This is a genomic window from Mesorhizobium sp. CA7, assembly GCF_020165015.1.
Taxonomy (GTDB): domain Bacteria; phylum Pseudomonadota; class Alphaproteobacteria; order Rhizobiales; family Rhizobiaceae; genus Mesorhizobium.
On the sequence record NZ_JAIUHH010000008.1, the window covers coordinates 1 to 55,180 of the forward strand.

55 protein-coding genes, 4 tRNA genes and 1 pseudogene (1 of these 60 cut by a window edge) are annotated in these 55,180 nt (G+C 62.9%); 26 read left to right on the forward strand and 34 right to left on the reverse strand.

Features of this window, described 5'->3' with window-relative positions:
* From LB552_RS16200 to tuf, 4 genes are all read right to left on the reverse strand, one after another.
* The coding region (locus tag LB552_RS16200; protein WP_224608220.1) for a beta strand repeat-containing protein at positions 1-1,733 on the reverse strand (1,733 nt) is incomplete at its 3' end.
* A gap of 727 nt (positions 1,734-2,460) precedes the next feature.
* A tRNA-Trp gene (locus LB552_RS16205) sits at positions 2,461-2,536 on the reverse strand.
* A gap of 146 nt (positions 2,537-2,682) precedes the next feature.
* Positions 2,683-3,168 (reverse strand): group II truncated hemoglobin, encoded by a 486-nt coding sequence (locus tag LB552_RS16210; protein WP_224608223.1) that lies wholly within the window; start codon positions 3,166-3,168, stop codon positions 2,683-2,685.
* Positions 3,169-5,185: 2,017 nt separating this feature from the next.
* On the reverse strand, positions 5,186-6,361 hold the full coding sequence (gene tuf, locus LB552_RS16220; protein WP_095765516.1) for an elongation factor Tu: 1,176 nt from the start codon (positions 6,359-6,361) through the stop codon (positions 5,186-5,188).
* A gap of 228 nt (positions 6,362-6,589) precedes the next feature.
* Here tuf and LB552_RS16225 point away from each other — a divergent pair, with 228 nt between their 5' ends.
* Complete coding sequence (locus LB552_RS16225) at positions 6,590-7,477, forward strand: DMT family transporter (protein ID WP_224608229.1); 888 nt, start codon at positions 6,590-6,592, stop codon at positions 7,475-7,477.
* A 71-nt stretch (positions 7,478-7,548) separates the two neighbouring features.
* On the opposite strand, the gene LB552_RS16230 is transcribed toward LB552_RS16225, so the two are convergent.
* Positions 7,549-7,806, reverse strand: coding sequence for a GlsB/YeaQ/YmgE family stress response membrane protein (locus LB552_RS16230; protein WP_040999817.1), 258 nt, complete (start codon positions 7,804-7,806; stop codon positions 7,549-7,551).
* Positions 7,807-7,936: 130 nt separating this feature from the next.
* On the opposite strand from LB552_RS16230, the gene LB552_RS16235 reads away from it, so the two are divergent.
* The gene (locus LB552_RS16235) at positions 7,937-8,392 is read left to right on the forward strand and encodes a YidB family protein (RefSeq protein ID WP_224608232.1); all 456 of its coding nucleotides are present in this window, start codon (positions 7,937-7,939) and stop codon (positions 8,390-8,392) included.
* Positions 8,393-8,463: 71 nt separating this feature from the next.
* On the opposite strand, the gene LB552_RS16240 is transcribed toward LB552_RS16235, so the two are convergent.
* A tRNA-Gly gene (locus LB552_RS16240) sits at positions 8,464-8,537 on the reverse strand.
* A gap of 88 nt (positions 8,538-8,625) precedes the next feature.
* A tRNA-Tyr gene (locus tag LB552_RS16245) sits at positions 8,626-8,710 on the reverse strand.
* Between the two features lie 199 nt (positions 8,711-8,909).
* On the opposite strand from LB552_RS16245, the gene LB552_RS16250 reads away from it, so the two are divergent.
* Positions 8,910-9,773, forward strand: a complete 864-nt coding sequence (locus tag LB552_RS16250; RefSeq protein ID WP_224608235.1) for a TrmH family RNA methyltransferase — start codon at positions 8,910-8,912, stop codon at positions 9,771-9,773.
* Positions 9,774-9,863: 90 nt separating this feature from the next.
* Here the strand turns inward: LB552_RS16250 and LB552_RS16255 are convergent, their stop codons facing one another.
* The 3 genes from LB552_RS16255 to gcl all read right to left on the reverse strand — a co-directional run bounded on the left by LB552_RS16255 (position 9,864) and on the right by gcl (position 13,460).
* The gene (locus tag LB552_RS16255; RefSeq protein ID WP_263481652.1) at positions 9,864-10,748 is read right to left on the reverse strand and encodes a 2-hydroxy-3-oxopropionate reductase; all 885 of its coding nucleotides are present in this window, start codon (positions 10,746-10,748) and stop codon (positions 9,864-9,866) included.
* 106 nt (positions 10,749-10,854) lie between these two features.
* Positions 10,855-11,652 carry a 2-oxo-tetronate isomerase gene (otnI, locus tag LB552_RS16260; RefSeq protein ID WP_224608238.1) on the reverse strand — a complete coding sequence of 266 codons (798 nt, stop codon included), beginning with the start codon at positions 11,650-11,652 and terminating at the stop codon, positions 10,855-10,857.
* Positions 11,653-11,678: 26 nt separating this feature from the next.
* A complete protein-coding gene (gene gcl / locus LB552_RS16265) occupies positions 11,679-13,460 on the reverse strand; it encodes a glyoxylate carboligase (RefSeq protein WP_224608241.1) in 1,782 nt (593 codons plus the stop codon).
* Positions 13,461-13,663: 203 nt separating this feature from the next.
* Here gcl and bhcR point away from each other — a divergent pair, with 203 nt between their 5' ends.
* Complete coding sequence (gene bhcR / locus LB552_RS16270) at positions 13,664-14,485, forward strand: HTH-type transcriptional regulator BhcR (RefSeq protein ID WP_140698754.1); 822 nt, start codon at positions 13,664-13,666, stop codon at positions 14,483-14,485.
* Positions 14,486-14,586: 101 nt separating this feature from the next.
* Here bhcR and LB552_RS16275 read toward each other — a convergent pair whose 3' ends face one another.
* A complete protein-coding gene (locus LB552_RS16275) occupies positions 14,587-14,946 on the reverse strand; it encodes a hypothetical protein (protein WP_224608244.1) in 360 nt (119 codons plus the stop codon).
* A 190-nt stretch (positions 14,947-15,136) separates the two neighbouring features.
* On the opposite strand from LB552_RS16275, the gene LB552_RS16280 reads away from it, so the two are divergent.
* Positions 15,137-15,496 (forward strand): hypothetical protein, encoded by a 360-nt coding sequence (locus tag LB552_RS16280; RefSeq protein ID WP_224608247.1) that lies wholly within the window; start codon positions 15,137-15,139, stop codon positions 15,494-15,496.
* A 115-nt stretch (positions 15,497-15,611) separates the two neighbouring features.
* Here LB552_RS16280 and LB552_RS16285 read toward each other — a convergent pair whose 3' ends face one another.
* Positions 15,612-15,923, reverse strand: coding sequence for a BA14K family protein (locus tag LB552_RS16285; protein WP_095767586.1), 312 nt, complete (start codon positions 15,921-15,923; stop codon positions 15,612-15,614).
* A gap of 205 nt (positions 15,924-16,128) precedes the next feature.
* The gene (locus tag LB552_RS16290) at positions 16,129-16,296 is read right to left on the reverse strand and encodes a hypothetical protein (RefSeq protein WP_140842871.1); all 168 of its coding nucleotides are present in this window, start codon (positions 16,294-16,296) and stop codon (positions 16,129-16,131) included.
* Between the two features lie 150 nt (positions 16,297-16,446).
* Here LB552_RS16290 and LB552_RS16295 point away from each other — a divergent pair.
* The 3 genes from LB552_RS16295 (at position 16,447) to LB552_RS16305 (ending at position 18,039) form a co-directional block, all read left to right on the forward strand.
* Positions 16,447-16,522, forward strand: a tRNA-Thr gene (locus LB552_RS16295).
* Between the two features lie 171 nt (positions 16,523-16,693).
* A complete protein-coding gene (locus LB552_RS16300) occupies positions 16,694-17,212 on the forward strand; it encodes a hypothetical protein (RefSeq protein WP_224608250.1) in 519 nt (172 codons plus the stop codon).
* Positions 17,209-18,039, forward strand: a complete 831-nt coding sequence (locus LB552_RS16305) for a hypothetical protein (protein WP_224608251.1) — start codon at positions 17,209-17,211, stop codon at positions 18,037-18,039. Before LB552_RS16300 ends, LB552_RS16305 begins: the two co-directional genes overlap by 4 nt.
* Before the next feature lie 111 nt (positions 18,040-18,150).
* Here the strand turns inward: LB552_RS16305 and LB552_RS16310 are convergent, their stop codons facing one another.
* Positions 18,151-18,765 carry a TetR/AcrR family transcriptional regulator gene (locus LB552_RS16310; RefSeq protein ID WP_224608254.1) on the reverse strand — a complete coding sequence of 205 codons (615 nt, stop codon included), beginning with the start codon at positions 18,763-18,765 and terminating at the stop codon, positions 18,151-18,153.
* Between the two features lie 93 nt (positions 18,766-18,858).
* Here LB552_RS16310 and LB552_RS16315 point away from each other — a divergent pair, with 93 nt between their 5' ends.
* The 5 genes from LB552_RS16315 to LB552_RS16335 are packed head-to-tail and all read left to right on the forward strand — an operon-like array spanning position 18,859 to position 23,403.
* A complete protein-coding gene (locus LB552_RS16315) occupies positions 18,859-19,941 on the forward strand; it encodes a spermidine/putrescine ABC transporter substrate-binding protein (RefSeq protein ID WP_224608257.1) in 1,083 nt (360 codons plus the stop codon).
* Between the two features lie 8 nt (positions 19,942-19,949).
* Positions 19,950-20,795: an ABC transporter permease gene (locus LB552_RS16320; protein ID WP_224608260.1), complete on the forward strand. Its 846-nt coding sequence runs from the start codon at positions 19,950-19,952 to the stop codon at positions 20,793-20,795.
* 2 nt (positions 20,796-20,797) lie between these two features.
* Entirely contained in the window at positions 20,798-21,580 is a 783-nt protein-coding gene (locus LB552_RS16325; RefSeq protein ID WP_224608263.1) for an ABC transporter permease, read from the forward strand.
* Positions 21,577-22,641 (forward strand): ABC transporter ATP-binding protein, encoded by a 1,065-nt coding sequence (locus tag LB552_RS16330; RefSeq protein WP_224608266.1) that lies wholly within the window; start codon positions 21,577-21,579, stop codon positions 22,639-22,641. The genes LB552_RS16325 and LB552_RS16330 overlap by 4 nt, the downstream gene beginning before the upstream one ends.
* Before the next feature lie 3 nt (positions 22,642-22,644).
* Entirely contained in the window at positions 22,645-23,403 is a 759-nt protein-coding gene (locus tag LB552_RS16335; RefSeq protein ID WP_224608269.1) for an MBL fold metallo-hydrolase, read from the forward strand.
* Between the two features lie 19 nt (positions 23,404-23,422).
* Here the strand turns inward: LB552_RS16335 and LB552_RS16340 are convergent, their stop codons facing one another.
* Positions 23,423-23,587 (reverse strand): hypothetical protein, encoded by a 165-nt coding sequence (locus tag LB552_RS16340; RefSeq protein ID WP_224532355.1) that lies wholly within the window; start codon positions 23,585-23,587, stop codon positions 23,423-23,425.
* A 245-nt stretch (positions 23,588-23,832) separates the two neighbouring features.
* On the opposite strand from LB552_RS16340, the gene LB552_RS16345 reads away from it, so the two are divergent.
* Both LB552_RS16345 and LB552_RS16350 read left to right on the forward strand, forming a co-directional pair.
* Positions 23,833-24,606: an NAD kinase gene (locus LB552_RS16345; protein WP_224608272.1), complete on the forward strand. Its 774-nt coding sequence runs from the start codon at positions 23,833-23,835 to the stop codon at positions 24,604-24,606.
* 293 nt (positions 24,607-24,899) lie between these two features.
* Entirely contained in the window at positions 24,900-26,441 is a 1,542-nt protein-coding gene (locus tag LB552_RS16350; protein WP_176477022.1) for a DEAD/DEAH box helicase, read from the forward strand.
* 93 nt (positions 26,442-26,534) lie between these two features.
* On the opposite strand, the gene LB552_RS16355 is transcribed toward LB552_RS16350, so the two are convergent.
* The 9 genes from LB552_RS16355 to LB552_RS16395 all read right to left on the reverse strand — a co-directional run bounded on the left by LB552_RS16355 (position 26,535) and on the right by LB552_RS16395 (position 35,616).
* Positions 26,535-27,143: a hypothetical protein gene (locus LB552_RS16355; RefSeq protein WP_224608275.1), complete on the reverse strand. Its 609-nt coding sequence runs from the start codon at positions 27,141-27,143 to the stop codon at positions 26,535-26,537.
* Between the two features lie 249 nt (positions 27,144-27,392).
* Positions 27,393-28,043: an OmpA family protein gene (locus tag LB552_RS16360; RefSeq protein WP_027170410.1), complete on the reverse strand. Its 651-nt coding sequence runs from the start codon at positions 28,041-28,043 to the stop codon at positions 27,393-27,395.
* Positions 28,044-28,180: 137 nt separating this feature from the next.
* Complete coding sequence (locus LB552_RS16365; protein ID WP_224608588.1) at positions 28,181-28,549, reverse strand: GFA family protein; 369 nt, start codon at positions 28,547-28,549, stop codon at positions 28,181-28,183.
* Positions 28,550-28,751: 202 nt separating this feature from the next.
* Complete coding sequence (locus tag LB552_RS16370; protein WP_224608278.1) at positions 28,752-29,129, reverse strand: hypothetical protein; 378 nt, start codon at positions 29,127-29,129, stop codon at positions 28,752-28,754.
* A 293-nt stretch (positions 29,130-29,422) separates the two neighbouring features.
* Positions 29,423-29,827 carry a GFA family protein gene (locus LB552_RS16375; protein WP_224608281.1) on the reverse strand — a complete coding sequence of 135 codons (405 nt, stop codon included), beginning with the start codon at positions 29,825-29,827 and terminating at the stop codon, positions 29,423-29,425.
* A gap of 31 nt (positions 29,828-29,858) precedes the next feature.
* Positions 29,859-30,990 (reverse strand): peptide chain release factor 2 gene (gene prfB, locus LB552_RS16380; protein WP_224549033.1). Its coding sequence is split into 2 segments (ribosomal slippage): positions 29,859-30,923 and positions 30,925-30,990, totalling 1,131 coding nucleotides; the frame shifts between segments, so codons are not numbered across the junction.
* Positions 30,991-31,120: 130 nt separating this feature from the next.
* A complete protein-coding gene (locus LB552_RS16385) occupies positions 31,121-33,577 on the reverse strand; it encodes a penicillin-binding protein 1A (protein WP_140842825.1) in 2,457 nt (818 codons plus the stop codon).
* 231 nt (positions 33,578-33,808) lie between these two features.
* Positions 33,809-35,062, reverse strand: coding sequence for an N-acetylmuramoyl-L-alanine amidase (locus LB552_RS16390; protein WP_263481653.1), 1,254 nt, complete (start codon positions 35,060-35,062; stop codon positions 33,809-33,811).
* A gap of 416 nt (positions 35,063-35,478) precedes the next feature.
* Complete coding sequence (locus LB552_RS16395; RefSeq protein WP_176477023.1) at positions 35,479-35,616, reverse strand: hypothetical protein; 138 nt, start codon at positions 35,614-35,616, stop codon at positions 35,479-35,481.
* A gap of 92 nt (positions 35,617-35,708) precedes the next feature.
* On the opposite strand from LB552_RS16395, the gene LB552_RS16400 reads away from it, so the two are divergent.
* Positions 35,709-38,651, forward strand: a complete 2,943-nt coding sequence (locus tag LB552_RS16400) for a ribonuclease E/G (RefSeq protein ID WP_224608287.1) — start codon at positions 35,709-35,711, stop codon at positions 38,649-38,651.
* A 126-nt stretch (positions 38,652-38,777) separates the two neighbouring features.
* Here the strand turns inward: LB552_RS16400 and LB552_RS16405 are convergent, their stop codons facing one another.
* Complete coding sequence (locus LB552_RS16405; RefSeq protein WP_224608290.1) at positions 38,778-39,707, reverse strand: glutaminase; 930 nt, start codon at positions 39,705-39,707, stop codon at positions 38,778-38,780.
* A 5-nt stretch (positions 39,708-39,712) separates the two neighbouring features.
* Complete coding sequence (locus LB552_RS16410) at positions 39,713-40,861, reverse strand: pyridoxal phosphate-dependent aminotransferase (RefSeq protein ID WP_224608293.1); 1,149 nt, start codon at positions 40,859-40,861, stop codon at positions 39,713-39,715.
* 183 nt (positions 40,862-41,044) lie between these two features.
* Between LB552_RS16410 and LB552_RS16415 the strand changes: the two genes are divergently transcribed.
* The 6 genes from LB552_RS16415 to aat all read left to right on the forward strand — a co-directional run bounded on the left by LB552_RS16415 (position 41,045) and on the right by aat (position 46,395).
* Positions 41,045-42,457 (forward strand): M48 family metalloprotease, encoded by a 1,413-nt coding sequence (locus LB552_RS16415; RefSeq protein ID WP_140842819.1) that lies wholly within the window; start codon positions 41,045-41,047, stop codon positions 42,455-42,457.
* Positions 42,458-42,515: 58 nt separating this feature from the next.
* Complete coding sequence (locus tag LB552_RS16420; RefSeq protein ID WP_224608296.1) at positions 42,516-43,343, forward strand: DsbA family protein; 828 nt, start codon at positions 42,516-42,518, stop codon at positions 43,341-43,343.
* 133 nt (positions 43,344-43,476) lie between these two features.
* Positions 43,477-43,911 (forward strand): type II 3-dehydroquinate dehydratase, encoded by a 435-nt coding sequence (gene aroQ, locus LB552_RS16425; protein ID WP_095767887.1) that lies wholly within the window; start codon positions 43,477-43,479, stop codon positions 43,909-43,911.
* A gap of 26 nt (positions 43,912-43,937) precedes the next feature.
* Positions 43,938-44,402, forward strand: coding sequence for an acetyl-CoA carboxylase biotin carboxyl carrier protein (gene accB / locus LB552_RS16430; RefSeq protein WP_095767608.1), 465 nt, complete (start codon positions 43,938-43,940; stop codon positions 44,400-44,402).
* Positions 44,403-44,421: 19 nt separating this feature from the next.
* On the forward strand, positions 44,422-45,765 hold the full coding sequence (gene accC, locus LB552_RS16435) for an acetyl-CoA carboxylase biotin carboxylase subunit (RefSeq protein WP_224608299.1): 1,344 nt from the start codon (positions 44,422-44,424) through the stop codon (positions 45,763-45,765).
* Between the two features lie 12 nt (positions 45,766-45,777).
* A complete protein-coding gene (gene aat, locus LB552_RS16440) occupies positions 45,778-46,395 on the forward strand; it encodes a leucyl/phenylalanyl-tRNA--protein transferase (RefSeq protein WP_095767610.1) in 618 nt (205 codons plus the stop codon).
* Here the strand turns inward: aat and LB552_RS16445 are convergent.
* The 3 genes from LB552_RS16445 to LB552_RS16455 form a co-directional block, all read right to left on the reverse strand.
* A complete protein-coding gene (locus LB552_RS16445) occupies positions 46,386-46,775 on the reverse strand; it encodes a hypothetical protein (RefSeq protein WP_095767611.1) in 390 nt (129 codons plus the stop codon). The two genes, aat and LB552_RS16445, sit on opposite strands and share 10 nt — an antisense overlap.
* A 61-nt stretch (positions 46,776-46,836) precedes the next feature.
* On the reverse strand, positions 46,837-47,409 hold the full coding sequence (locus LB552_RS16450) for a DUF2155 domain-containing protein (protein WP_140842809.1): 573 nt from the start codon (positions 47,407-47,409) through the stop codon (positions 46,837-46,839).
* Positions 47,410-47,545: 136 nt separating this feature from the next.
* Positions 47,546-47,944 carry an NADH:ubiquinone oxidoreductase subunit NDUFA12 gene (locus tag LB552_RS16455; RefSeq protein ID WP_224608302.1) on the reverse strand — a complete coding sequence of 133 codons (399 nt, stop codon included), beginning with the start codon at positions 47,942-47,944 and terminating at the stop codon, positions 47,546-47,548.
* Between the two features lie 272 nt (positions 47,945-48,216).
* Between LB552_RS16455 and panB the strand changes: the two genes are divergently transcribed.
* Together panB and panC are read left to right on the forward strand one after the other, a co-directional pair.
* Positions 48,217-49,056 carry a 3-methyl-2-oxobutanoate hydroxymethyltransferase gene (gene panB / locus LB552_RS16460; RefSeq protein ID WP_224608304.1) on the forward strand — a complete coding sequence of 280 codons (840 nt, stop codon included), beginning with the start codon at positions 48,217-48,219 and terminating at the stop codon, positions 49,054-49,056.
* On the forward strand, positions 49,053-49,904 hold the full coding sequence (panC, locus tag LB552_RS16465) for a pantoate--beta-alanine ligase (RefSeq protein WP_224608307.1): 852 nt from the start codon (positions 49,053-49,055) through the stop codon (positions 49,902-49,904). Before panB ends, panC begins: the two co-directional genes overlap by 4 nt.
* A gap of 29 nt (positions 49,905-49,933) precedes the next feature.
* Here panC and LB552_RS16470 read toward each other — a convergent pair whose 3' ends face one another.
* The 3 genes from LB552_RS16470 to gatB all read right to left on the reverse strand — a co-directional run bounded on the left by LB552_RS16470 (position 49,934) and on the right by gatB (position 52,756).
* Positions 49,934-50,632, reverse strand: a complete 699-nt coding sequence (locus LB552_RS16470; RefSeq protein WP_140541352.1) for an AIM24 family protein — start codon at positions 50,630-50,632, stop codon at positions 49,934-49,936.
* 130 nt (positions 50,633-50,762) lie between these two features.
* Positions 50,763-51,251, reverse strand: a complete 489-nt coding sequence (locus tag LB552_RS16475) for a GNAT family N-acetyltransferase (protein WP_224608310.1) — start codon at positions 51,249-51,251, stop codon at positions 50,763-50,765.
* A 2-nt stretch (positions 51,252-51,253) separates the two neighbouring features.
* Positions 51,254-52,756 (reverse strand): Asp-tRNA(Asn)/Glu-tRNA(Gln) amidotransferase subunit GatB, encoded by a 1,503-nt coding sequence (gene gatB, locus LB552_RS16480; protein ID WP_095767618.1) that lies wholly within the window; start codon positions 52,754-52,756, stop codon positions 51,254-51,256.
* A 308-nt stretch (positions 52,757-53,064) separates the two neighbouring features.
* On the opposite strand from gatB, the pseudogene LB552_RS16485 reads away from it, so the two are divergent.
* Positions 53,065-53,321, forward strand: a pseudogene (locus LB552_RS16485) (YjhX family toxin).
* Between the two features lie 46 nt (positions 53,322-53,367).
* Here LB552_RS16485 and LB552_RS16490 read toward each other — a convergent pair.
* Entirely contained in the window at positions 53,368-53,799 is a 432-nt protein-coding gene (locus LB552_RS16490) for a CBS domain-containing protein (protein ID WP_095767888.1), read from the reverse strand.
* A gap of 204 nt (positions 53,800-54,003) precedes the next feature.
* Complete coding sequence (locus tag LB552_RS16495; RefSeq protein ID WP_224608313.1) at positions 54,004-54,741, reverse strand: rhomboid family intramembrane serine protease; 738 nt, start codon at positions 54,739-54,741, stop codon at positions 54,004-54,006.
* 427 nt (positions 54,742-55,168) lie between these two features.
* Between LB552_RS16495 and LB552_RS16500 the strand changes: the two genes are divergently transcribed.
* Positions 55,169-55,180, forward strand: partial view of a PAS domain-containing protein gene (locus LB552_RS16500; protein WP_224608316.1) — the 5' end (the start) only. It continues 627 nt past the right edge of the window; 12 of the gene's 639 nt are visible here — the first part of the coding sequence; its start codon is at positions 55,169-55,171; its stop codon lies off the right edge, out of view.

The window sequence follows — 55,180 nt, forward strand, 5'->3', positions numbered from 1 at the left end:
GTGTAGGCGTCTGACCGGTCGAAGGCGAGCGTGCCGTTGTTGGTTACATTGCCGGCGATCGAGCCCGACGCGCCGCCGTTGCCGAGCTGCAGGGTGCCCGCCGAAATCGTCGTGCCGCCCGTGTAGGTGTTGTCCGCCGTCAGGATGGTGATGCCGGAGCCGATCTGGGCGACCGCACCGCTGCCCGAGATCAGCCCGGCGAAGGTGTAGGCGTCTGACCGGTCGAAGGCGAGCGTGCCGTTGTTGGTTACATTGCCGGCGATCGAGCCCGACGCGCCGCCATTGCCGAGCTGCAGGGTGCCCGCCAAGATCGTCGTGCCGCCACTCGATACCGCGGCGGCGCTGTTGAGGACCAGCTTGCCGCCGTTGACGGCAAGTGTGTTGGTGGCCAGGCTGCCATCGATTTCGGCCGAACCCGAATTCATGGCGACGCTGTTCATGCCGACGATCGCGTAGGCGGCGCCGTAGGTAAAGCTGTTGCCGGCGCCGAGATCGAAGCTCAAGGCGCTGCTGCCGCCGCCGCTGACGTTGCCGTTGATGACGCCGCCGGTGATGTCCAACACATTGTTGGCAGAGCTCAGGTTGATGTTGCCGTTCACGGTACCAGCCGTGGTGATCGTGGCCGCACCGCCGGTCTGGTTAAGCGCGATGCCCGAGGCTCCGGCATTGACGATGGCGCCAGAGCCGATAGCGATCGTGCCGCCCGCGGCGGCATCGCCATGAATCGCAGCGCCCGTGCCCGAACCGCCGGTCACCGTGCCGCCGGTGACGCTGATATTGTACGTTCCGGTACCCTTGTTGCTGGCGAGGAGGCCGTCGCCGCTGCCGTTCTTCGTGACCGTGCCGCCACCCATGGCGATGCTGGCGGTGGCCGTGGAGGCGGCGTTGTTGACGACGGCGCTGAGGGCCGGGTTGGTACCGCCCTGGACCGTGACCGTACCGCCCGCCATGGTGATGCCGGCGCTGCCCAGTTCCGACTGGCTGAGGATACCCGTACCCGAAGTCGTCGTGACCGTGCCGCCACTGACGGCGACGCTGGCGGCGCCGGACGAGGCGGCGTTGGCGATAATGGCGCGCAGGCCGCCGCCCGTGGCGGAACTGACCGAACCGCCGGTCATGGTGATGGCAGCATTGCCGGTGCCCGCATTCCGGGCAGTCGCGCCATCGCCTGCACCCGTGTTGCTGACCTGTCCGCCATTGAGCGTAACCAGGGCATCGCCGGTGCCGGCGCTATTGGCGATGTTCGCAAAGATCGTGCCTAGGGTGGAGGCGGACGCCGATGTCGCAGACCCGGTATCCATCCGGATGATGGCATTGCCGGCAGTGCCCTGATTCGCGACGTTGATGGCGGCCGCCAAAGGTTGGGTTGTCTGGAGCGATTGGAAACTCAACGCGTTGACGACAAGGTCGTTGACGTTGATTGCACCGCCGAGGAGGTAGACGGCGCCCCCGCCGGTGGTGGTCTTCTGGGCAACCAGACTGGGATTGTTGAGGATTATGGTCAGACCGTTCACGTTGTAGCTGATACCTGGCGAGGGGTAACTGCTCAACGAGCAGGTGACCACGCCGCCGGCTGGCGCGCCGCATTCGTTAGCCGCAGAAGCGCTGCGCGGTACGGACGCCAACATCGCCGTCAGGGCGATCACTGAAGCGGAAGAAAGCGCGGCCCGCGAATTGCAGTTCGGACGGTTCTGCCTCTCCATGCGGACGACGGCGATCCTCGTTGGCAACATGATAGGTCCCTGGATTTTGCTGTGAATTGCGTTTGGTGCCGTGGTCTGGCGAGGAGTCGGCACGACAAGACCTTCATCCGTACAGCTGAGGCGCCATTGTCCTGTCGAGCGCACTTGAAAACCTTCAGCGGCAGGTCAGATTCGGCTCGCTGCCGGCGTCAGCATGGCTTTCAGGGTCGCAGCGGTAGCTGAGAAAAGATTCGCAAAGTGCGCGTAGCTTGCCGCCGCGCCGTTCCATTTCGTCGTGCGCCCGCCGCGCGGACGCCGCCAGCAGTTGCGCCCTCCGCCTGGTCGTGGATCGCCTCGCCGCAGTCCAATCCAGCCATGTGCCCTCAAAAATTTAGGAAGTCATAATGCATCGTGTTCTGATGAATCAGGACCCGATGCGAGAGGAATGCACGGGACGGAGGCGGCGTATTCCAGAAAATTGCGGCGTTTTGCACAAACGTAGGATCGCCTGCCCTTTGGCTTTGCTCTGATCGCCACAACGTTACTCGCAAGCAACAGTTTCTATTTGGTAATCCTAATGCAAGGTTAAGTGCTAAGGACGAAACCTTACATCTTGGGTCCAAGGCGCAACGATCTCGCCACCAGGCGGCAAGGTTAGAGCCTGCGACACGGGCTGGCAGGCGGATGACCGCAAGGGGGCAGACGCGCGGAAGAAATATGCAAGGCTGATTTCGGCGATCGAGAGGGCGGTTGCCAGATGCCTGCCCTCTTGAAGGAATGGCACGGGCAGCAGGGCTCGAACCTACGACCTGCGGTTTTGGAGACCGCCGCTCTACCAACTGAGCTATGCCCGTGCATGCGCTTGTTCGGCGCAGGCGCTTCCTAAAAGCTTCCGTGCGCTCTGTAAAGAGCACTCTGCAGTGGTTTTGAAACGCTTTGCCGGAAATCTGGATTCCATTACCGCCGGCGACCGATCGCGCTCGCCAAACAACCCCCGCGCCTACGACTTGCCGGCCGGCGGCTTGTAAGGCCCGCCCGGCACGCCCCAGCCCCAGGCGGGCATCGGCTCGGTCTCGGGATCGCAGGTCTCGCCCAGATTCGAGTTCATCTTCGCCAGCCGCGATCCCCACTCGACATAACCCATGAAGGCTGAGCGGAACTCGGGGTCATCGGGCAGGCCGACCTCATCCGCCGCGTCGGCAAGGAGACTGATCCAGCGGCGGCGCTGCTCCTCGGTCAGATGCTTGCCGAGATGATGCATCACCATCTCGCGATGGCCGCCATGCTTCTCGCTGTAGGTTTTCGGGCCGCCGAAGACCTCGCCGATGAAGGCGGCGACATGCGGCGGGTGATCCGGCGACATCATCCTGAACACCGGACCGACGACCGGATCCGCCGCCACCTTGTCATAAAAGGTTCGTGTCAGCCGGTTCAGCGCCTCGCTGCCGCCGGCCCATTCGTACAAAGTCGGGATGTCCTCGCTCATCGCCGCTGCTCCCTGTGCATACAGCAAGATAGCGGCAGCGCCCTGCCCCGCTCAACCTGCCTCGATGGCCAGTGCGCAGCTAGAGCATGATCCCGAACCGAAGGTCAGCGAATGCAAAAAGTGGAAACCGGTTTTCGGAGGAGATCATGCTCCAACAAAGAGTTAGATCAGGATGGCGATTCACCGAAACGTCATCCTGATCTACAGCTTCGCCGGCGCCTTCGCCTCGGCATCGGCGGACGGAAGAGCCCGGCAATTGTCCGGCCTGGGTGCGGATCTGCAAATGGTGGCGCCCGTCAGCGCGTCCACCGATTGCGGTCCGGTCGTCAGCCCGAATGTCTTCAGTTCGTCCCGGCTGAGTTCCCTGTGCTTTGCATATTCGGCCGACTGCATGGCGGCGAAAAAGCCCGAGCCGACCGCCATCTCGTCGAGATAGGCCCTGACCTTGTCTTCCATGCCCATGGAATGCACGAGGAAGCGCGCACCGGCGCCAACGAGGCGCCGGACGCCGCCGGCGACCATCACCGCGCAGGCGGCGTCGCATTCGGCGCCGGCATCTATGGTGAGCCCGGCATGGAGACCGTCGGCCGCGACGCACCCCACGGCGCCCGAATCGCAATCGAGAAAATCCGTTCGGGCGACCGCGATATCCAAGCCGTGCTCGCGGATCAGCCTGCCCGCGGCGAGCGCAGCCTGCACATCTCCACCCGGCGAGTTAATTACGACCGGCAACCGGCGCTCACGGATCGTGTCGAGCAGCTGGCGCAGCTTTTCGGCCGTATCTGCGGCGATCGTGCCTTCCGCCGAAATCCATTCCGGACAATCGGGATTGCAGAGCGGGTTGCTGCCGCGAACAAGAACGAAACGCATCTGCTGTTCGTGGGCTTGCGGTGTCGGCGGCGGCGCCGGCGCTGTATAAGAAGGTTCGGCCTCTACTGCCGCGACCGCGACGGGCGCGCCGTTCGCGGGAATCGCGCGACAATTCGCCGGTGCCGGATGGCGCTGGCAAATGGTTCTCTCGGTCAGCAGATCGAGCGAATCGAGGCTGGTCACGAGCTTCATCTCCAGCATGTCATCGGGCTCGATCTGCCTGATGTCGCTGGCAGGTGTGGCCTTCATCACGCCCAGCACGCCCTGCTCGACGCCCATCTCCTTCAAATAGGCCGACAGCCGCTTCTCGATCGCCTTGCTCATCTCATAGGTCTTGTAGCTGCCGGCATTCTTGCGGCTGACGATCTTGGTGCCGATGATCTTCTTCTTGCCGTTCACAACCCGGTAGGTGGTGCGGTAGAGCAGTTTTTCGCGCTGGTAGGTGGTGGTGATCTGATGGACGCCGAGATAGGCCCATTCGCCGACGACGCGGTGGATGCCGCCGGCAAACATCAGCGGACAGGCCGAATTGCACATCGCACCGCTGTCGTAAGCGACGCCGGAATAGGGCTGACCCTTGCCGTCATTGTCCCGGCAATTTTTCGTCCCCGGCGAGCAGCCGGAAAATTCCGTGATGCCGACCGCGATATCGAGCTTGTTCTTGCGGACCATGCGGCCAAGCTGCAGCGCGGCATCGACATTGCCGCCGGGAGAATTGACGACGATGGGCAATTGCCGCCCGCCGAGCGTCTTCAGCAGGCGTTTGAGCAGCAGCGGCGTGCCGGCCTCGATCGTGCCTTCGGCAGAAATCCATTCCGGGCAGTTCGGCTCGCAGCCCGGCGCGCTGCTGCGCACCACGACGAAGCGCATGGTCGGACCGTAGTCCGGCGGCTCTTCCTTTGCGCCGGCGCCGAAGGCGGCCAGCCCCATCGCGGCGGCCAATCCCAGCCGAAGCAGCCCGCGCCAACACCGCATGGTCTTTGAATGGAATGTGGAAACCACGTCTGGCAAGCCCCTCGGTGCAACCATACTAGTTGCGGCGCCGGTGGTTGCAACAGAATTGAAAAGGGCCTGGCAGCACTGCTTCAAACAAAAGGGCGGCCCGAAGACCGCCCTTTCCTTGTCGAACCGGCAGTGGCCGGATCGATTACTCTTTGATGGTGACGACGATGCCGGCACCGACGGTGCGGCCGCCTTCACGGATGGCGAAGCGCAGCTTCTCTTCCATCGCGATCGGCACGATCAGCTCGACGTCGACGGTGATGTTGTCGCCGGGCATCACCATCTCGGTGCCGGCCGGCAGCGTCACGATGCCCGTCACGTCCGTCGTGCGGAAGTAGAACTGCGGACGGTAGTTGGTGAAGAACGGCGTGTGACGGCCGCCCTCGTCCTTGGTCAGGATGTAGGCTTCGGCCACGAACTTCTTGTGCGGCTTGACCGTGCCGGGCTTGGCCAGAACCTGGCCGCGCTCCACACCTTCACGGTCGACGCCGCGCAGCAGCGCGCCGATGTTGTCGCCGGCCTGGCCCTGGTCGAGCAGCTTGCGGAACATCTCAACGCCCGTGCAGGTCGTCTTGGTGGTCGGACGGATGCCGACGATCTCCAGCTCCTCGCCGACCTTGACCACGCCGCGCTCGACGCGGCCGGTCACAACCGTGCCGCGGCCCGAGATCGAGAACACGTCCTCGATCGGCATCAGGAACGGCTTGTCCAGCGGACGAACCGGCGTCGGGATATAGGCGTCGACCTGCGCCATCAGCTCGCGGATGGCGTCCTCGCCGATGGTCTTGTTGGAATCTTCCAACGCAGCCAGCGCCGAACCCTTGACGATCGGAATGTCGTCGCCGGGGAACTCGTTCTTCGACAGAAGCTCGCGAACCTCGAGCTCGACCAGCTCCAGCAACTCGGCGTCGTCGACCTGGTCGACCTTGTTCAGGAACACCACGATCGAGGGAACGCCGACCTGGCGGGCAAGCAGGATGTGCTCGCGGGTCTGCGGCATCGGGCCGTCGGCGGCCGAAACCACCAGGATCGCGCCGTCCATCTGCGCCGCACCCGTGATCATGTTCTTCACATAGTCGGCGTGGCCGGGGCAGTCGACATGGGCATAGTGACGGTTGGCCGTCTCATACTCGACATGCGCCGTCGAGATCGTGATGCCGCGCGCCTTCTCTTCAGGTGCCGCGTCAATCTGGTCATAGCGCTTGTATTCGCCAAAATACTTCGTGATCGCCGCCGTCAGCGACGTCTTGCCATGATCGACGTGACCGATCGTGCCAATGTTCACATGCGGCTTGGTGCGCTCGAATTTACCTTTTGCCATAGTCTCTTTCCTTGGACGGCCTTGACCTTCAGTTCAGTCGAATGCGGGGCGATTAGCGACAACGGCTGAAAAACACAAGTACCTTGTGGCTGAGCGGATTCTTGCTCGACCCGAACCAATGGTCGATTTCGGTGGGATATGGCGCGGATATAGGGCTGCCGCGTGTAAAATCAAAGGCTCCGGGCTGGCCCATTGCCGCCACGACGCCGCTCTGATCTTGTTCGCCGGATGCAGTTCATTCCATCCAATATCCGCGGCCCGCTGTTCATGATCGTCTCGACGGGGTCCTACCTCGTCAACGACACGATGATGAAGCTCGCCACCGTCGGATTGCCGCCCTATGAAGTTCTCCTGCTGCGGGGTGCTGCCGCCACGCTGTGGGGCGTGCCGCTGCTTCTGATGCTGGGCTATGCCAGGCAGATCCCCCTGCTCTTCGAACGCAAGGTGCTGCGCCGCAACTTGTTCGAGCTGCTGGCGATCCTGTGTTACGTCGTCGCTTTAGCCAACATGCAGATCGCGGATTCCACCGCGCTCGGGCAAGTCACGCCGCTCATCGTGCTGGTCGGCTCCTCGATGCTGTTCGGCGAAAAGATCGGCGCCACGCGCATGGCGCTGATCGGCCTTGGCTTTGTCGGGGCGCTCATGGTGGCGCGGCCGACCATGCAGGGCATTTCGGTTTATGCGCTGCTGGCGCTCGGCAACGCCGCCTTCGCGGCGGTGCGCGACCTTGCCGGGCGCAAGGTGGGCGCCGAAGTGCCGGGCATGATCGTCGCCATCTCCGCGGTCGTGGTGGTGCTGGCCGGCTCAGGCGCGGCGCATCTCGTCTCCGAACAATGGGTAATGCCCGAAGGACATCATCTGCTCCTGATCGCCGGAGCCGGCCTGTTCCTGATCTTCGGCCATTTCTTCATCTTCATGGCCTACCGGGTCGGGCCGACAAGCGCGGTCGCGCCCTTTTATTACTGCTTCACCGCCTGGGCGGTGATCTCGGGTCTGCTGGTGTTCGGACAATTTCCTAACGCGCTCGCGGTCTGCGGCATCCTGCTGGTGCTAGCCAGCGGTCTCGCCATCGTCTCGCTCGACGAAAGAAAACGGCGGCTGGCCATGGTCGCCTGACGGCGCGCCTCCAGCCTGGGTCGACCCGGTCGGGCCGACCTTCAACAGCCTACTGGCTGTTCCCTGGCCTTCTACAGCGTGCGCTTGCCCGAAAACTGGTGATAGGCCCAGAGCACGACGACCGAGCCGATGACGGCCACGATCAGGCTCCAGATGTTGAGACCGGTGACACCCGCCGAGCCGAAGGCGCTGAAGATCAGCCCGCCAACGATGGCGCCGACAATGCCGAGCACGATATCCATGATCATGCCCTGGCCTGTCTTGTTGACGATCTTGCTGCCGATGAACCCGGCGATAAGGCCGAGAATGATCCAGCTGATGATGCCCATAATTCCCTCCAAAATTCCCCCGCCGCGCCATCATGGTCACATGATTGTCAAAAGCTCAAGTCAGCTTGAAATTCCGCCCGTTTGCGCCATTCTGGGGCCGGGCGGACTTGGCTGGACAAGGAGATCCGTTATGGGCCTTTTCGACAATGCCGTTCCGGGCGGCAACATCACCAAACCCCTGATGATCGCGCTCGGCGCGCTTCTGGTCGGCAAGATGCTGAGCGGCAGAAGCGAAGAGGCGGCCGCGCCGCAGGCGCCGACGCCAACGCCCGCGGGAACCGACGCGTCCGCCGATGGTGGCCTGCTCGGCGGTCTCGGCGGCCTGCTCGACAAGCTCAAGAACGCCGGCCACGGCAATGTCGCCGACTCCTGGGTCGGCACCGGCCAGAACCAACCGATCAACCCGGGTGATCTCGGCTCGGCGCTCGGGCCCTCGGTGATCCGCGAGATCGCGCAGCGCACCGGGATGAACGAGCAGGAATTGCTGCAGCAGCTCTCCACGGCGCTGCCCGGGATCGTCGACAAGCTGACGCCGAACGGCCAGATCCCGCAGCACCATCAGGTCGCTTCGGCCTTCAACAGCTAGGGAAATGGCCTGCTAGCACGCCGCGTGCCACGGCGCGCGGCGTTTCATTTGAGGATTCGCGGGAAGCAATCTGGAGCGGGTAGCGGGAATCGAACCCGCATATTCAGCTTGGAAGGCTGCTGCTCTACCACTGAGCTATACCCGCGCCTTGCACTGAGGTACCGGATTCCCCCGAAAAGCGCCATGCAATTTTCGGTCCGAGACTTTTCGTTTCAGGGCTTCCGGGCCGGCAGTGGTGGAGAGGGTTGGATTCGAACCAACGTAGGCTAAGCCAACGGATTTACAGTCCGTCCCCTTTAACCACTCGGGCACCTCTCCAGTCTGCCGCCGGAGCCATGCAACGAGGCATTTCCGCCGATCCGGAGCCCGAGTAAGATCTTCTCCGAAATCAGCGAAGCGCCTTATGGCGGCAAGGCCGGTGGGTGTCAACCGGCGCCGCAAGGGTTTTTCGAGGATGTTCGGCATTCATTTGGCCAGCCCATATCCTTAGCCGGACGGGACGGCTATAGAGGCCGGCATGAGCGACGATAAAAGCAACAAGTCCGGCACGCGCAAGGACACCCACTACGCCAAGCTGAGGCGCGCGCATCGCGACCAGAAGGCGGGCGGCGCGCCGGCATTCCGGCCGCGTCAGCCGGTGCCACCGGGCGAGGCTGCCGCCGACGGGCTGGTGCGGCTTTACGGCCTGCATACCGTGCGGGCCGCGCTCGACAATCCGCGGCGCAAGATCAGGACGATGCTGGTGACGCGCAACGCCGCCGAGCGGCTTTCGATCGGCGAACTTGCCGCCCTGCCCTTCAAGTCCGAGCTTGTCGAGCCGAAGGACATCGACAGGATCACCGGGTCCGATGCCGTGCATCAAGGCGTGCTGATCGAGGCCGAGCCGCTCAAGCCGAAGCGTCTCGACGCGCTTGGCGACACAACGCTGGTGCTGGTGCTCGACCAAGTGACCGACCCGCACAATGTCGGCGCGATCCTGCGCTCCGCGGTTGCCTTCGGCGCCGGCGCGCTGATCACGACTGCCCGTCACAGCCCGCAGGAATCGGGCGTGCTGGCGAAATCCGCTTCCGGCGCGCTCGAGCATATCGACCAGATCGAGGTGAAGAACCTCGCCGATGCGCTGGGACAGCTGCACGAGGCCGGTTTCCAGACCATCGGGCTCGATTCCGAAGGGCCGGCCGAACTGGAGAAAACCTTCGCCGGCGAGAGGATCGCGCTGGTGCTGGGCGCGGAAGGCAAGGGCCTGCGCCAGAAAACGCGCGAGACGGTGACGGCATTGGCCCGCCTCGACATGCCCGGCGCCATCCACTCGCTCAACGTTTCGAACGCGGCGGCGGTGAGCCTTTATGCGGCGAGGAAGTTCCTAGCGAGTAGCGAGTAGTGAGTAGTGAGTAGTGAGTAGTGAGTAGTGAGTAGTGAGTAGGCTTGGACACGAATTCCCTACTGACTACTCACTAATTCCTACTCACTCCTATCCTACCTCATGCCCCGCCATCCGCTCCAGCGCCCTGACCAGCGCGGAGTGATCCTCCTTGGCGCCGCCATTGGCGGCGCAGGAATTGAAGAGCTGCTGCGTGGTCGAGGTGTTGGGCAGCGACACGCCGAGCGCCTTGGCGCCTTCCAGCGCCAGGTTGAGGTCCTTCTGGTGCAGTTCGATGCGGAAACCGGGCGCGAAGGTGCGCTTGATCATGCGCTCGCCATGCACTTCGAGGATGCGCGAGGCGGCGAGCCCGCCCATCAGCGCCTGCCTGACCTTGGCCGGATCGGCGCCCGCCTTCGAGGCGAAGACCAGCGCTTCGCCGACGGCTTCGATGGTCAGCGCCACGACGATCTGGTTGGCGACCTTGGTGGTCTGGCCGACCCCGTTCGGGCCGACCAGCGTGATGTTCTTGCCGATCTTCTCGAACACCGGCCTGGCGCGTTCGAACGACTTCTCCTCACCGCCGACCATGATGGTGAGCGAGGCCGCCTTGGCACCAACCTCGCCGCCCGACACCGGCGCGTCAAGATAGTCGCAGCCGAGATCGTTGATCTTCTTGGCGAATTCCTTGGTGGCGATCGGCGAGATCGAGCTCATGTCGATGACGAGCTTGCCCTCGGTCAAGCCGGAGGCGACGCCGTTTTCGCCGAAGAGAACGTCGGCGACCTGCGGCGTGTCGGGCACCATGGTGATGATGATGTCGGCAGCCCCGGCAACAGCGTCGTGGCCGGAAACGGTCTTCAGGCCCCTAGCGAGGAGGTCGGCGGGCGGCTTGGAGCGATGGTCGCTGGCGACGACCTTGTAGCCGGCATCGAGCAGATGCCCCGCCATCGGCGCGCCCATGATGCCGAGGCCGATGAAACCGATGGTGTCCATGTTATTCTCCGTCGTAGTTGTCGAGGTCGCGTTCCTTCGCGCCCCCCTCTGGCCTGCCGGCCATCTCCCCCACAGGTGGGGAGATTGGCAGCTTCGCCGCAGGCTCTTAAGCCGCCGCGCTCCCCTGCCCGGCGAACTCGCGGAACCAGCCGAGCCCGGCTTCGGTGCCTGCTTTCGGCTTGTATTCGGCGCCGATCCAGCCGGAATAGCCGAGGCGGTCGATATGGTCATAGAGGAAGGGATAGTTGATCTCGCCCGTCCCCGGCTCGTGACGGCCGGGATTGTCCGCAAGCTGGATATGCGCGATGCGGCCGAGGTTGGCCTCGATGGTACGGGCGAGATCCCCCTCCATGATCTGCATGTGATAGATGTCGTATTGCAGGAACAGGTTCTTCGAGCCGACGCGGTCGATCAGCGCCAGCGCCTGGTTGGAATAGTTCAGGAAGAAGCCGGGGATATCACGGGTGTTGATGGGCTCGATCAAGAGCCTGATGCCGGCCTGCTCCAGCTTCTCGGCCGCGAAGGCGAGGTTTTCGGCAAAGACGTTCTCCAGCACCGTACGGTCGGCGCCCTGCGGCGCGATGCCGGCAAGACAGTTGACCTGCTCGCAGCCCAGCGCATGGGCGTAGGTGATCGCCTTGGCGACGCCCTGGCGGAATTCCGGCACGCGGTCCGGCAGCACGGCAATCCCGCGTTCACCCTTCGCCCAGTCGCCGGCCGGCAGATTGAACAGAACCTGTGTCAGGCCGTTCTTCTTCAGCCGCGCCGCCACGACATCCGGGGCATGCTCATACGGGCCGATATATTCGACGCCCTTGAAGCCCGCGCGGGCAGCGGCATCGAAACGGTCAAGGAACTCGTGCTCGCCGAAGAGCATCGAAAGATTGGCTGAAAAACGCGGCATTCTTTTTCTCCTTCGTCCGCCTGAACTCAATCCAACATCATGATGGCCGTCGGCGCATCCTCATTGCGCTCGGCAAGCTCCTCGAATTCGGTGACCTTGTCGATTTCCGTGCCCATGGAAATGTTGGTGACGCGCTCGAGGATGAATTCCAGCACCACTGGGACCTGGTGCTCCTTCATCAGCCGCTGCGCCTCCTTGAAGGCGCCGGCGAATTCCTCAGGCTTCTTCACGCGGACCGCCTTGCAGCCCATCGCCTCCGCCACCGCGACATGATCGACGCCGTAGCCCGCCTCCGGATCGCCTGCACGGTTGACGTTCTCGAAGGCGAGGCTCACCTCATAATCCATCGAGAAGCCGCGCTGCGCCTGGCGTATCAGGCCGAGATAGGCGTTGTTCACGACGACGTGGATGTAAGGCAGCTTGTGCTGGGCGCCGACGGCCAGCTCCTCGATCATGAACTGGAAATCATAGTCGCCGGAAAGCGCGACGATGTCGCGATCCGGGTCGGCGGCGCGCACGCCGAGTGCTGCCGGCAGCGTCCAGCCGAGCGGGCCGGCCTGGCCGCAGTTGATCCAGTTGCGCGGCTTGTAGACATGCAGGAACTGCGCGCCGGCGATCTGCGACAGGCCGATCGTGGTGACATAGGTGGTGTCGCGGGCAAACGCCTTGTTCATCTCCTCATAGACGCGTTGCGGCTTCAGCGGCACCTGCTCGAAATGCGTCTTGCGCTTCATGGTCTTCTTGCGCTGCTGGCACTCCTTCGCCCAGCCCGACCAGTCGCGCAGCTTGCCGGCCGTGCGCCATTCGGTGGCGACGTCGAGCAGGATCTTCAGCGCGGCACCCGCGTCCGAGACGAGGCCTAGATCCGGCGCGAAGACGCGGCCGATCTGCGTCGGCTCGATGTCGACATGGATAAATTTTTTCCCCTTGGTGTAGACGTCGACCGAGCCGGTGTGGCGGTTGGCCCAGCGGTTGCCGATGCCGAAGACGAAGTCCGCCTCAAGCATCGTCGCATTGCCGTAGCGGTGCGAGGTCTGCAGGCCGCACATGCCGGCCATCAGCCGGTGGTCGTCGGGGATCGCGCCCCAGCCCATCAGCGTCGGGATGACCGGCACGCCGGTGACTTCCGCGAACTCGATCAAAAGATCGGAAGCGTCGGCGTTGATGATGCCGCCGCCGGCGACGATCAGCGGCTTTTCAGCCTCGTTGAGCATCGCCAGCGCCTTCTCGGCCTGGGCACGCGTTATCGCCGGCTTGAAGGCAGCGAGCGGCTCATAGGCGTCGATGTCGAATTCGATCTCGGCAAGCTGCACGTCGACCGGCAGGTCGACCAGAACCGGCCCGGGCCGCGAGGAGCGCATCAGATGGAAGGCCTTCTGCAGCGTCATCGGCACCAGATAGGGCTCCATGACAGTGACGGCCCATTTGGCGACCGGTGCTGCGATCGAGGCGATGTCGACGGCCTGGAAATCCTCCTTGTTGAGGCGCGCGCGTGGAGCTTGACCAGTTATGCATAAGATCGGAATCGAATCCGCCGAGGCCGAATAGAGGCCGGTGATCATGTCGGTGCCGGCCGGACCTGACGTGCCGATGCAGAGCCCAATATTGCCGGCCTTGGCCCGCGTATAACCTTCTGCCATGTGCGAGGCGCCTTCGACATGGCGCGCCAGCACATGGCGGATGGTGCCGCGCGCCTTCAGCGCCGAATAGAGCGGGTTGATCGCCGCGCCCGGCACGCCGAAGGCATTGGTGATGCCTTCCTTTTCGAGAACGAGAACCGCAGCGTCGACAGCGCGCATCCTGGCCATGGCAAGCCTCCATTTCGTTGGTTGGCTTGAGAATGCCAGTGTGCGTTCGATTTTTCAATTTTTTCAGAATATTTTTTCATTTCCAGAAAACCGCTGTTATTGGCTGATTTCACTTCACTTTTCCTTTTCCAAAAAATCGCTCCAGGCCACTACTGAAAAACTTTTTCATTGCATGCGTCGTCAAATCGGCGAGAATGGCCGGTATGGAAACGACGGAAAAACGCCAGCGCGGCCGGCCCCGCGCCTTCAACGGCCCGTCCGAAGCGGCCTCGGTGCAGTCGCTCGACCGGGCGCTGCGGATCCTGGCCATCGTCGCCGAGGCTAGCGGGCTGTCGCTCAGCGAGATCGCGGCGCAAAGCGGCATTGCCGCCTCGACAGCCTATCGCATGCTGACGACGCTGGAAAACCACGGCATGGTCGAGTTCGATACGACCGACCAGCTCTGGTCGGTCGGCGTGGAGACCTACCGCATGGGCGCTGCCTTCCTGCGTCGCCGCAAGCTCGTCGACCGTGCCCGCATCGTCATGCAGGAATTGATGGAAAAGACCGGCGAGACCGCCAATCTCGGCGTCGCCGAGGACGATTGCGTCGTCTTCGTCAGCCAGGTCGAGACGCACCAGGCGATCCGCGCCTTTTTCCGGCCGGGCACGCGCAGCCCGTTCCATGCTTCCGGCATCGGCAAGGCGGTGCTGGCGCATCTCGAGCCCGAACGGGTCGCCGCCATCTTGCGCAAGGCGGGCCTGCAGCGCTACACGGACAAGACGCTTTCCGACATCTCGGCGCTTGCCCATGATCTGGCCGTTATCAAGCATCGCGGCTGGTCGGTCGACGACGAGGAGCGCCACCCCGGCATGCGCTGCGTGGCCGCCGCCATCTTCAACGAGTTCGGCGAGCCGCTCGGCGGCGTTTCGGTGTCCGGACCGACGGTGCGGGTGACGCCCGAGCGGCTAGCCGAGATCGGTCCGCTGGTGCGCGACGCCGCGGTCGAGGTGACGAAGATGATCGGCGGCGTGAAAGCCTACTAGAGCGTTTCACCGTTTCATGGAAACGGCGAACCGCTTTAGCTCTTTGTTTTTACGCAATTCCGAACGGAAAAGCGCACACACTTTTCCTGGAATTGCTCCAACTAAGACGCGCCTGGCAATGCGCTCTTTGCCGATATGTCGAAGAAATCGAGCAGGATCGCCAGCGCGACGCCACAGGCCGCGAAAATGAGGCCGGCGAGGAATATCCGACTGGCGCGGTCATGAATGCTTCGCTGCAAGGATTTGATGTCGAGCAGAATGGCCAGCGCCCGGATCTGCAGCGCAATGCCGACCAGGATCGGCAGGACGGCAATCAGATGGTAGGTCTGCCATGGGATGGGGTTGGCCGCCCAATGGGTGATGAAGCCTAGCGAGAACGCCAGCAGGATGCCGACGATTGTGATGGTGCCGTTGCGGAAAACCGGTTCGACCCGTTCTTCCTTGGGATCCTGATTGTCCAAGCGACCCTCCCCTCGATTGCCGTCAAAGCCAGACTAAACGCTTGCAAAATCGCTGTACATCTTTGGTTGCGCAGCAGGAACCGACCGGACGCCGGACTCGACCGTCTTGCCGCGGCGTCAGGATGCATGCCAAAGGGCACGGATGCGGAAAACAGCTTATCTTCTATGCGCCGCTTCGCTTTGCGGATGCGTGGCGGCGAAACCGCCGCCGGGCGAGGCCATCGGCAACCCACTGGTCGATCCCATTCCGATCTCGCTCGCTCTGGAGGAGATCATTACCGCCGGCGTCCGCCAACATCTGAAGAACCCCATCGCTGCCAGATTCGGAACGATGCTCGCCGGAGAACGCACGTTGAACGGCCGCCACGAAGTGGTGGCGTGCGGCTATGTCGACGACAAGGGCTCTCCCGGCGGCAGCGAGCCATTCATCGGCAAGATCTATCCCGATGCCGGAAACAGCTTTGAACTGGTTGCGAAAAATGACGTTTCGGTCATCGGCGCCTGCAAGGCGGCGGGATTGGCAATGCCGGAGCTGAAGCCCAATTCCTGACTTTGCTGGAGGCGGAAACGGAGTCCGCTCCAAATCAAGCCAATCAGGCGGATGCTCAACGCAAGAAAAGGGGCTGCGCGCAGCCCCTCTTTCCAGCCGTTTGTTCAGCTCCCGCCTAGAGCCTGCAATAACGCGGGCCGTCGTAGCTCATATAGGTGTCGGTGCGCTCGTCGTAGCTGGCGTAGCGCGCGTAGCAGCGGCGGACGTGGATCGAGTCGTAGCCGTCATCTTCGACATAGACGCTGCGGGGCTGCTGCTGGGCAAGCAGGCTGCCGAGAACGAAACCGCCGACGCCGGCGGCGATGCCGATGCCGAGCTCGCGGCGGTGATGATGGTCGTGGGCGGCCGAAGGCTGGACGGTGCCGACGAGCGAGCCGGCGGCGACGGTGGTGGCGATGAGGCCGGAAACGATGGTGCGCTTGAACATGACGATCTCCTGTTTCGGTGGAGAGGCGAACCATCCGCCTCTTGATCGTCTGTCGCTGCGGCCCGGAAAAAGGTTCGAAAAATTTTCGCGATTTTTTTCGCCCGGATTGAGCGAACAGGGAACAGCGAATAGCGAGTAGGGAAAGCGGGGATTTGCTGAATGCAAATCCCCTATTCGCTACTCACTATTCGCTACTCGCTCTCTTTCACCCCATCCCCGTGACATGCCTCAGCCAGAAGGCCAGCACGATGAAGCCGATGAAGGTGGCGACGCCGGTCCAGTCGATGTTGGCCTTCTTCAGATCGCTGATGACCTTCACCAGCAGAAGCCAGGTCACGACGATGAGCGGCAGGATGATGACGAATCTGATCATGCGGCACCCGTTCGATGCGATTGCACCCGACAAAGATGTAGGAAGCGGCGCAGCGCTTTTCAGCATGCCGACCAAGCCACGCGGTCCATGGGGAACCCGAAACGGAGTTTTGTCTTTACTGGCGCACGAAATGTGCTACCGGAGCGCCGTGCCCTTGTAGCTCAGCTGGTAGAGCAGCGGTTTTGTAAACCGAAGGTCGCGGGTTCGATCCCTGCCGGGGGCACCACTAGCACCAATACTTTAGCTAAAATCAGCATCTTGCCAGTTTGGTGACACTGTGAAGAAATGTGATTCGCGCCGAGCGCGCTCATAGACAGGTGTCCGGCGCCAATTGCGGTACCAATTCTTTCCTGCGATTGTCTATCCACGGATTTTGCCTTAGGGATGAAGAGTAGGGATGGACGCGACTGCCGCAGACTTGCTCAATCTTGGAGTCGCTACTGTTGCGCTGATCGTTTCAGCGGTGGCCTTCGGCTTCTCGATCTTTTTTTGGTATCGTCAATTCCGCCCGATTGTAACAGCGATGGTTAAAACCCATTCCGGGGGCAACATGGGTATCGCTTACGACCTTGTCGTCCTCAATTCAGGTTCGATACCGGCTCGTGATGTTTGGCTAGAGGTAGCCGACAGTGGGGCTCTCGACGCAGCATTCGGATCAGGCGCTGACGACGACAACAAGAAGGACTGGCTTTTATGCTTCAATGCAAAGGACATGATCCCAGTCTTGCACAACGGCGCGCAGGTCTCGTGTTCGTTCGGGCATACAAAATCAGCAGATCGAGGCTTCTGGAAGGCTGGAGCCGAGTTTCCCATTCGAATTCACTACCGAGGATGGTTTGGGAAAAGTTATTTCGGTGAGCCCCACATGTTGCGGATCGTCGACACCGACTCGTTCACGGGGTTCATGTGGGGATGAAAAGACCTATCGTCCTAAAAAATGCTGTTGTCGAATTGGCATCCGTTGGCATTTTCGGAGCGATGGTTGGCGCCGCTATCATGCTCTTTTTGGCAGACAAGGTAGTGTCCGTCAGCGAATCCGCGACGCTTGCAAGTGGCTTCGGTGGGGCGGTCCTCGGATCTGGCATAAGCGCCTTTGTGTCGTTTGTGCTTGCACGACAAACATCGCGCGAGGCCCTGGAAAGAAATGAAAGCGCTCGACTAGCTGAGCAGGAGGCAAGCGCCCTGCGGTTAATGGTGAAAGCTTCATTAGTCCTTAGCGACATAACCGCCATTCAAAAGGTCATCGATCAATCACTATCCGAGGCGAACGATCGCGGATTGACCTCAGAACCTTTTTGGAAGCGAGTTCTGCCAATCGTTGGCAGTTACCAAATTTACGACGTGGATGCTGCTGAACTCACGCCTTTGATCGCCGCCAAGAACAATGAACTGATGCACAACGCGGTAACGCTGTTCATGCAACACCGAAACTTGGTTGAGTCAGTGAAAGTGTACTCTGAGAAGCGAGAATTGGTTAAAAGCATCGTCACTAGACATAAGGTCGAAGAAGGCGGCGTTATCACTTCTGGCGTTACAGAAGAAGAACTGTCGCGGTTAACCCCATTGGCAGTTGAACTTGAGAGTTTAATCATAGGTATCCGAGAAATGTTGCCCGACCTGACCCAAATAGCCGAGGCGGTAACGTTTGGGACAGGCCCAGCCATGCGCAAGTTTTTCGGTAACGGTCAGTTTCCGATCTTTGCGCCACGGGACGTCCGCCCGGCGACAACCCCAGCCGCCTAGTAGCCGAGCCATTTTCAACCTGCTGCTGGTGCTAACCATACACTCCGCGTACAGGCTACGCGGATGATCACTGAGAACGTGCAAAGCAGTCCTTTCTCCTGATCTTGCGTCTCACACCCCGATCGCCGCCACCAGCACCCTGTTCTGCCGCCGTATCGCCGCGCGCAATTCCGGTATCTTCGCCTCATCGCGCTTCACGAACTCGATGAACATCATGTTCATGTTGTTGAAGATCAGCTCGCCCACCGCCAGGCCGTCGATGTCCGGGCGCACCAGGCCAAGTTCCTGCAGGCGGACTATCAGCGCGCTGATCTGCCTGGTCAGTTCCCGGTCGAGGGCGGTGTATGCCTGGCCGAAGCGGCTGTCGGGCAGTTGCGTCGAGATCGCCATCGCCTGGCGCCACATCTCTTTGCTCAGATAATTCAGTGAGTGCTCGATATAGATGCCGATCAGCGTGTCGAGCGCGTCGCCGACATTGGCGGGCGGGCTGGCGACAACCCCTCGCCCGGCATTCAGCACCTCGTTGACCTCCATGGAAACGATGGCGCCGAGGATATCGCCCTTGTTCTGGTAGTAGTTGTAGATCGTGCCGATCGAGACCTCGGCCTGCGCTGCGATCGCCTCGATCTTGGCGCCTTCATAGCCGGCCTCGCGGAAAAGCTCCGTCGCCGCATCGATGATGCGCCTGTGCCGGTCCGCCTTCTGCCGTTCGCGCAATCCGCTCATGTCGGCCTCTCTTCCACAAAATCATAATTGACTCAATTTTAGAATTGGTTCAACTTTTCTTCCAACAAGCCAGCAAGGCAGGGAGAACACTCGATGACTGTCAACATTCGGAATCCGCATTTCACCTTGAAGTCTCATCTCGCAGCCGCCTGCGCGACAGCCGCGTTGGTGCTCGCGGCCAGTGCCGCCCAGGCCGCCGATCTCAACGCTCTGATCTGGTGCGATCATTCCGATCCGGCGCTGCTGCAGCCCTTCGAGGAAGCCAACAACGTCAAGGTCAACGTCAAGGAATTCGAAGGCACCGGCGCGGGGCTGGCCATCGTCGACCAGTCGCAGCCCGGCGACTGGGACGTGATGGTGATCGATAGCATCGACGTGCCGCGCGGCGTCGAGAAAGGCCTGTTCGAGCCGCTGCCCGAGAACAAGCTGCCCTTCGCCGACCTCTTCCCCGAAGTGAAGATGGACAAGTCCACCATCGTCGACGGCAAGCGCTACGGCATCACCGAAAAGTTCGGCTATAACACGATCGGCTTCAACAAGACCAAGGTCGATCCGGCCGACATGCAGTCGCTGGCCTCGCTCACCAGCGACAAATACAAGGGCAAGATCGCGATCTACGACTATTACCTGCCCGTGATCGGCATGGCTGCTCTGGCCATCGGCAAGAAGACGGCCGACCTCACCGAGGCCGATCTGCCTGCCCTCAAGGCCGAACTGCTCAAGATGAAGGCCAACGCCAAGCTGGTCGGCGAGGTCACGGCCAGCCAGACCGCTCTCGCCACCGGCGAGGTCGACATATTGGTCGGCGGCGGCGAATGGGTGACGGCCGGCCTTGCCAAGGAAAACCCGGCGCTCGATTTCTCGATCCCGAAGGAAGGTGCTGTGCTCTGGTCGCAGTCGCTCGCCATGTTCAAGGATTCCAAGAACAAGGACATGGCGCTGAAATTCATCCAATACATCCTGAGCCCCGAGGGCCAGGCGCGGCTTGCCACCTCTTCCTGCTACTGGGGCATGCCTTCGAACAAGAAGGCGGCGCTGACTGATGATCAGAAGAAGATCCTGCGCTTCGACGAGCAGCCCGGCTTCCTTGCCCGCGCCCAGGCCTATCCGGCGCCGAACGCCGATCTCGATAAGAAGATGCAGGATATGTGGACCGAGATGCTGCAGGCGCAGTAAACCGGCCGATGACATCAGCGGGAAACAAGTCGCGTGCCCTGCCCTGGGCGCTGGTCACGCCGGCGCTGGCATGGACATGTGCTTTCTTCGTGCTGCCCTTCATCGCCATGGGGTTTTCCAGCCTGACGGCGCATGAAGGCGGCGGCTTCACTCTGGCCAATTACAGCCAGTTCTTCACCGATCCGTCCTACTGGCGGGCGATGGTGAACTCGCTGGAGGTAACGGCGATCGTCACCGTCATCTCGATCTTGCTTGCCTATCCCTTTGCCTGGATTCTTGCCGAGATGGTGCCGGAACGCTGGCAGCGGCTGGCGCTGATGCTGGCGGTGCTGCCGTTCTGGACCTCCTATGTCGTGCGCTCCTATTCCTGGCTGCTGGTGCTGGCGCAGAATGGCGTCATCAACCGGGCGCTTACCGGCATCGGCCTGATCGGCGAGCCGCTCCAGCTTGCCAACACGCGTTTCGCGACCGTCACCGGCTTCGTGCATTTCTTCGTCATGTTGTTGACGCTGACGATCTTCGCCAATCTGAAACAGCTCAGCCCGAGCTACCGCAAGGCTGCGGCCGATCTCGGCGCGGGGCCGGTGCGCACCTTCCTGCATGTCGTGCTGCCGCTGACCTTGCCCGGCATCATGGTGGGCGCCTTCCTCACCTTCGTGCTCTGCATCGGCGACTACATCACGCCGCAGATCCTCGGCGGCAACAACGAGCTGGTCATGCCGCAGCTCGTCATGATGCAGATCGGCCGCCGCGGCGACTTCCCGTTGGCTTCCGCGCTGTCGATCATCCTGATGGCTGTGGTGACCATCGCCTATCTTGCCTGCGCCCGCTGGCTGAAGATCGAGCGGGCCTGACCATGCGCGCCGCCATCCGCCTCGCCGCCTGGGTCTACGCCATCGCGATATACGGCTTCATCTTCCTGCCGGTGATCGTGCTGGTGCTTTTCTCGCTGCAGGCGACCTCCTTCCCGATCCCGCCCTTCACCGGCCCGTCGCTGCGCTGGTACCAGGCGGTGCTGTCGGATGCGCGGCTCACCTCGGCGCTCCTCAATTCGCTGCTGGTGGCGGTGCTCTCCTCGCTCGCTTCGGTCACGCTCGGCTTTCTTTCCGCCTGGGGGTTCGCGCGCTTCATGCTGCCAGGTTCGGCCATCCTGCGCGGACTGATCACACTGCCGCTGACCGTCAGCTACCTCATCATCGGCATGGGCCTGCTGGTGCTGTTCAATTGGGCCGGCGTGCCGAAGTCGCTCTTGGCCGCCGGCATCGGTCATGTCGTGATCAACCTGCCGCTCTGCTTTGCCATCATCTACAGCCAGATGGGCGACCACCAGATCAACATCGAGCGCGCCGCGCGCGACCTCGGCGCCGCCGAATGGAGGGTGCTGCTCATGATCACCGTGCCGGTCATGGCGCCGGCGATCTTCGCCGGCTTCTTTCTGTCGATGACCTTCTCCTGGGATGAGTTCGTCATCTCTTTCCTGCTCACCCGCTTCGAGACGACGCTGCCCGTGGAGATCTGGAACCTGCTGCGCTCCGGCCTCAATCCCAAGACCAATGCCGTCGGCTCGCTGGTCTTCGCCGTCTCCATCGTCCTGGTGGTGCTTTTCGAGTTGACGCTGTTGCGGAGAAAGCCGGCATGAGCGCGCCCCTCGTCGACATTCGCAACGTCTCGCATCGCTTCGGCCAGCTATCGGTGCTGAAGAATGTCTCGCTGGCGATCGAGCCCGGCAGCTACACGATCCTGCTCGGGCCGTCCGGCTCCGGCAAGACGACGCTCCTTTCGATCCTTGGCGGCTTCGTCACGCCCAGCGAGGGCAAAGTGTTCATCCGCGGCGCGGATTGCACCGTCGTGCCGCCCGCCAGGCGGCCGACGACAACCGTCTTCCAGGATTACGCGCTGTTTCCGCATATGAGCGTCGGCGGCAATGTCAGCTTCGGGCTGCGCATGCAAGGCGTCGACGGCGCGACCCGGGCGGCGAAGGCGCGCGATGCGCTCGCCCTCGTCGGGCTGGCGGCCGCCTTCGACAAGAAGCCGCATCAGCTTTCCGGCGGGCAGCGCCAGCGCGTGGCACTCGCCCGCGCGCTGGTTATCGAGCCGGCGGTGCTTTTGCTCGACGAACCGCTCGGCGCGCTGGACCTGAAACTGCGCCGGCAGATGCAGGATGAGTTGAAGGCGATCCAGAAGCGCGTGGGCACCGCCTTTATCCATGTCACGCACGACCAGGAGGAAGCGATGGCGCTTGCCGATCATTGCGTGGTGATGAATGACGGCCGCATTGAGGACGAAGGATCGCCCGAGCGGGTCTATGCGCGGCCGGCGACGCGCTTTTCCGCCACTTTCATGGGCGAGAGCACGATTCTTGCCGGCAGCGTGACCGAGGCGAGGAACGGGATCGTCACGGCCTCGACGGCGGTGGGGCCGATTTCACTGCCAGGTGCATCGCATGCCGGCGCCAAGGTCACGCTCGCCATCCGGCCCGAGCACCTGGTTCTTGGTGAAGCGAAGAGCGATGTCACGCTGGGCATGGCCAAGGTCGGCGATGTCGTCTTCCAGGGCAGTTTCAAGCGCGTTCTTGCCACCTCGGCGCTGGATCCTGCACTGCAATTTATCGCGAAGGCGCCCGCTTTCGCCGCTATTCAGTCAGGCGACACGATCCCGGTTTCGTGCCAGGCTCAAGACATCATCTTATTGGCGGACTGATCCATGGGCATGCATCCGGTCATCGACGCTCCGGACTGGTACGAGACCATCCGCATGAGCGACGACATCACGCTCATTCATGAGCCGTGGATAAAACCGTTCTTCCGTTGCAACATCTGGCATGCGCGCGGGCGCGACCGCGACCTGTTGTTCGATACCGGCCTCGGCCATTTCAGCCTGAAACACCATGTGCCCCTGGTGAGCGAGCGCAAGCTGACTTGCGTCGCCAGCCACACGCATTTCGACCATATCGGCTGCCATCACGAATTCCCGGACCGCTGCGTGCACTCCGCCGAAGCGGAAATCCTTGCCGATCCACGCAACGAATGGACGGTGGCGGACCGCTACGCCAATGAGGAGATGTTCGACGGCGCGCCGGTGGGCTGGGATACGGCGCGCTACCGCATCCTGCCCGCGCCGGCGGGCCGGCTGCTCGAGCATGGCGACGTCATCGATCTCGGCGACCGCGCCTTCGAGGTCATCCACACACCTGGACATTCGCCCGGCGGGATCGCGCTTTATGAGAGAAAGACCGGCATCCTGCTGTCCGGAGACATCATTTATGACGGGCCGCTGATCGACGACGTCTATCACTCCGACATCGACGACTATGTCGAGACGCTGCTTGCGATGCGCGACCTCGACGTCTCGGTCGTGCATGGCGGCCATTTCCCGAGCTTCGGCAAGGTGCGCTACCGGCAACTCATCGATGAGTATGTCGCCGGCAAACGCAAGGCCGGGTGCCACTTGCAGAGCGGCTGAGCGATCAGGGAAGCGAAGCCTACAGCGCCCTTTGCGGGCAAAGCGTTCCTGTGGCGTCGCCGCAGCGGGAAGCTGTCGGCTGCGGCCGCTGGCTCATCTCTTCGGAATGACGCACCAGCTCGGCGAACATCAGCGCGAAACTTCCCATCATCAGGAAGACTATGATCAGACGCGTTACCGGCAATAGACAGGTCTCTCGACTGGCTAGCCCCCGCCAACCCATCCACTGTCGGCTAACATGATCGATCCGGCTTTACGAGTGTTTAAGCTTCGCCTTAACCATAGCAGCCATCACATTCATGTCGCGGCTGTCACGAAGCGCGATTGTCGGGTGTGACCGCCAGCTGGCGCAGCGCCCTTCACAGATGTGGGCGTCGCATGCTACGCCGTCGCCGGCGCGGCCCCGCAGACGGTCGCCCTCCGGGAGCCATGAGCAAAGCCGCCAGCCGTTTCGCCTTCGTTTCTTCCGAGACCGACGACGCCCGCGCGGCGTTGGAAAGCCTGTCCGCGCGCTATGGACAGGTGCCTGTCGCGGATGCCGAGATCATCATCGCGCTCGGCGGCGACGGCTTTCTTCTGCAGACGCTGCGCGAGACGATGAGCACGGGCAAGAAGGTCTACGGCATGAACCGTGGCACCATCGGCTTCCTGATGAACGAATATCGCGCCGGCGGCCTCGAGGAACGCATCGCCAACGCCGTCTCCGAGACGATCCGGCCACTGGAAATGGTCGCCGTGACGCATGACGGCGAAACGATTTCGGCGCCGGCCATCAACGAGGTGGCGCTGTGGCGCCAATCCTACCAGACGGCGAAGATCCGCATCACCGTCGACGGCCAGGTGCGGCTGGAGGAGCTGAACTGCGACGGCGTGATGATCGCGACGCCCGCCGGTTCCACCGCCTACAATCTGTCGGCGCATGGGCCGATCCTGCCGCTCGATGCGCCGCTTCTGGCGCTGACGCCGGTCAGTCCTTTCCGGCCGCGCCGCTGGCGCGGCGCGCTGCTGTCCAACAAGGCGACGGTGCACTTCGACATCCTGGAAGCCGAAAAGCGCCCGGTGAATGCCGCGGCCGATCATACCGAGGTCAAGGCAGTGGCCTCCGTCACCGTGCGGGAATCGCCGACGGCGACGGCAACTTTGCTGTTCGATCCGAACCATTCCTGGAACGAGCGTATCCTTGCCGAGCAGTTCCGCTACTGAGCCGGCGCAAGGATATTGTTTCGATCAATGCATATCGCCCAAAAGCGCGCAGCGGTTTTGGGCGATACGGCGTGATCAAGCAAAGACATAAAGCGCGGAGCCTCAAACCGTTTCAGCGCGACGCGCTTTAAGCATCGCGATTAAGGTTACGTCTTCACAATCGCTGTATTTCGGTCCGTTTCTGTTGACAAATCGAGGGCTTGCGCCTAACTGCAACACCGATCTTGCAGGCGCGCGGCGCCTGCCGCGGCTACTGTGTCGCGATTTTCCCAACCAACAAAGACAACAAACACTTGTCCTCAGACACCACGATCGCTCAAGAAGCGTTGACATTCTCAGACCTCGGCTTGTCGCCGAAGGTTCTCTCCGCCGTCACCGATGCCGGCTACACCACGCCGACGCCGATCCAGGCCGGCGCCATCCCGCATGCGCTGCTCGGCAAGGACGTGCTGGGTATCGCCCAGACCGGCACCGGCAAGACCGCTTCCTTCGTGCTGCCGATGCTGACGCGCCTGGAAAAGGGCCGGGCGCGAGCCCGCATGCCGCGCACGCTGATCCTCGAACCGACCCGTGAGCTCGCCGCGCAGGTCGAGGAAAACTTCATCAAATACGGCAAGAACCACAAGCTCAATATCGCGCTGCTGATCGGAGGCGTCTCCTTCGACGAACAGGACAAGAAGCTCGAGCGCGGCGCCGACGTGCTGATCGCGACGCCCGGCCGCCTGCTCGACCACCGCGAGCGCGGCAAGCTTTTGCTCAACGGCGTCGAGATCCTCGTCATCGACGAGGCCGACCGCATGCTCGACATGGGCTTCATTCCCGATATCGAGCGCATCTGCGAGATGATACCGTTTACGCGCCAGACGCTGTTCTTCTCGGCGACGATGCCGCCGGAGATCACCAAGCTCACCGAGAAGTTCCTGCACGCGCCGGTGCGCGTCGAGGTTTCGAAGGCCGCCTCCACGGCGACCAGCATCACGCAGCGGCTGGTCAAGTCCGGCTCGAAACCCTGGGAAAAGCGCGAGACGCTGCGCGATCTGATCAAGGCCGAAGACGCCGATCTGAAGAACGCCATCATCTTCTGCAACCGCAAGGTCGAGGTGTCGGAGCTGTTCCGCTCGCTGTTGAAGCATGATTTCGATGCCGGCGCGCTGCATGGCGACATGGACCAGCGCGCCCGCATGCAGATGCTCGCCAATTTCCGCGACGGCAAGCTGCGCTACCTCGTTGCCTCGGACGTCGCAGCGCGCGGTCTCGACATTCCCGATGTCAGCCATGTCTTCAATTATGACGTGCCCATCCACGCCGAGGATTACGTCCACCGCATCGGCCGCACCGGCCGCGCCGGACGCGCAGGCAAGTCCTTCACCATCGCTACCCGCTCCGACACCAAATATGTCGACGCCATCGAGAGGCTGATCGGCACCAAGATCGAGTGGCATGACGGCGACCTGTCGACCGTGACCGAGAGCGAGGGCGAGGAGCAGCCGCGCCGCGGCCGCGGCGCCCCGCGTCGCGCCGGCCGCAAGGACGAGGACCGCAAGGACCGGGGCGAGCGCAAGAAGGACCGTCACGCCAAGCGCGACGAGACGCCCGATGCCGCGCGTGAGGAACAGCCTGTCGCCGAAGTGGCCGACATCGCCGAACGCCGCGCCCGCAAGGACGCGATCCGTTCCGAGAACGAGCGCAAGGGCCCTGGCAGCCGTCACGAGCAGCGCGGCGACGCCCGTCCGCAGCGCGACCGCCCCGGCCGCCATCGTCAGGAAGAAGACGACGCAACCGTCGGCTTCGGCGACGACGTGCCGGCCTTCATGCGGATCGTCGCGAAGGTCTGAAGCCGATATCAGCGTGGCCTGAATTGAAAACGGCCCCACACGGGGCCGTTTCGTTTTTGGCTTCGCCTGGAACAATTCAGCCAAAGGCGATGCCTACATCGGACCCGGCATCATCTTGGTCGGCTTCTCAAGCATCGGGAACTCGGCCTTGCTGCATTTCACGTTCGGGTTCGTCGGGCTGAACATGCCGTTCGGATTGTCCCTGAACAGCCATGCATGCAGGTCGTAATGGACGAACTCCCTCGGAATGAGCGGGTAGTGGCCTTCCATCGGCCCCATGAATTTCTGCCCGAACAGCGTCGGCACCTCCTTGGTGTCCGGCGTCAGCGGCACCAGCCATTCCACCCCGACCAGCTTCAAGCCTTTCTTGGTCGGCTCGTAGATCAGGACGTTGGGCTTCATCGGGTCGAGCGGCTTGCCGACGCTCGGAACGTTGACGAAATGGATGCCCATCGCGCCCTTCTGATAGTACATAGCGCCGTCTATCTTCTCGCCGGCATAGTGGATGCAGCCGACGGTCGACAAATAGAGGTCGCGAACAGCGGCGGTGTAATCTTCATACTTGGCCAGCGATTTCTTCAAGGCTTCGATGTCGGCCTTGTTCGCGTCCTCGGCTCGGGCCGAAGCGAGCCCGAACGATGTGCCGATAAGACATGTCAAAACGAGGACGCCGCAGCGCCCCAAGCGAGCTGTTCTTGTCATGCATTCCTCCCAGATTCTCTTGATCTGGCCGTGCAAGACCGGGGCGGTAGATGTTGATTGCGCGGCCGATTGACCGCCCCATCCCCTCTGGAACAGCAGAATGTTAGTCCTTTCCCCGGTTCTGGAAAAGCATTAATTAGAACAAACTAATGTCCAGGGCCTTCGACCCATCTTTGGACCATTTCAAACAAAAACGGCCCCCTTCGGAGCCGTTGTCTTGATGTAATTGCGCCTCTGCGCGCCGTTTTCTCAGGTGAGCGGCGACAGCTGGATTTCGACGCGGCGGTTCTGCTCGCGGCCGGCGGCGGTCGCATTGGATGCGATCGGGCGGGTCTTGCCGAAGCCGGTGACGGCGAAGCGGCGCTGATCGACGCCCTGGCCGGACAGGTAGTTGGCGACGGCAAGCGCGCGACGCTGCGACAGGTCGAAATTGTGCTCGTCGCCGCCGGTCGAATCGGTGTGGCCGAACACGTCCACAGTGGTCTGGCGGAATTTCTTCAGCACCAGCGCGACCGAATTCAGCACCGGATAGAAGCCCGGCTTCACCGCGTCCTGGTCGACATTGAAGGTGATGTCGGACGGCATGTTGAGGATGATCTGGTCGCCGCTGCGGGTAACGCTGACGCCGGTGCCCTGCAATTGGCGGCGAAGCTCGGCCTCGTTCTGGTCCATCGTCGCGCCGATCGCGCCGCCGGCGAGCGCGCCGATGCCGGCGCCGATCAACGCGTTGCGGCGGTCATTGCCACCGGCCAGCAGGCCAAGGCTGGCACCTGCCAGGGCGCCGAGGCCGGCACCGGCCGCCGTGTTGGAGATCTTCTGGTCGCCGGTATACGGATCGGTGGTGGTGCAGGCGCTCACCAATAGAGCCGTCGCCACGGCGACGAGCACAGTCTTCTTCATGAGATTGGTCCCTCTCCAATTCGCGGCCTTTGCGACCGCGCCAAATCAGCCCTTCCGCAGCCTTGTAGCATGAAATGCGGCGAAAAACGGAACGGGAATGCCGCCGGTAAAGTCCGGCGGTGGCTCCCGTGTCGGCTCTACCACAAATTCTTGCCGTCGATGACCACCACCTCGACCTTGTCCAGGTCGAAATCATCGAACAGGCGCGAATTGACGCTGATCTTCGGGTTATCGAAATCCGGCTTGCCGGTCGACCAATCAGGCGTCTCGGTGAAGGTGCCGCAGCCGCAAATGGCGCAGAAACCATGCTTCACCGTATTTGAGCCCCAGCGATAGAAGGAGACATTTTCCGGCGGGCTCGTCAGCTTGAATTGCGACGGCACATAGTAGGCCCATAACGAGCCCCGCTTCGAGCAGAACGAGCATGTGCATTGCGTCACCGTCCGCGGCGCCTCGGCAACCTCGAAGGTTGTCGCCTTGCAGTGACAGCTTCCCCTGATGGTCATGGACTCAACCTCTCCGTTGTCCGCCGCGCCCTTAGTTTCACGCAATTCCGGACGGAAAACCGCTACGCACTTTTCCTGGAATTGCTCGGTGCAAGGCAACATAAAGAAACCGTCCTGACAACCGTCTGTCAGCAAGGTCGGCAGCCTTCTCCTGCCGTGGATCGAGCCCCAGCGCCTCGCCTTCCGCGGCAGGTTCAGAGCCCTAGTAAGAGGGAGGCGGCACGAACAGGCAGATGGTCTTGCCGGCGTCGAGCCCGGCCTGGTGCGCGCACCAATGGTACTCGCCGTCGGGCGAATTCTTGACCCGCTTGTCGGCATAAGCCACCACTTCGCCCGTACCCTTTATGACGTAGCCCTCGGGCCGCTCGCTGATCGATGACTGCGGCACCTCCTTGCAATCGTAGTTGGCACAACAGGCAAAGGGGTATTTCCAGCCTTGCGGCATGGCTGCGGTGGGCTGGGCATCGTGCGCAGCAGCCGGCGACGCCAGCGCCGCGATCGCTCCAACGGCGAACAGGGAGAACAAAAGTCGGCCAGCCGGTCGAACGGCTTGGGCCGATCTTGATATGGCAGCAGACATCGAAGCGTTCCTTTCGAGCATCAAGCGTTTTCGCTTGCCCGTTCCCGGAACGTGTCTTCCCAGTGGCCGGATCGTCGGTCGCAGATATGCCGCATCCGGCCATAAATGCTTTTTACCCAGCCCGAAGGCTGGTCTGATTCCCTGGCTGGCGCAAGCATCCGCTTGCAACGGCAATGCCGCGCTTCACGCCAACCTCTGCCATCCAGAATCGTGCGTCGGCTTGGTTAATGAGCGGTTAGCCGCGCGGATCTGGTGCCCGACAACGAGATTCGGCTCAAGCTGGTTCCAGACGTTCAGTCGGGAACATGCTCATCATACTGCGGCAGGTCGTCGGCGATTGTGAACCACTTCGCCTTGGACCCGACAAAAATGTGCGCGCTCGGCCGTATCGTCGGCTCGTCGACCAGCGTGCCCATGGCGACATGCACGTAGGCGCCGTCGCGGACCAACGAATAGATGAGCGAGCCGCATCGCCCGCAATGCGCGTCGTGGCCGCTCTCGTCGCCGACGATCAGCAGCCCGCCCTCGCCCGCGATGAGACGGAACTTGTCGCGCTCGATGCCGGCGAACGGCTTGAACGCGGAGCCCGTCGTGCGCCGGCAGTTCGAGCAATGGCAGTTCGCCGCGTAAACGAATTCGTCCGCAACCTCATAGTGGACAGCGCCGCAGAAGCATTTTCCCGCAAGTACCGTAGACACCGGCTTCCTCCGCTCCTGCAACGGGTGCGTACTAGTCGAGGTCCGCCACCGCTTCGCCTGCGCCGCCCTCGATGCGATGCGAGAGCGAGGCTTCCATGAATTCGTCAAGGTCGCCGTCGAGCACGCTCGAAGGCGAGGTGCTTTCGACGCCGGTGCGCAGATCTTTCACAAGCTGATAGGGCTGCAGCACGTAGGAGCGGATCTGGTGGCCCCAGCCGATATCGCTCTTCGACGCCTCGGTGGCGTTGGCGACCGCCTCGCGCTTCTTCAGCTCTTCCTCGTAAAGCCGCGAGCGCAGCATTTCCCAAGCCTTGGCGCGGTTCTTGTGCTGCGAGCGCTCGGCCTGGCAGGCGACTGCTATGCCGGTCGCCAGATGGGTGATGCGCACCGCCGAGTCGGTGGTGTTGACGTGCTGGCCGCCCGAACCCGAGGAACGATAGGTGTCGATGCGCACGTCGGATTCGGAAACATTGATCTCGATCGAGTCGTCGATAACCGGATAGACCCAGACGCTGGCGAAGGAGGTGTGGCGCCGCGCGTTGCTGTCGTAAGGCGAAATGCGCACCAGGCGATGGACACCGGACTCCGTCTTAAGCCAGCCATAGGCGTTGTGGCCCTTGATCATCACGGTGGCGGACTTGATGCCCGCTTCTTCGCCGTCATGGACTTCCAGCACCTCGACCTTAAAGCGGCGGCGCTCGGCCCAGCGCGTGTACATGCGCAGGAGCATCGAGGCCCAGTCCTGGCTCTCGGTGCCGCCGGCGCCGGCATGGATTTCGAGATAGGTGTCGTTGGCGTCGGCCTCGCCCGACAGCAGCGTTTCGACCTGGCGCGCCTTCGCCTCGCCCTGCATCGAACGCAGCGCCGCCTCCGCTTCCGCGATGATGCCGTCGTCGCCCTCTTCCTCGCCGAGCTCAATCAGCCCGATATTGTCTTCCAGCGCCTGCGTCATCCCCTTGACGGCAGCGATGCCGTCCTCGAGCTCCTGGCGCTCCCGCATCAGCTTCTGCGCTTCGATGGGATCATTCCAGAGGCTGGACTCCTCGGCGCGCGAATTCAGGTATTCAAGCCGCTTTACAGCCTGATCCCAGTCAAAGATGCCTCCTCAGCAGGGTTATCGCCTGCCTGATCTCGTCGACGATGTTGAGCGTTTCCGCGCGCATGGCTCTTGGTTCGGTCCTGTTCTTTTCGGTCTTTTTCGGAATAGGCGCGATACATAGGCATGGCATCGCTGCCTGTAAAGCGAAATGGGCCGGCACCACCCTGCCGGCCGATTCGCCAAATCCGGCAATGTCAGTAGAGGCCGCCGCCGCCGTCCTGGATGGCCTGGTTGGCCTGCGGCGACAGCGCTCCGCCCGAACCGTTCGAGCCATCCGCGCCCATGCCGATCACCCAGTAGCTGTCAGCCGGACCGGTGCCAGGCTTGAAAGCCTCGATGATGGTGTTCGGATCGCCTTCGGCGGCGCGCATGCCGGTCTTGCGGTTGATTGCGATCAGCTTCATGCCGTCGGGAACCTGGAAGTCGGTGTTCGGCTTGCCGTCGAGCGCAACGCGCATGAAATCCTTGAAGATCGGGGCCGCCAAGCCGCCGCCGGTGGCGCCGTGGCCAAGGCCGCGCGGCGTGTCGTAGCCCATATAGAGGCCGACAACGAGGTTCGGGGTGAAGCCGATGAACCAGGCGTCCTTCTCGTCATTGGTCGTGCCGGTCTTGCCGGCGATGTGGCGGCCGAGCTCGCCGATGGTGGCGCCGGTGCCGCGCTGCACGACGCCCTCCATCATCGAGGTGATCTGGTATGCCGTCATCGGGTCGAGCACCTGCTCGGAATTGTCGACCAGCTCCGGCTCGGTCTGGTTCTTCCACTCAGTGGCATTGCAGCCTTCGCAGCCGCGCTCGTCCTGCTTGAACACCGTCTTGCCGTAACGGTCCTGGATGCGGTCGATCAGCGAGGGTTTGATCGATTTGCCGCCATTGGCCATGATCGAATAGGCCGACACCATGCGCATGACGGTTGTCTCGCCCGAGCCCAGCGCCATCGGCAGATAGGGCGCCAGATGATCGTAGACGCCGAAGCGCTCGGCATATTCCACGACCAGCTTCATGCCCATGTCGTTGGCCAGTCGCACGGTCATCAGATTGCGCGACTTTTCGATGCCCGAGCGCAAGGTGGCCGGGCCCGCGACCGTGCCGTCATAGTTCTTCGGCGTCCAGGTGGTGTTGCCGCTCTGGATGGTGATCGGGCCGTCCATGATCACCGAAGCCGGCGTGTAGCCATTGTCGAGCGCCGCCGAATAAACGATCGGCTTGAACGAGGAACCGGGCTGGCGCATCGCCTGGGTGGCGCGGTTGAATTCCGACTGCGCGTAGGAGAAGCCGCCGACCATGGCGAGCACGCGGCCGGTATGCGGATCCATGGCGACGAGGCCGCCCTCGACCTCCGGCACCTGGCGCAGCATGTAGGTGTTGTCGGAGCCGTCGTTCTTCTGCACGAAGATCACGTCGCCGGGCTCCAGCACTTCCGCCGGAGACTTCGCCCTGACGGACTTGCCGTTGACGAAGTGGCGCATGGCGAAGCCCATGTCCTCCTTGCTGACGGTGCCCTGGACGCGCTCCTTGACCAGATCGCCGGAAATCTGCCGCGTCGGCTGGATGCCGATGGTCAGCCCGGTTGCCGAACTGTCGAGGACGACGGCCAGCGTCCATTCCGGAACATCCTCGAGACCCTTCACGTTGCCGAGCGGCACGCCCCAGTCGCCGGTGACGTCGATATGCGTCACCGGACCGCGATAGCCGCGCAGCATGTCGTATTTGAGCAGGCCGTTCTGCATCGCTTTGCGGGCGATAAGCTGGACATTCGGATCGAGCGTGGTGCGCACCGACAGGCCGCCCTCGTAAAGCGCATTCTCACCGTAGCGCGCGATGATCTGGCGGCGGACTTCCTCGGTGAAGTACTCGCCGGCAAAGAGGTAGGAACCGTTGCGGCGCGGCGTCACGCCGAGCGGTTCGGCCTTGGCCTTGTCGCCCTCCTCGCGGGTGACGTAGCCATTCTCTACCATCTGGTCGATGACCCAGTTGCGGCGCTCCAGGGCACGGTCGGCGTGCTTGAAGGGGTGATAGTTGTTCGGGCCCTTCGGCAACGAGGCGAGATAAGCGGCTTCCGCGACTGTCAGCTCGTTGACGGACTTGTCGAAATAGGTGAGCGCGGCGCCCGCGACGCCATAAGCGCCGAAGCCGAAGAAGATTTCGTTGAGATAGAGCTCGAGGATGCGGTCCTTCGAATAGGCCTGCTCGATGCGGAAGGCCAGGATCATCTCCTTGATCTTGCGCTCATAGGTCTGATCGGAAGAGAGCAGGAAGTTCTTCGCCACCTGCTGGGTGATCGTCGAGGCGCCGACCTGGCGCCGGCCGGAACCTAAATTCTGCAGGTTGACGACGATGGCGCGGCCAAGGCCGGTGATGTCGATGCCCGGATGGTTGTAGAAGTTCTTGTCCTCGGCCGACATGAAGGCGGCCTTGACGCGGTCCGGGATGGCCTGGATCGGCAGATAGAGACGCCGCTCGCGCGCATATTCAGCCATCAGCGCGCCGTCGGAGGCATGGATGCGCGTCGTCACCGGCGGTTCGTATTTGGCCAGAACCTCGTAGTCGGGCAGGTCCTTGGTCAGATGGCTGATATAGATGGCAAGACCGGCCGCCACCAGCAGCGCCAGCGTCGTGCCGATGCCAAAGAAATAGCCGATGAGACGAATCATGCCCGCTCCAGTCCGAGGTTCGGGAATTTCCTAAACGAAGCCGACAGTCGCGCAAGCTTCCCGGGGCGGTCCCAATCCGCAATCGAAAAACCCATGTAGCGGCCATGTGGACAAAATACGGCAGCGCGAAATTTGAGGACTCGGTTGCCGAATAATAACGCCGGGTGTTGTCGTCATGCAACGCTGCTTGCGGTTGCAGACGTGCGGCGGTTGCGGGCCAGGTCCGGCGGGTCAGCCGCCCGTCGCGGTTCCAGCCTTGGCGGCGGCAAACAGGGCAACCGCGTTGGTTATGCTTTGCGCCGCCTTGCCGCGCCAGTCGGCGTTCAGCAGTTGCGCCTCGTCCTTGTTATTGGAGAGGTAGCCGAGCTCGACCAGGACGGACGGCACGTCCGGGGCCTTGAGCACCCTGAAGCCGGCCGAGCGCTGCGGATTGTTGATCATGCCGACGCTGGTCGACAGCTGACCGACCAGCGTGTGGGCGAAGCTCATCGAGAAACCATGGGTCTCACGGCGGATCAGGTCGATCAGAATGTCAGTGACTTCCTTGTTGTCGTCCTCGATCTTCATTCCGGCAAACTGGTCGGACAGGTTCTCGCGATCGGCGAGCGCTTGGGCCTCCGGGTCGGAAGCCTTGTCCGAAAGCGTGTAGACCGTGGCGCCGCGAAGACCTTTGACGGCGATCGTATCGGCATGGACTGAGATCAAAAGATCGGCCTCGTGCTGGCGCGCGATGCGCACGCGTTCGTCGAGCGCCAGGTACACGTCGTTGTCCCGCGTCATATAGACATCGTATTTGCCGACCGCGGCCAGCTTGTCGCGCAGTTCCTTGGCAAAAGCGAGCGTGACGTCCTTCTCGACCGTGCCGGCGGAGCTTTCGGCGCCGCCATCGACGCCGCCATGACCGGGATCGATAACCACCGTGAAGCGATGGCCGGGCGCCGAGACCGGTCCGGTGCCGACCCGTTCGCCTTTTTCGGTCGAAACCGTCGAACCAGTGGTCAGCGACTGGTTGGCGAGAGCTTCGTCGAACTCCCGCTCGGAGGCAGCCGACATATCGATGGCGATGCGATAGCCGCTGCCGTCGTCATTCTTGAGCACGTCGAGCTTGTCGACGACGAAAGGGCCCTTGCCGGTGAGGATCAGGCGCGAGCCATGTCCCTGATCGCCGTAGCGAACGGCCCGTACAAGACCCCGCGGCTTCACATCCTTGGCGTCGAGCGCGAATCGCGTGCGCGGCAGATCGACGACCAGGCGATTGGGACCGCGCAGCAGGAACCATTTGACGTCCGGCTCGTGGTCAAAATTCACGACGATGCGCATCTTCGCGGCGTCGCCGGCCATCTTGTAGCCGGTCGCGCCAAGCAAGGTTTCGGCGTGCACGGCGGCGAAACAGGACAGGACCGCCAGCAGCAAGCCAGTCCAGGTCACGCGCAGGAGATGCCCGGCGGCCCCACCTCTCTTGTCTGCGGCGCCCGCCGATCCCATCTCTTATCCGTCGCTCCCGGTTTGACGCATTGCGCCCGGTCTTCTCGCAGAATGCCTGTCAGGCCGCCAACTCGATTAACGATTGGTATTCAGAGAAGGTTAACCAAGCCTTTCATAGGGCGGGACGAAGGCGCCTTCCCCAAGGGAAGCGCTTTTTGCCGGCATCCGAAATCGGGGTTGCCTTCCATCCCGCCAAATCATAAAAGCGACATTGGATCACTGCAATCCTGGAACCGCTCGCCTCAGCAGTTTCCTGCCAAAGGCTGGATGCAAAGGCGGCTCCTTTACCCTTCCAGGCTCAGGTGGTCGCGACGATTTTCGCAGGCGTGCCCTCGTGGCGGGGGAATCGCTTGCGTGAGGAAAACGGCCGGGATTGTCCCGCGCCGGCTCTTTATGAGCAAACAAGCTGGTCCGGCTTAGCCCGGGCTTTGGTTCAAAAGGTTCTGCCGGGTGCCGATGGCTTCAAGCGCAATCATGGAAAGGTCCGCATCAAACCGCGCCGTAATGGCTGCGGGCGGCACCGCCATTGCGCTCAAGCGGCGGCCGGCGGACATTCAATTATCCGGCATGCACACAGATACAGGCGCACAGCGGCGGGCATTGCCACGCCAGCTGCGGCCGTCGGCTGCCGGCAGGAAACAAAATAATGCCCAACAAGATGCTGATAGACGCCTCCCACCCGGAGGAAACACGCGTTGTTGTCGTTCGCGGTAACCGCATCGAAGAATTCGACTTTGAATCCCAGGACAAAAAGCAGCTTAAAGGAAACATCTATCTCGCCCGCGTAACCCGCGTCGAACCGTCCCTCCAGGCAGCCTTTGTCGAATATGGCGGCAACCGTCACGGTTTTCTCGCCTTTAGCGAAATTCATCCCGATTATTACCAGATCCCGGTCGCCGACCGTCAGGCTCTGCTGCGCGCCGAGGCGCAGGAGGCCGAGGACGAAGACGACGAGGAGACCGAGAACGGCGAAGAGCAGCATGCCCGCGACCGCGGCGGGCGGCGCAACCGCCGGCGCGGCGGCAAGAACCGCGACCGCGGCGAGCACAAGCACGCTTCATCGGAGAACGAGGAAAGCCCGGCCGAAGCAATAGCCGTTGACGAAACCGCCGCTGCGGTAGCCGAGGGCGAGGAAGCCGCCAGCGAGACCGCCGCTACCCCGGCAGAAAATGCCGGAACAGCCTCCGAGGCCGTCGAGGCCGTATCGGAAGCGGCTGAAGGACCCGCCGCCGAGGCTGGCGGAGATGACGCCACGGACGACGACGATGGCAAGCCTTCCGAAGGCGGCCCTACTTCGATTGCCGCGAGCATCGATGCCGACGTGATTTCCGAGGCGATGCCGCAGGCGGATCAGCAGAGCGGCGAAGCCGCCGCCAGCGACGATGATCGCGGCATGCTGGAGGACGTCTCGGCCTCGCATTCGGACGAGCACGAGGTCGAATCGGTCGGCGCCGAGGACGCGCTCGAGGAAATCCGCAACCGCCGCAAGCCGGTGCGCCGCCAGTACAAGATCCAGGAAGTCATCAAGCGCCGGCAGATCCTTTTGGTGCAGGTGGTCAAGGAAGAGCGCGGCAACAAGGGCGCGGCGCTCACCACCTATCTGTCGCTTGCCGGCCGTTATTCGGTGCTGATGCCGAACACGGCGCGCGGCGGCGGCATCTCGCGCAAGATCACCAACGCCCAGGACCGCAAGCGGCTGAAGGAGGTCGTGGCCGATCTCGACGTGCCGCAGGGCATGGGCGTCATCCTGCGCACCGCCGGCGAGAGCCGCACCAAGGCCGAGATCAAGCGCGACTACGAATATCTGATGCGGCTTTGGGAAAACGTCCGCAACCTGACGCTGCAGTCCTCGGCCCCGGCCCTGGTCTATGAGGAAGGCAGCCTGATCAAGCGTTCGGTGCGCGATCTCTACAACAAGGACATCGACGAGATCCTTGTCTCCGGCGAAGACGGCTACCGCGAGGCCAAGGATTTCATGCGCATGCTGATGCCGAGCCACGCCAAGGTGGTTCAGCCATTCCGCGACACCACGCCGATCTTCGTGCGCAACGGCATCGAAGCGCAGCTCGACCGCATGCTGCAGCCGCAGGTGACGCTGAAAAGCGGCGGCTACATCATCATCAACCAGACCGAGGCGCTGGTTGCGATCGACGTCAATTCCGGCCGCTCCACCAAGGAGCATTCGATCGAGGAGACCGCGCTCCACACCAATCTGGAAGCGGCAGAGGAAGTCGCGCGGCAGTTGCGGTTGCGCGACCTTGCCGGCCTGATCGTCATCGACTTCATCGACATGGAGGAGAACCGCAATAACCGCTCCGTCGAGAAGCGGCTGAAGGATCACCTCAAGAACGACCGCGCCCGTATCCAGGTAGGCCGCATCTCACACTTCGGCCTGATGGAAATGTCGCGCCAGCGCATCCGCGCCAGCGTGCTGGAATCGACCATGAAGCCTTGCCCGCATTGCGGCGGCACGGGCCATGTGCGCTCCGATTCCTCCGTGGCGCTGATGGTCGTGCGGGCGATCGAAGAATTCCTGCTCAAGGATTCGCGCAGCCACATCATCGTGCGCACACCGTCGGCGACCGCGCTCTATGTGCTCAACCACAAGCGCGCCAACCTGGTGGAACTCGAAGCCCGCTTCGGCCTGACCATCACGATCGAGGCTGACGAGACGCTCGGCACCCAGCACTATGCGATCTTCCGCGGCGCCATTGCCGAGAAGCCGGAAGGCTTCGTCGAGGTGCGCAGCCTGCCGGCCTATGTCGAGCCGGAAGAGCCCGAGGACGAGATCGTCGTCGAGGAAGCGGAGGAGGAAGTCTCGGTCCAGCCCGAACAGCCGCGCCACGCGCAGCAGGGCCAGCACCAGCAGCGGTCCGAGGATGGCGAAGGCCGTGACCGCAAACGGCGCAAGCGCCGGCGGCGGCGCGGCGGCAGGGATCGCGACCGCGAGCACAATGGTGACGTCGCGGCGGCGCCGATGGAAGCCGGCGAAACCGATGACGACGACATGACGCAAGAGGCCGCCGACGAGGCAACCGCCGGCGGCGAGGCTGTAGCGGCCACTCCCGACGACGGTTCCGGAAAGAAGCGCCGGCGCGGGAAGCGCGGCGGCAAGCGCAACCGACGTGAGGACGAAGCTTCGGAGGCCGTTGGCAGCGAAACCGTGGGCGACATCGAGGGTGAGCCGGTTGCAGGCCAGGATGCCGTAAGCGAGCCGGCAATGGCCGCTCCTGCCGAGGAACCTGCTGCTCCCGCCGCGGCTAATGACGATGCCGAGGCGGTCGAAAAGCCGAAGAAGCCCCGCCGTTCGAGGGCTAAGAAGGTGGCTGAGGAAGCCGCGGCCGAGACGGTATCGGAGCCTGTGGCCGAGGCTCAGGTCGCGCCCCCGGCTGTCCAGCCGGAGCCGGCCGCTGCCGCTCCCGCGGCCCCCGAGGCGGAGCCTGCCACTAACGCCCATCCGACGCGGCGCAAGCCACAGTCAGTCGACGCGCCGGTTGTTCCCGTCGTGTCTTCGAACGTCTCCGACGAGGCCAAGACCGAAGAGAAGCCGAAGCGCGCCGGCTGGTGGCAGCGCAAGGGTTTTTTCTAAGCTCGTCATATCGTTAGGCTGATCTTTTGAGACAATCCCGCGCCCCATCAGGCGCGGGATTTTTCATTTTCGCTGACTGCCTTTTCAACGCAGCTCCGGGTGGCAAACCGCCAGCGCTTTGCTGTTTTACGGCGCGAAGATCGACCAGTTCATCATCCGGGCGAGCTTCTCCATAGCGATGGAGCCGAGCTTGGAGTTGCCGTTCTCGTTGAGGCCGGGCGACCACACCGCCAGCGAAGCAACCCCTGGCACGATGCCGAGGATGCCGCCGCCGACACCGCTTTTGCCGGGGATGCCGACGCGGAAGGCAAAATCGCCCGAACCGTCATAGTGGCCGCAGGTCAGCATCAGCGCGCCGATGCGGCGTGCCCGTTCGGCCGAGACGACCGAATGCCCGGTCGCCGGGTTCCTGCCGCCATTGGCTAGAAACCGGCCGGCCATGGCGAGCTGACGGCAGCTCATGGCAACCGCGCAATGGTGGAAATAGACACCCAGCGCGAGCTCGGGAGCATGATGGAGATTGCCGAAGGATTTCATGTAGTTGGCCAGGGCAAAGTTGCGATAGCCGGTGGCCCGCTCGGACGCCGCCACCTCGCGGTCGATGATGATCGTCTCGTCCTCGGCGAGGAACTGGATGAAGCGCAGGATTTCGCCGATCGCCTCGCGCGGCTGATGGCCGGCGAGCAGGACGTCGGAGACGACGATGGCGCCGGCATTGATGAAGGGATTGCGTGGGATGCCGTTCTCATGCTCGAGCTGGACGATCGAGTTGAACGGGTTGCCAGATGGCTCGCGGCCGACGCGAAGCCATAACGCATCGCCGACCTTGCCCAGCGCCAGCGTGAGCGTGAAAACTTTCGAGACGCTCTGGATCGAAAAGGGCTGATCGGCATCGCCGGCCAGTATGACGCGGCCGTCATTGGTCACGGCGGCAATGCCGAATTTCTTCGGATCGACCTTGCCCAACTGCGGGATGTAGGTCGCCACCTCGCCGCGATCGGTGCGCGCCGCCATTTCGGCGGCCACTTCCGCCAGTGCTTGCTCGAGTTCCGGCATGGCGGTTATTTCAGCCAGCGTTCGATGCGCGCCAACGCCTCGACCATGTCCTCATGGCTGCCGGCATAGGAAAAGCGCATGGTGCGATGGCCCTGCAGCGGGTCGAAATCGCGGCCGGGCGTTGCCGCGACATGCGCCTCGGCCAGCATCTTGCGCGCAAAGGCCATGCTGTCGTTGGTGTGGCGCGTGACATCGCAGAACGCATAGAAGGCGCCGTCCATCGGCGCGGCGAGCGCAAAGCCGAGTTCCGGCAGGCGCTTCATCAAAAGGTCGCGGTTCCAGGCGTAGCGCGCCTTCACCTTTTCCAGTTCCTGCGTTGCCTTGAATGCCTCGATCGCCGCGACCTGCGACAGTTCAGGCGGCGAGATATAGAGGCTCTGGGCAACACGCTCGACCGGCCGCACAAGCTCTCCCGGCAGCACCATCCAGCCGATCCGCCAGCCGGTCATGCAATAGTATTTCGAGAAGGAATTGATCGCGGTCACGCCGGGGCCGTGCGCCAGGGCGGTGACATCCGGCGCCGCGTAGGCCAGCCTGTGATAGATCTCGTCGGAGATCACGGCGATGCCGAGCTCCTCGGCGGTTTTCACCAGCGCGGCAAGCTCATCGGCCGGAATCACCGCGCCGGTCGGATTGGCGGGACTGGCGAACAGCACGCCCTTCAGCGGCTTCCCGCGATGCGCGGCCTTGAGGTGCTCGGCATGCAGGTAGGCATCCGAGCCGAGCTCTATCTCGACGATCTCGATACCGAGCGCGGCCATGATGTTGCGGTAGGCGGGATAGCCGGGCGCGGCGATGGCGACACGGTCGCCCGGATCGAACATGGCCAGGAAAGCCAGGTTGAAGGCGGCCGACGAGCCGGTCGTGACGGCAATGCGCGATGGCGCGACGTCGATACCGTAGTGCTCGCCGTAATGCCCCGCGATCGCCTTGCGCAGATCGGCCAGACCCAAGGCGTCGGTGTAGCCGATGCGGCCATGCCGCAGAGCCGCGGCCGCCGCCTCGCGGACGCCGACCGGCGCGGGATCCGACGGCTGGCCGACCGCCATTGACACCACGGGCACGCCGGTAGCCTTCAGCCGGTTGGCTTCGGCCAGGATGTCCATGGCGTGGAACGGCTCGACTTCCCCGCGGCGCGAAAGCGAAACGACCATCTGACCTCTTCCAACTGCTCTATTTCGGCGAATTCTGGACGCAAGCCAGAGCAGACTTGCCCTAACTGCCCTAGTTACGGGACAGCGCCGCACAAATGCCCGATTGATGTGGGGATCACAAGCGCGCAGGAAGTTGCCGGCGCCGACTTTTCATCTTTCGCCCGCTCGTCTACCAGTGGACCTATGTTGAGCCGACCCCGACCGTTAATTGGCAAAGCGACCTCACTCAGCCGAACCGCGCGCGGCTTCGCGACGATTCTGCTGGCCGCCACCGTTGCTTTATCGAGCTCGGTCAGCGCCTTCGCGCAGGGCGTGCCGGTGGTGCGCGACGCCGAGATCGAGGCGCTGGTGCGCGATTATGCCCGGCCGATCTTCAAGGCGGCCGGGCTTGCCAATGACGGCATCGACATCGTTCTGGTCAACGACCAGAGTTTCAACGCCTTCGTCACCGGGCGGCGGCTGTTCATCAACACCGGCGCGCTGGTGACCGCCGAAACGCCGAACGAGATCATCGGCGTCATCGCGCACGAGGCCGGCCATATCGCCGGCGGCCACCAGGAGAAATTGCGCGACCAGCTCGACCGCGCCAAGACCATGGCCATCATCGCCACGCTGCTCGGCGCCGGCGCCATGGTGGCCGGCGCCACCACCAACAGCCGCGGTCTTGCCGGCGCCGGCATGGGGATGGCCGCCGGCGGCGGCGAGATGGCGCAGCGCTCGATCCTTGCCTATCAGCGCACCGAAGAGATCACCGCCGACCGTTCGGCGATCACCTATCTGAACGCCACCGGCCAGTCCGGCATGGGCATGCTGAAGACCTTCGCCCGCTTCCAGAGCGCGCTTTCGCTCGCCGGCACTCAGGTCGATCCCTACCGGATCAGCCATCCGATGCCGCAGGAGCGCATCGCCAACCTCGAAGTCCTCGTCAAACAAAGCCCCTTCGTCAACGCTGTCGACCCGCCGGCACTGCAGCAGCGGCACGACATGATGCGCATCAAGATCGCCGCTTATATGCAGGGTCAGGCAGCCGTCGCGCGGCTGATGCGCAAGAACCCGACCAGCCTCGCCTCGCGCTATGGCGACGCGCAGCAGACCTATCTTTACGGCAATCCGGGCGCGGCGCTCGCCAAGACGGCGGCGCTGATCAAGGAACAACCGAAGAACCCCTATTTCCACGAATTGCGCGGCGACATCCTGATGAAGGTCAACAAGCCGAAGGACGCGGCGGACGCCTATGCCAAGGCGGCCAGCCTCGATCCCGCGCGCTCCGGCCTGCTGCTGGTTTCGGTCGGCCAGTCGCTAATGGCGGTCGGCACGCCCGATTCGCTGAAAAAGGCTGTCACGCAGCTCAACAACGGCGTCGCGCGGGACAGGGAGAATTCCGAAGCCTATCGTTTTCTGGCGCAGGCATATGGCGAGCTCGGCGACATACCGGCTGCCGATCTTGCCACCGCCGAGGGTCACTATTATGCGGGCGACTACAAAAACGCTAAGATCTTCGCCATGCGCGCTCAACAGAAATTGAAGCGCGGCGAACCCCGCTGGGTCCGGGCGCAGGATATTATAAACTACACGCCATCGAACAAACTCAAATGAACCTCCCGGGCCCTGGCGGCGACCAAGGCGGACCGGAACCGGCAAAAGGAACGACGATATGAACAAGGCAATCCTGCTTGGCAGCGCCGGCGGTCTGGCGGTGGCGCTCGGCATGCTGGCTTTCGGTTTCATGGCGGGAAACCCGCAGCCCGCGAGGGCCGACACCGTGCAAGTCGCCCAGGTCACGTCTTCCACCGATACCAAGGCCTCCGCCGATACCAAGATCGATCGCAAGGAGGTCGAAGGCATCATCCGCGATTATCTCTTGAAGAATCCGGAAGTTCTACTCGAGGTGCAGGACGCGCTCGAGGCCAAGCAGAAGGAAGAGCAGCGGCTCGCGGCGCTCGGCGTCATCAAGAACTCCAAGGACGAGATCTTCAACTCGACCTTCGACGGCGTCGTCGGCAACCCGAAAGGCAAGGTCACGATCGTCGAGTTCTACGATTACAATTGCGGCTTCTGCAAACGCGCCATCGAGGACATGCAGGCGCTGACCAGGTCCGATCCGGACCTGCGCTTCGTACTCAAGGAGTTCCCGATCCTCAGCCCGGATTCGCAGAAGGCCAGCGTCGTCTCCATGGCGTTCCACCTGATGCATCCGGAGAAGTATCGTGAATTCCACACCGCGCTGCTCGGCGGCCAGGGTCGCGCCACCGAGGCGACCGCGATCAAGGTGGCGCTTTCGCTCGGCGCCGACGAGGCAGCGCTGCGCGAGAAGATGAAGGACCCGCGCATCGCCGAAACGCTCTCGCGCACCTATGATCTTGCGACGAAACTGTCGATCACCGGCACGCCGTCCTATGTCGTCGGCAACGAGGTGATCTTCGGAGCGCTCGGCCAGCAGGTTCTGGCGGAAAAGATCGAAGAGGCAAAAAGCGCGCTCTAGGCGCGCCCGCGGCGTAAAAGCCGGCCGCTGTGGACAGCGAAAGAACGCACTTGCGCTCTTTTCGCGGGCGGCTATGCCCATTATAGAGGCCCAGTGCGCCGGCTTGGGGTCGGCGCAGAACAAGGTCGGCATATTGAAAACGATTTTCGTCCTCAACGGTCCCAATCTCAATGCGCTCGGCAAGCGCGAGCCGGGGATTTATGGCGGCAAGACGCTTGCGGCCATCGCCGAGGACTGCAAGGCGGCCGGCGCCGCGCTCGGGCTCGAGATCGATTTTCGCCAATCCAACCATGAGGGCGATCTGGTCGACTGGATCCAGGAAGCCAGCGAGAAGGCGGCAGGCATCGTCATCAACCCAGGCGCCTACAGCCACACATCGATCGCCATCCATGACGCCATCCGCGCCGCAGCACCGCTGCCCGTCGCGGAAGTCCATCTTTCCAACATCCACGCGCGGGAGCCCTTCCGCCACGTCTCCATGGTCGCGCCGGTCGCTGTCGGCATGATCTGCGGGTTCGGGCCGCTTGGCTACACGCTCGCGTTGCAGGCACTGGCGGCACGCCTGTGACCGACCCCCAAACAGAAGGCTCGAAAATGTCGATAAAAAAGAACGGTGTTGACCAGCAGCTGATCCGCGACCTGGCGGGCATTCTGAACGACACCAATCTGACCGAGATCGAGGTCGAGCTCGGCGACCTCAAGGTGCGCGTCTCGCGCCAGGCGCAGGCCGTCCATGCGGTTGCAGCGGCGCTGCCGGCGCCCGCCGCGGCTCCGGCGACCGCCGCGGCTCAGCCAGCAACGGCAGCCGCGGCCGCCGATATGTCCAAGAACGCAGTGCCCTCGCCGATGGTCGGCACCGCCTATCTGGCACCCTCACCCGACGCCAAGGCGTTCATCGAGGTCGGCCAGAAGGTCAAGGAAGGCCAGACGCTGCTCATCATCGAAGCGATGAAGACGATGAACCAGATCCCCTCGCCGCGTGCCGGCACGGTGACGGCGATCCTCATCGAGGATGCCCAGCCGGTCGAATACGGAATGCCGCTGGTGGTTCTTGAGTAGAGCCGGGAACAATCAGGAGATGTTCCAGAAAATCCTCATCGCCAATCGCGGCGAAATCGCGCTCCGGGTGCTGCGCGCCTGCAAGGAGCTCGGCATCCAGACGGTGGTGGTCCACTCGACCGCGGATTCCGACGCCATGCATGTGCGGCTTGCCGACGAGAGCGTCTGCATCGGCCCACCGCCGTCCCGCGAAAGCTATCTCAACATCCACCAGATCGTCGCCGCCTGCGAGATCACCGGCGCAGATGCCGTGCATCCGGGCTACGGCTTCCTGTCGGAGAACGCCAAGTTCGCCGACATCCTAGCGGCCCACAACATCACCTTCATCGGCCCGTCAGGCGACCATATCCGCGTCATGGGCGACAAGATCGAGGCCAAGCGCACGGCGAAGCGTCTCGGCATCCCCGTCGTGCCTGGATCCGATGGCGCGATCAGCGAAGAGAAGGAAGCCAAGCGCGTCGCCGCCGAGATCGGCTATCCGGTGATCATCAAGGCCTCCGCCGGCGGCGGCGGCCGCGGCATGAAGGTGGCGCACACCGAGGCGGACCTCGAAGTCGCCTTGCAGACGGCCAAGTCGGAAGCGGGGGCGGCCTTCGGCGACGACGCCGTCTATATCGAGAAATATCTGCAGAAGCCTCGCCATATCGAGGTGCAGGTGTTCGGCGACGGCGCCGGCCGAGGCGTGCATTTCGGCGAGCGCGACTGCTCGCTGCAGCGGCGCCACCAGAAGGTCTGGGAGGAAGCCAATTCCCCCGCGCTCAATGCCGAGGAGCGTTCGCACATCGGCGGCATCTGCGCCAGGGCTATCGCCGATCTCGGCTATTCGGGCGCCGGCACGATCGAGTTCCTCTACGAGAATGGCGAGTTCTATTTCATCGAGATGAACACGCGTCTTCAGGTCGAGCATCCGGTGACCGAAGCGATCACCGGCATCGACCTCGTGCATGAGCAGATCCGCGTCGCCTCGGGCGGCGGGCTGTCGGTCAAGCAGGAAGACATCAAGTTCAACGGCCATGCCATCGAGTGCCGTATCAACGCCGAGGATCCGCGCACCTTCACGCCCTCGCCCGGCACGATCACGCATTTCCATACGCCCGGCGGCCTCGGTATCCGTGTCGATTCCGGCGTGTATTCGGGCTACAAAATCCCGCCCTATTACGACAGCCTGATCGGCAAGCTGATCGTGCATGGCCGCAACCGCGTCGAATGCATGATGCGGCTGCGCCGCGCGCTCGACGAATTCGTCGTCGACGGCATCAAGACGACGCTGCCGCTGTTCCGCGACCTGGTCGGCAATCCCGACATCGCCAATGGCGACTACGACATCCACTGGCTGGAAAAATACCTGGCCAAGGGTGAATAGCACGGGGATGCGATGACCCGCCCCTACGCACCAGGCTATCGCATTCCGACCGACCTGCTGCTTCGGGCCTACGCTTCCGGTGTCTTCCCGATGGCCGAGAGCGCCAACGACCCGGAAGTGTTCTGGGTGCGGCCGGAAACGCGCGGCATCATTCCGCTGGACGGATTCCACACACCGCGCAGCCTGAAGAAGACGATCCGCAAGCATCCGTTCGAGATCCGCTACGACTTCGATTTCGAGGCGACGATCGACGGCTGCGCCGAAAAGCGCGAGGAGCGCCGCTCGACCTGGATCAACGCGCCGATCCGCGAAGCCTATGTCGAGCTCTATCGCCTGGGCCACTGCCATTCGGTCGAAGCATGGCGCGAGGAACGGCTGGTCGGCGGCCTCTATGGCGTCTCGCTCGGACGCGTGTTCTTCGGCGAAAGCATGTTCGCCAGGGAGACCGACGCGTCGAAGACCTGTCTCTACCATCTCGTCGAGCGGCTGAAGGCGCGCGGCTTCGCGCTGCTCGACACGCAGTTCACGACCGAGCATTTGAAGCGCTTCGGCGCTGTCGACGTGCCGCGCGGCCAGTATGAGAAGCTGCTCGCCGAGGCGCTGAAGGGCGAGGCCGTCTTCTATCCTTGAGCCCGCGCTGCCGCCTCGATCGGCGTTTGCGAATGGAACATCATCTTCCAGCCATCGGCGCGATGGACATAGCCGGTGCTGACGAGGGCAGCATAGGATTCGCCGTTCTCGCGCGTCGCGCGCGCCTCGTAAGTCAGCATGACGATGTCGCTGCCGGGCTCGACCATGCCCTTCAACTTGATATCGAGGTCGCGCCATCTGTTGGGCTTGGCGGCGGTCTTTGCGAGATCGGCATTGGTCATCGCCTGCGCCATCTGCGGGAACGCCACCAGGCAATCCACATCGGCATTGGCTTCATAGTAAGCGGAATCGCCTGTCCAAAAGCCCTTCTCGATATCGAGAAGCTCCTGCTTGTTGGCCGTGATCGATCTGGTGGTCATCGCAGAATCCTCCTCGCCTGTCGCCGATCTGGAACGGCTCAAAGACGGGCAGGTTCCGAGATCAGTTCGTGTCGGTCGTGTCGTCCGGTGCCGGCGCCGCGTCAGCCGGTTCGGAGGCGGCGTCCGCCGGCTGCGCCGGGGCCCTCGGCTTGGCGGCTTCGGTCTTCGGCTTGCCTGCGTCGGCCTTGGCCGCGGTCGGCGGCGGCACGTCCGACTTCTGCTTGCAGCCCTTGAGCCAGACGTCATAGACGGCGTGCTCGACGGCGTTGAGGCCGGGGCTTTCGGCAAACATCCAGCCGGTGAAGATGCGGCGGATCTTGCGGTCAAGCGTGATCTCGTCGACCTCGACGAAGGAATCGGTCTTCGGCTGCTCCGTGTCCGGCCGCGAATAGCAGACGCGAGGCGTCACCTGCAAAGCGCCGAACTGAACGGTCTCGTCGATATAGACATCGAAGGTGATTATGCGGCCGGTGATCTTGTCGATGCCGGCGAACGCGGCCACCGGATTGGTGATGCGGTCGGAGGCCGCAGGTGCAGCGGCCGGCGCCTGCGCGGCGGCGAACACCGCAGTCGAGGCAAGCAGAACGGATGTCGCCGCGATCAGCGCCTTTGAGATGTTGCCGAAAGAGCTCATGCAAAATACCGGTGGTTGCGCCCGGGTGATTCTCTCAACGCCCAAGGCTAGTCATGGCTGCGCAGTCAGCAAGCAGCTAAACGCCAATTGTGGCGACAAAGGACCGAAGCGGCGTCTTGGATTACAATCCGAGGGATTACGACCCCGGCGTCCAGGCGTCGTAGTCGCCGGTCACCTGCGGGCGATGCTGGTTGGTCAGGATGGAACCCTGCGGACGATAGGCGCCGGGCGTTCCGGTCAGGTTCGGCCGATGCTCCTTCTGCCACTCGCGCGCCTTGTAGTTCTCGCTCGAGGGAGCGGTGTCGACGCGGTGGTGGATCCAGCCATGCCAGCCCGGCGGGATCTTCGAGGCTTCCGAGTAGTCGCGATAGATGACCCACCGGCGCGTGCGGCCTTCCGAATCGATGCCGCCCTCGTAATAGACGTTGCCGGCTTCGTCCTCGCCAACCCGCTTGCCGAAGCGCCAAGTGTACAAGCGGGTGCCGAGCGTCTGGCTGTTCCACCAGGTGAAAAACTGCAGCAGGAAAGTCTTCATCCAAATCCTCGCGGCGGCAGCGGCTGCGCCTTTCCCCTGCTTATGGCGTCACGTCACCGCGAAGGCAAGGGTTTTGCCACACCCCGAATGGAAATGCTCCATGCGTTCATATCTTGATGCATGTCGTCGTCCCAGAACCGCTCCACGATTCTGGGCGACATGCATTAAATCGATGCAGTTGCCCTGCTGGCGGCAGCGCGGCTTGCCAAGCGCCGCCTGTCTTTCTAAAGCTCGGCCCGCCCGTTTCGGGGCACGCCTTGAGGAGGTGACGATTGAGCCGGGATCCGTCCGCCGACAGCCGGATCAGCGCCGAAGACATTCGCCGCCGCAAGGGCGGCGTGCCGATCGTTTGCCTTACCGCCTACACCTATCCTGTCGCCCGCCTGCTCGATCCGCATGTCGACCTGCTGCTGGTCGGCGACAGCGTCGCCATGGTCCTGCACGGCCACGCCACCACGCTCGGCGCCTCGCTGGAGATGATGATCGCGCACGGCCAGGCTGTGATGCGCGGCTCGGCCAAGGCCTGCGTGGTGGTCGACATGCCTGCGGGCAGCTACGAGACGTCGGCCGCCCAGGCCGTCGCTTCGGCGCGGCGCATCGTCGGGGAAACAGGCTGCCAGGCCGTGAAGCTCGAGGGCGGTGTCGACATGGCAGCCCAGATCGCGGCAATCGTTGCGGAAGGAATACCGGTCATGGGTCATATCGGCCTGCAGCCGCAATCGGTGGAGAAGGACGGCGGCTACAAGATCAAGGGCCGGACAGACGACAATATCGCAGCGCTCTTGCGCGATGCAGAGGCGGTGGAAAAAGCCGGCGCCTTCTCGGTGGTCATCGAGGGCACGATGGAGGCCGTGGCTGCGAAGCTTACCCGTCACATTTCCATACCGACCATAGGCATCGGCGCCAGTGCCGACTGCGACGGCCAGATCCTGGTGATCGACGACATGGTCGGCATGACCATCGACCGCGTGCCGAAATTCGTCAAGGAATACGCCGACTTGCGCAGCATGATCGCGAATGCGGCGGCCCGCTACGCCGCCGAGGTGCGCAGCCGTGCCTTTCCTGGCCCCGACCACGTCTTCACGACAGCATCCGGCAAGGACGACACATGAACGCGCCAATCGTCGTCGACTGCGTCGCCGCGCTTCGGACACAGGTCAGGAACTGGCGACAGGCCGGCCTGAAGGTCGCCATGGTGCCGACCATGGGTGCGCTGCATGACGGCCATATCTCACTGGTCAGGATCGCGCTCGAACGGGCCGATCGCTGCGTCGTCTCGATCTTTGTCAACCCGGCCCAGTTCGCGCCGACGGAGGATCTCGACAAATACCCACGCCAGCTGGCGCACGATCTCGACCGGCTGCGGGATGCGGGTGCGCATCTCGCCTTCACGCCGGGCGTAAACGAAATGTACCCCGCCGGTTTCGCCACGAAGATCTCGGTGGGCGGCCCCTCTCGCGGCCTGGAAACCGACTTCAGGCCGAGTTTCTTCGACGGCGTCGCGACCGTGGTAGCAAAACTCTTCCTGCAGGCGGCGCCCGATTGCGCCGTGTTCGGCGAGAAGGACTACCAGCAGCTTTGCGTCGTCAGGCAGCTCTGCCGCGACCTCGACCTGCCGGTCGAGATCGTCGGCGCGCCGACGGTGCGCGACGTCCATGGCCTCGCCATGTCGTCGCGCAATGCCTATCTGGGCGAAGCCGAGCTCGGCATAGCACGCAAGCTCAACGTGATCCTGCGCCGCACCGCGGCGGCGCTTGCGAGCGGCGCGGACGAAGCCGGCGCCACCGACGCCGCCGCGAAGGCCCTCGTCTCCGCGGGCTTCCAGAAGGTCGACTATGTCGCCGCGCGCGAAGCCGCGACGCTCAGCCCCTGGCGGAAAGACCGCGACGGCCGCCTGCTGGCGGCCGCCTGGCTCGGCACGACACGCCTGATCGACAATGTGGAAATTCCCTCCGCCTGATCGGACTTTCGTTCGATCAGGCTCGCCGCCTACTCTTCCGACGGCATATGCAGATACATCGACTGGATGCCGACGCGGCCTGGCCCGGTGAAGCGATTGACGACGAAATTCATGGCGGCGCCGAAGAAGCCGCTGGAAAGCCGGTCGATCCTTGTATCCATCTTTACCGATGCGTCCTTGAACAGCCAGCCGCCCGGCTCGATGTCGATGGTCTCGCCGGGCGCCAGCACCTTCTCGAAGACATTCCCGTAACCGTGCAGCCAGACGATGCCGTCGCCTGTCTCGCCGCGGAAGCGGTCGATGAAGAAGCCGCTCTGGCCAAACAGCATCGTTCCCAGTCCGCGCACGCGCTCGAACGTGTAGTCGACGCTGGCGGTCGCGGCGAGGAACTGGTGCTCGCGCACCTGGATCTCCTCGCCGCGCCGAAGATGGATCGGCACGATATGGCCCGGTCCGTCGCGGCTGAAGGCGATGATGCCCGGCCCCGACGCCTCGGTGACGAATATCTGCATGCCGGCGATCATGCGCTTCAGCGCGCCCTTCAGCGATTTCAGGCCGATGGTGATAGCGGTGTTCTTCCAGAGCAGGATGTGGTGCTCGAAATAGACCGGCATGTTGGTCACATCGACCGACAGCACCGGCACAAGTTCGCCGGCGACGTGATAGGTCACGCCGCCAAAAGTCTCGTCCGACACCTCGGTCGGCATCAGTTCAGGCAAGCTCGGCATGGCAATCCCCCATTTGCCGGCGACGCCTCTGGCTAGTGGGAGAGCGGGACACCGGCGATGCGCAGCCTTGACCACGCGGGTCGGCGCGATCAAATCAAAACCGCGCGATGAATGGGGGCTCGCCGCCGACCTAGCGGAGCCGCTTCTCCATGATGAGGGCGGGCAGTCCCGAATTGCCGCCGCAATCGGCGGTTCTGCCTGCCGGGCGGAACCCATTCGCCTCGTAGAAGGCGATGGCCGCGGCATTTGCTTCTTCGACCTCGAGGCGCAGCGTATGCATCTCCGGAAAGCTGGCTTCAACTTCATCGAGCAGCGACTGGCCAATCCCCTGCCGTTGGCAGGCCGGATGGACGTAAAGCTGGTTCAAAAGGACGATCTTCGGGTCGGTGGTGGCGGCAGCGAACGCCATGCCGCCGAGCCGCTTGCCGTCGTCAGCCACCAGGAACTCGGAATTCGGCCGCGCCAGCCGCGCCTTGAGCGAGGCGATCGAATGCCAGTCATCCGTGATTTCAGTTACCCGCTTGGTGCCATAGACGGCGTCGTAAGTGGCATGCCAAGTCTCGACCAGCAACGCACGGACGGCTGCGAGATCGCGTTCGCTGGCCGTCCGCACGAACATCGCTAGCCCTCGATGCCGAGCTTGGCCTTGACGAGGTCGTTGACCGCCTGCGGGTTGGCCTTGCCGCCGGTCGCCTTCATCACCTGGCCGACGAACCAGCCGGCCATGGTCGGCTTGGCGCGCGCCTGCTCGGCCTTGTCGGGGTTGGCGGCGATCACCTCGTCGACGGCCTTCTCGATGGCGCCGGTGTCGGTGACCTGCTTCATGCCGCGGCTCTCGACGAGCTGGCGCGGATCGCCGCCTTCGTTCCAGACGATCTCGAACAGGTCCTTGGCGATCTTCCCGGAGATGGTGCCTTCCTTGATCAGGTCGATGACGGCGCCTAGCTGCTCTGGCGAAAGCGGAGCATTTTCAATGTCTTTGCCGGCTTTGTTGAGAGCGCCGAGCAGGTCGTTGATGACCCAGTTGGCGGCGAGCTTGCCGTCGCGGCCGGATGCCACCTTCTCGAAATAGTCGGCAATCGGCTTTTCCGACACCAGCACCGAGGCGTCATAGGTCGACAGGCCAAGCGACGAAATCAGCCGCGCCTTCTTGTCGTCGGGCAGTTCCGGCAGGTGTTGCGCCAACGCATCGACATAGGCCTGGTCGAATTCCAGCGGCAGAAGATCGGGATCCGGGAAATAGCGATAGTCATGCGCCTCCTCCTTGGAGCGCAACGAGCGCGTCTCGCCCTTGACCGGGTCGAACAGGCGGGTCTCCTGGTCGATCTTACCGCCATCCTCCAGAATGGCGATCTGCCGGCGCGCCTCGGATTCGATCGCCTGGCCGATGAAGCGGATCGAGTTGACGTTCTTGATTTCGCAGCGTGTGCCGAATGCGCCGCCCGGGCGGCGCACTGAGACGTTGACGTCGGCGCGCAGCGAACCTTCGTCCATGTTGCCGTCGCATGTGCCGAGATAGCGCATGATGGTGCGCAGCTTTGTCACATATGCCTTGGCCTCGTCGGCCGAGCGGATGTCGGGCTTGGAGACGATCTCCATCAGCGCCACGCCGGAGCGGTTGAGGTCGACATAGGACATGGTCGCATGCTGGTCATGCATCGACTTGCCGGCATCCTGTTCCAGATGCAGGCGCTCGATGCCCACCTCGATATCCTCGAACTCGCCCTGGCGGTCGGGCCCGACGGAGACGATCACCTTGCCCTCGCCGACGATCGGCTGCTTGAACTGCGAGATCTGGTAGCCCTGCGGCAGGTCCGGATAGAAATAGTTCTTCCGGTCGAAGACCGATTTATGATTGATCGCGGCCTTCAGGCCGAGCCCTGTGCGGATCGCCTGCTTGACGCATTCCTCGTTGATGACCGGCAGCATGCCCGGCATCGCTGCGTCGACAAGGCTAACATTGGCATTGGGCGCCCCGCCGAACGACGTCGAGGCGCCGGAAAAGAGTTTTGCCTCCGAGATCACTTGCGCATGCACTTCGAGCCCGATGATGATCTCCCAGTCGCCGGTGGCGCCAGGGATCAGGCGTTTTGCGTCGGGGGTGCGGGTGTCGATGATGCTCATGGAGGCCTGCAGACTTTGAATTCTCGGAGTTGCAATTAATGTACTCATTGAGATGCATTAATGCACATTTTGGGTGCGCAACTTCGCTAGTCCAAACCGCCCTGCGAGACAAGCGCAAAGCCCGCACGCTGGCCTTTTCCGCCACGTTCGCTTATAGGATACCCCATTCCAATGGAGAGTGGATGTCCACTTACGCTCAGTCCCGGTGAAGCCCTGACCTCCTAAGCGAGGCAGGGCAGAAAACCTGAAACCCCGTGCCGCGATGTCTCGCAGCGGCGGCTTTTGTTGTTTTTCCCGGGACTTCTCCAATGGACATTTCGCGTAACGAGCAGCGCATCCTGCACCTGCTCGCGCAGGGCGGCGCATCGAAACCGAAAAGAACGAAAGCAGGAAGATCGCCTCGGTCCTGTGCCTGACCCGCGATGGCTGGCGCTATCCGGGCTTCGATTTGGAGCTCTTTCGGAAATTGAGGCGCAAGAAGGCAGTTTCTTCGACCAACGGCGGTCCTTACCGCATCACCCGACGTGGGCTCGCGCTCGTGCGCGCCGAACTCGACAATCGCTAATGTCCAATGCCGCCGGACGAAACGCCGGCGGCACCTTCCGTTTGCTTCAGGCCGTGGCGATATAGGCCCTGATCTCCTCGGCCTCGCGCTCGACATCCTCGATGCGGCGCTTGACCACGTCGCCGATGGAGACGATGCCGTCGAGCAGCCCGTTTTTCTCCACCGGCAGATGGCGGAAGCGGCCTCGCGTCATGATCTCCATCACCTCGTTGACGGTGTGGTTTTCGTTGCAGATCTTGACCTTCGGCGTCATCGCCGAGCGCACGGGGATGTCGAGCGCGGCGGCGCCCTCCTTGGCCACGACCCTAACGATATCGCGCTCAGAGAGAATGCCGACGATCTTTCGGTCGCCATTGGTGATGACGAGCGCGCCGATCCTGTGCTCGGCCAGCATGCGAATGGCCTCGCTGAGTTTTTCATTGGGCCCGAGCGTGAACACGTCATGGCCCTTGCTTTCAAGAATTGCCTTAACCGTCATGGCGTCCTCCACTGCCTTTGACGCCCCCGGCGCCCTTAGGAAGACACTGGGTGCTTGGGCAACATCGTGCGCCGTGATTGGTTGCATTTCAAGTGCGCCTAAGGACTAGATCAGGAAGGCGTATCGTTGAATCGCCATCCTGATCTATCTCTTGTTGGAACATGATCTTCTCCGAAACCGGTTCCAACTTTTCGGGATCATGCCCTAGGCGGCAGCCAGCGGACGGTCGAAGAAACGCAATCCGAAAAAGCCGGCGACGAAGCCGCCAATATGGGCTTCCCAGGCGATCTGGCCGTCGATGCCCGGCGCGAAGCCGAGCAGGCCCGTGGCCAGATTGATCACCATCCAAACGCCAAGAAAGGTCATGACGCCGCGCGAACGCAACACCGATGCGACCGGCAGCGGCTCGCCGGCGAAGGCACCCCGGCCCGACGAACGGTCGACGCGGAAGCCGTAGCGCGCGGCCGCGCCCATCATCCCGGAGATCGCGCCCGATGCGCCGACGAGCGGCATCTCGCCATAGGGATGCAGTGCCCAGAACAGAGCGACCGAGGCCAGTCCGGTCACAGCGTAGAACATTGCGAAACGTAGCGCGCCAAGACGATTGGCGAGCGGCGAGCCGAAGGCTGCAAGCCAGATCATGTTGATGGTGATATGGGCGACGCCCCCATGCATGAACGCATAGGTGAACGGGCGCGTGAACAAGAACCAGTCGAAGCCGTATTGGCCGGTGTACAGCACCGGAATGAAGGCGCCGTCATAGAGCAGCGTCATTTGCTGCGTTTCGTTCAGCACATATTGCTGCAGCAGATAGACGACCGCGCAAATGCCGATCACGGCAAGCACCACCGGCGGCAGGTTGAACACAGGTTCGCGCCGCCGCGGCTCGGAAGCCTCGTCCGGCTGTGGTTCGTTTTCACTGGGGCTTACGGGCTCGCTCATGCACCCTTGCAGGTCCGGGACTCGGCGTTTTCGACGAGCATGTAGATCACGCGCTTTGGAATCACAAACGGCTAATCACCACAGCGCCCGCGCAGAAAAAGGCGAATCAGAGCAAGGGCCGAATCAAAAAGAAGGCCGTTCAGGTGTCCCCCTGAACGGCCGGTCGAGCCCCCTGCTCCCCATAAACTCGTGACTGAAGTGCTGCCGATCGCTGCTGAAACGACCGTTTTGGAGTGGTTTTGATGTGCCACAGGCCTCGGCGGCACACAATGTAAACCGTTTGTTAACCTTAACGACCCCGAGGCGTGAACAAACGTTAACGATACTGGCACGCATCCTGCTCCGCACCGCATGAAGGTCATCGGAGGGCGCCCTGTCTGTTCGCCGATGGGACATCAAAAGACAGGTTGTGCGGAGCAGGATGGACATGAACGAAAAA

What these genes read in the sequence shown, in the direction of transcription:
- tuf (WP_095765516.1), bottom strand. Translation starts at nt 6,361, where the DNA reads ATGGCAAAAGGTAAATTCGAGCGCACCAAGCCGCATGTGAACATTGGC.
- LB552_RS16470 (WP_140541352.1), bottom strand. Translation starts at nt 50,632, where the DNA reads ATGCCGAGCTTGCCTGAACTGATGCCGACCGAGGTGTCGGACGAGACT.
- LB552_RS16495 (WP_224608313.1), bottom strand. Translation starts at nt 54,741, where the DNA reads ATGAGCGAGCCCGTAAGCCCCAGTGAAAACGAACCACAGCCGGACGAG.
- otnI (WP_224608238.1), bottom strand. Translation starts at nt 11,652, where the DNA reads ATGCCGCGTTTTTCAGCCAATCTTTCGATGCTCTTCGGCGAGCACGAG.
- LB552_RS16490 (WP_095767888.1), bottom strand. Translation starts at nt 53,799, where the DNA reads ATGACGGTTAAGGCAATTCTTGAAAGCAAGGGCCATGACGTGTTCACG.
- accC (WP_224608299.1), top strand. Translation starts at nt 44,422, where the DNA reads ATGTTCCAGAAAATCCTCATCGCCAATCGCGGCGAAATCGCGCTCCGG.
- LB552_RS16475 (WP_224608310.1), bottom strand. Translation starts at nt 51,251, where the DNA reads ATGTTCGTGCGGACGGCCAGCGAACGCGATCTCGCAGCCGTCCGTGCG.
- LB552_RS16330 (WP_224608266.1), top strand. Translation starts at nt 21,577, where the DNA reads ATGAGCGCGCCCCTCGTCGACATTCGCAACGTCTCGCATCGCTTCGGC.
- LB552_RS16445 (WP_095767611.1), bottom strand. Translation starts at nt 46,775, where the DNA reads ATGACCACCAGATCGATCACGGCCAACAAGCAGGAGCTTCTCGATATC.
- LB552_RS16390 (WP_263481653.1), bottom strand. Translation starts at nt 35,062, where the DNA reads ATGGGATCGGCGGGCGCCGCAGACAAGAGAGGTGGGGCCGCCGGGCAT.
- LB552_RS16230 (WP_040999817.1), bottom strand. Translation starts at nt 7,806, where the DNA reads ATGGGCATCATCAGCTGGATCATTCTCGGCCTTATCGCCGGGTTCATC.
- LB552_RS16360 (WP_027170410.1), bottom strand. Translation starts at nt 28,043, where the DNA reads ATGAAGAAGACTGTGCTCGTCGCCGTGGCGACGGCTCTATTGGTGAGC.
- LB552_RS16420 (WP_224608296.1), top strand. Translation starts at nt 42,516, where the DNA reads ATGAACAAGGCAATCCTGCTTGGCAGCGCCGGCGGTCTGGCGGTGGCG.
- LB552_RS16305 (WP_224608251.1), top strand. Translation starts at nt 17,209, where the DNA reads ATGAAAAGACCTATCGTCCTAAAAAATGCTGTTGTCGAATTGGCATCC.
- LB552_RS16300 (WP_224608250.1), top strand. Translation starts at nt 16,694, where the DNA reads ATGGACGCGACTGCCGCAGACTTGCTCAATCTTGGAGTCGCTACTGTT.
- LB552_RS16405 (WP_224608290.1), bottom strand. Translation starts at nt 39,707, where the DNA reads ATGCCGGAACTCGAGCAAGCACTGGCGGAAGTGGCCGCCGAAATGGCG.
- bhcR (WP_140698754.1), top strand. Translation starts at nt 13,664, where the DNA reads ATGGAAACGACGGAAAAACGCCAGCGCGGCCGGCCCCGCGCCTTCAAC.
- LB552_RS16225 (WP_224608229.1), top strand. Translation starts at nt 6,590, where the DNA reads ATGCAGTTCATTCCATCCAATATCCGCGGCCCGCTGTTCATGATCGTC.
- LB552_RS16255 (WP_263481652.1), bottom strand. Translation starts at nt 10,748, where the DNA reads ATGGACACCATCGGTTTCATCGGCCTCGGCATCATGGGCGCGCCGATG.
- LB552_RS16250 (WP_224608235.1), top strand. Translation starts at nt 8,910, where the DNA reads ATGAGCGACGATAAAAGCAACAAGTCCGGCACGCGCAAGGACACCCAC.
- accB (WP_095767608.1), top strand. Translation starts at nt 43,938, where the DNA reads ATGTCGATAAAAAAGAACGGTGTTGACCAGCAGCTGATCCGCGACCTG.
- aat (WP_095767610.1), top strand. Translation starts at nt 45,778, where the DNA reads ATGACCCGCCCCTACGCACCAGGCTATCGCATTCCGACCGACCTGCTG.
- LB552_RS16325 (WP_224608263.1), top strand. Translation starts at nt 20,798, where the DNA reads ATGCGCGCCGCCATCCGCCTCGCCGCCTGGGTCTACGCCATCGCGATA.
- LB552_RS16455 (WP_224608302.1), bottom strand. Translation starts at nt 47,944, where the DNA reads ATGAAGACTTTCCTGCTGCAGTTTTTCACCTGGTGGAACAGCCAGACG.
- LB552_RS16210 (WP_224608223.1), bottom strand. Translation starts at nt 3,168, where the DNA reads ATGAGCGAGGACATCCCGACTTTGTACGAATGGGCCGGCGGCAGCGAG.
- LB552_RS16410 (WP_224608293.1), bottom strand. Translation starts at nt 40,861, where the DNA reads ATGGTCGTTTCGCTTTCGCGCCGCGGGGAAGTCGAGCCGTTCCACGCC.
- gcl (WP_224608241.1), bottom strand. Translation starts at nt 13,460, where the DNA reads ATGGCCAGGATGCGCGCTGTCGACGCTGCGGTTCTCGTTCTCGAAAAG.
- gatB (WP_095767618.1), bottom strand. Translation starts at nt 52,756, where the DNA reads ATGAGCATCATCGACACCCGCACCCCCGACGCAAAACGCCTGATCCCT.
- LB552_RS16345 (WP_224608272.1), top strand. Translation starts at nt 23,833, where the DNA reads ATGAGCAAAGCCGCCAGCCGTTTCGCCTTCGTTTCTTCCGAGACCGAC.
- LB552_RS16370 (WP_224608278.1), bottom strand. Translation starts at nt 29,129, where the DNA reads ATGTCTGCTGCCATATCAAGATCGGCCCAAGCCGTTCGACCGGCTGGC.
- LB552_RS16235 (WP_224608232.1), top strand. Translation starts at nt 7,937, where the DNA reads ATGGGCCTTTTCGACAATGCCGTTCCGGGCGGCAACATCACCAAACCC.
- LB552_RS16320 (WP_224608260.1), top strand. Translation starts at nt 19,950, where the DNA reads ATGACATCAGCGGGAAACAAGTCGCGTGCCCTGCCCTGGGCGCTGGTC.
- LB552_RS16365 (WP_224608588.1), bottom strand. Translation starts at nt 28,549, where the DNA reads ATGACCATCAGGGGAAGCTGTCACTGCAAGGCGACAACCTTCGAGGTT.
- LB552_RS16450 (WP_140842809.1), bottom strand. Translation starts at nt 47,409, where the DNA reads ATGAGCTCTTTCGGCAACATCTCAAAGGCGCTGATCGCGGCGACATCC.
- LB552_RS16415 (WP_140842819.1), top strand. Translation starts at nt 41,045, where the DNA reads ATGTTGAGCCGACCCCGACCGTTAATTGGCAAAGCGACCTCACTCAGC.
- LB552_RS16285 (WP_095767586.1), bottom strand. Translation starts at nt 15,923, where the DNA reads ATGTTCAAGCGCACCATCGTTTCCGGCCTCATCGCCACCACCGTCGCC.
- LB552_RS16395 (WP_176477023.1), bottom strand. Translation starts at nt 35,616, where the DNA reads ATGTCCGCCGGCCGCCGCTTGAGCGCAATGGCGGTGCCGCCCGCAGCC.
- LB552_RS16385 (WP_140842825.1), bottom strand. Translation starts at nt 33,577, where the DNA reads ATGATTCGTCTCATCGGCTATTTCTTTGGCATCGGCACGACGCTGGCG.
- LB552_RS16290 (WP_140842871.1), bottom strand. Translation starts at nt 16,296, where the DNA reads ATGATCAGATTCGTCATCATCCTGCCGCTCATCGTCGTGACCTGGCTT.
- LB552_RS16310 (WP_224608254.1), bottom strand. Translation starts at nt 18,765, where the DNA reads ATGAGCGGATTGCGCGAACGGCAGAAGGCGGACCGGCACAGGCGCATC.
- LB552_RS16400 (WP_224608287.1), top strand. Translation starts at nt 35,709, where the DNA reads ATGCCCAACAAGATGCTGATAGACGCCTCCCACCCGGAGGAAACACGC.
- LB552_RS16315 (WP_224608257.1), top strand. Translation starts at nt 18,859, where the DNA reads ATGACTGTCAACATTCGGAATCCGCATTTCACCTTGAAGTCTCATCTC.
- panC (WP_224608307.1), top strand. Translation starts at nt 49,053, where the DNA reads ATGAACGCGCCAATCGTCGTCGACTGCGTCGCCGCGCTTCGGACACAG.
- LB552_RS16355 (WP_224608275.1), bottom strand. Translation starts at nt 27,143, where the DNA reads ATGACAAGAACAGCTCGCTTGGGGCGCTGCGGCGTCCTCGTTTTGACA.
- LB552_RS16335 (WP_224608269.1), top strand. Translation starts at nt 22,645, where the DNA reads ATGGGCATGCATCCGGTCATCGACGCTCCGGACTGGTACGAGACCATC.